Origin of the sequence: Afifella sp. JA880, from assembly GCF_025379905.1 — a bacterium.
Classification (GTDB): domain Bacteria; phylum Pseudomonadota; class Alphaproteobacteria; order Rhizobiales; family Afifellaceae; genus Afifella; species Afifella aestuarii.
This window is the reverse complement of record NZ_JAOANH010000001.1, coordinates 851873-906434: the sequence shown is the minus strand read 5'-3', so window position 1 is coordinate 906434 and position 54562 is coordinate 851873. Positions and strand designations below refer to the sequence as shown.

The 54562-nt window shown below is 64.0% G+C and carries 56 protein-coding genes and 1 CRISPR repeat array (2 of these 57 cut by a window edge); of the genes, 32 read left to right on the top strand and 24 right to left on the bottom strand.

Translation table 11 applies throughout. The features are described 5' to 3' along the window. The 7 genes from cas1e to cas3 all read right to left on the bottom strand — a co-directional run. Positions 1–875 carry the 5' portion of a type I-E CRISPR-associated endonuclease Cas1e gene (cas1e, locus tag NYQ83_RS04220; RefSeq protein WP_261212749.1) on the bottom strand. 25 nt of this gene lie to the left of the window's left edge, so the window shows 875 of its 900 coding nt (coding positions 1–875); it begins with the start codon at positions 873–875; its stop codon lies beyond the left edge, outside the window. 49 nt (positions 876–924) lie between these two features. Further along, positions 925–1656, bottom strand: coding sequence for a type I-E CRISPR-associated protein Cas6/Cse3/CasE (gene cas6e / locus NYQ83_RS04215; protein WP_261212747.1), 732 nt, complete (start codon positions 1654–1656; stop codon positions 925–927). Beyond that, positions 1649–2371, bottom strand: coding sequence for a type I-E CRISPR-associated protein Cas5/CasD (gene cas5e / locus NYQ83_RS04210; RefSeq protein ID WP_261212739.1), 723 nt, complete (start codon positions 2369–2371; stop codon positions 1649–1651). Before cas5e ends, cas6e begins: the two co-directional genes overlap by 8 nt. After that, on the bottom strand, positions 2368–3444 hold the full coding sequence (gene cas7e, locus NYQ83_RS04205) for a type I-E CRISPR-associated protein Cas7/Cse4/CasC (protein WP_261212738.1): 1077 nt from the start codon (positions 3442–3444) through the stop codon (positions 2368–2370). Before cas7e ends, cas5e begins: the two co-directional genes overlap by 4 nt. Then, positions 3441–4061, bottom strand: coding sequence for a type I-E CRISPR-associated protein Cse2/CasB (gene casB, locus NYQ83_RS04200; RefSeq protein ID WP_261212737.1), 621 nt, complete (start codon positions 4059–4061; stop codon positions 3441–3443). The genes cas7e and casB overlap by 4 nt, the downstream gene beginning before the upstream one ends. Continuing rightward, complete coding sequence (gene casA, locus NYQ83_RS04195) at positions 4058–5698, bottom strand: type I-E CRISPR-associated protein Cse1/CasA (RefSeq protein ID WP_261212732.1); 1641 nt, start codon at positions 5696–5698, stop codon at positions 4058–4060. The genes casB and casA overlap by 4 nt, the downstream gene beginning before the upstream one ends. Positions 5699–5846: 148 nt before the next feature. Continuing rightward, a CRISPR array of direct repeats spans positions 5847–6861; the repeat unit is 29 nt; unit sequence CGGTTCATCCCCGCGTGTGCGGGGAACAC. 59 nt (positions 6862–6920) lie between these two features. Further along, positions 6921–9611, bottom strand: coding sequence for a CRISPR-associated helicase Cas3' (gene cas3 / locus NYQ83_RS04190; protein WP_261212723.1), 2691 nt, complete (start codon positions 9609–9611; stop codon positions 6921–6923). A gap of 83 nt (positions 9612–9694) precedes the next feature. Here cas3 and NYQ83_RS17815 point away from each other — a divergent pair, with 83 nt between their 5' ends. Together NYQ83_RS17815 and NYQ83_RS04185 are read left to right on the top strand one after the other, a co-directional pair. After that, positions 9695–9880, top strand: a complete 186-nt coding sequence (locus tag NYQ83_RS17815; protein WP_409976956.1) for a DUF2087 domain-containing protein — start codon at positions 9695–9697, stop codon at positions 9878–9880. 94 nt (positions 9881–9974) lie between these two features. Continuing rightward, the gene (locus NYQ83_RS04185) at positions 9975–10358 is read left to right on the top strand and encodes a hypothetical protein (protein ID WP_261212721.1); all 384 of its coding nucleotides are present in this window, start codon (positions 9975–9977) and stop codon (positions 10356–10358) included. Here NYQ83_RS04185 and NYQ83_RS17765 read toward each other — a convergent pair. From NYQ83_RS17765 to NYQ83_RS04175, 3 genes are read right to left on the bottom strand one after another with little or no spacing between them, the layout of a single operon-like run. Further along, the gene (locus NYQ83_RS17765; protein WP_128294265.1) at positions 10271–10501 is read right to left on the bottom strand and encodes a non-oxidative hydroxyarylic acid decarboxylases subunit D; all 231 of its coding nucleotides are present in this window, start codon (positions 10499–10501) and stop codon (positions 10271–10273) included. The two genes, NYQ83_RS04185 and NYQ83_RS17765, sit on opposite strands and share 88 nt — an antisense overlap. 25 nt (positions 10502–10526) lie before the next feature. Further along, on the bottom strand, positions 10527–11954 hold the full coding sequence (locus NYQ83_RS04180; protein ID WP_261212719.1) for a non-oxidative hydroxyarylic acid decarboxylases subunit C: 1428 nt from the start codon (positions 11952–11954) through the stop codon (positions 10527–10529). Next, positions 11944–12585 carry a non-oxidative hydroxyarylic acid decarboxylases subunit B gene (locus NYQ83_RS04175; protein ID WP_261212717.1) on the bottom strand — a complete coding sequence of 214 codons (642 nt, stop codon included), beginning with the start codon at positions 12583–12585 and terminating at the stop codon, positions 11944–11946. The genes NYQ83_RS04180 and NYQ83_RS04175 overlap by 11 nt, the downstream gene beginning before the upstream one ends. A 75-nt stretch (positions 12586–12660) precedes the next feature. On the opposite strand from NYQ83_RS04175, the gene NYQ83_RS04170 reads away from it, so the two are divergent. Further along, complete coding sequence (locus NYQ83_RS04170) at positions 12661–13092, top strand: MarR family winged helix-turn-helix transcriptional regulator (protein ID WP_261212715.1); 432 nt, start codon at positions 12661–12663, stop codon at positions 13090–13092. 129 nt (positions 13093–13221) lie between these two features. Here NYQ83_RS04170 and NYQ83_RS04165 read toward each other — a convergent pair whose 3' ends face one another. After that, positions 13222–15006, bottom strand: coding sequence for a DEAD/DEAH box helicase (locus NYQ83_RS04165; RefSeq protein ID WP_261212713.1), 1785 nt, complete (start codon positions 15004–15006; stop codon positions 13222–13224). A gap of 362 nt (positions 15007–15368) precedes the next feature. Here NYQ83_RS04165 and NYQ83_RS04160 point away from each other — a divergent pair, with 362 nt between their 5' ends. The 7 genes from NYQ83_RS04160 (at position 15369) to NYQ83_RS04130 (ending at position 19727) form a co-directional block, all read left to right on the top strand. Continuing rightward, a complete protein-coding gene (locus NYQ83_RS04160; RefSeq protein WP_261213940.1) occupies positions 15369–15848 on the top strand; it encodes a low molecular weight protein-tyrosine-phosphatase in 480 nt (159 codons plus the stop codon). After that, positions 15845–16651 (top strand): fructosamine kinase family protein, encoded by an 807-nt coding sequence (locus NYQ83_RS04155; protein ID WP_261212711.1) that lies wholly within the window; start codon positions 15845–15847, stop codon positions 16649–16651. Before NYQ83_RS04160 ends, NYQ83_RS04155 begins: the two co-directional genes overlap by 4 nt. A 101-nt stretch (positions 16652–16752) precedes the next feature. Beyond that, positions 16753–17235, top strand: a complete 483-nt coding sequence (locus NYQ83_RS04150; protein ID WP_261212709.1) for a DUF3429 domain-containing protein — start codon at positions 16753–16755, stop codon at positions 17233–17235. An 86-nt stretch (positions 17236–17321) separates the two neighbouring features. Further along, positions 17322–17936 (top strand): CDP-alcohol phosphatidyltransferase family protein, encoded by a 615-nt coding sequence (locus tag NYQ83_RS04145; RefSeq protein WP_261212707.1) that lies wholly within the window; start codon positions 17322–17324, stop codon positions 17934–17936. Continuing rightward, entirely contained in the window at positions 17933–18604 is a 672-nt protein-coding gene (locus NYQ83_RS04140) for a lysophospholipid acyltransferase family protein (protein WP_261212705.1), read from the top strand. Before NYQ83_RS04145 ends, NYQ83_RS04140 begins: the two co-directional genes overlap by 4 nt. Then, the gene (locus NYQ83_RS04135; RefSeq protein WP_261212703.1) at positions 18597–19541 is read left to right on the top strand and encodes a phosphatidate cytidylyltransferase; all 945 of its coding nucleotides are present in this window, start codon (positions 18597–18599) and stop codon (positions 19539–19541) included. The genes NYQ83_RS04140 and NYQ83_RS04135 overlap by 8 nt, the downstream gene beginning before the upstream one ends. Positions 19542–19601: 60 nt before the next feature. Next, positions 19602–19727 (top strand): hypothetical protein, encoded by a 126-nt coding sequence (locus tag NYQ83_RS04130; protein WP_261212700.1) that lies wholly within the window; start codon positions 19602–19604, stop codon positions 19725–19727. 43 nt (positions 19728–19770) lie between these two features. On the opposite strand, the gene tenA is transcribed toward NYQ83_RS04130, so the two are convergent. After that, positions 19771–20448 (bottom strand): thiaminase II, encoded by a 678-nt coding sequence (gene tenA, locus NYQ83_RS04125; protein WP_261212698.1) that lies wholly within the window; start codon positions 20446–20448, stop codon positions 19771–19773. A gap of 216 nt (positions 20449–20664) precedes the next feature. Here tenA and NYQ83_RS04120 point away from each other — a divergent pair, with 216 nt between their 5' ends. Next, positions 20665–21672 carry a TAXI family TRAP transporter solute-binding subunit gene (locus NYQ83_RS04120; protein WP_234627474.1) on the top strand — a complete coding sequence of 336 codons (1008 nt, stop codon included), beginning with the start codon at positions 20665–20667 and terminating at the stop codon, positions 21670–21672. A 99-nt stretch (positions 21673–21771) separates the two neighbouring features. Next, positions 21772–23829: a TRAP transporter permease gene (locus tag NYQ83_RS04115; RefSeq protein WP_261212696.1), complete on the top strand. Its 2058-nt coding sequence runs from the start codon at positions 21772–21774 to the stop codon at positions 23827–23829. Here NYQ83_RS04115 and modC read toward each other — a convergent pair. Genes modC through NYQ83_RS04095 form a run of 4 tightly spaced genes read right to left on the bottom strand, consistent with a single transcriptional unit; the run spans position 23826 to position 27216 of the window. Continuing rightward, positions 23826–24956, bottom strand: coding sequence for a molybdenum ABC transporter ATP-binding protein (gene modC, locus NYQ83_RS04110; RefSeq protein ID WP_409976955.1), 1131 nt, complete (start codon positions 24954–24956; stop codon positions 23826–23828). The two genes, NYQ83_RS04115 and modC, sit on opposite strands and share 4 nt — an antisense overlap. Then, positions 24953–25639, bottom strand: a complete 687-nt coding sequence (modB, locus tag NYQ83_RS04105; RefSeq protein WP_261212692.1) for a molybdate ABC transporter permease subunit — start codon at positions 25637–25639, stop codon at positions 24953–24955. Before modB ends, modC begins: the two co-directional genes overlap by 4 nt. 6 nt (positions 25640–25645) lie before the next feature. Beyond that, positions 25646–26407 carry a molybdate ABC transporter substrate-binding protein gene (gene modA, locus NYQ83_RS04100; protein ID WP_409976954.1) on the bottom strand — a complete coding sequence of 254 codons (762 nt, stop codon included), beginning with the start codon at positions 26405–26407 and terminating at the stop codon, positions 25646–25648. A 17-nt stretch (positions 26408–26424) separates the two neighbouring features. Then, the gene (locus NYQ83_RS04095) at positions 26425–27216 is read right to left on the bottom strand and encodes a TOBE domain-containing protein (RefSeq protein WP_234627478.1); all 792 of its coding nucleotides are present in this window, start codon (positions 27214–27216) and stop codon (positions 26425–26427) included. Positions 27217–27306: 90 nt separating this feature from the next. Here NYQ83_RS04095 and NYQ83_RS04090 point away from each other — a divergent pair, with 90 nt between their 5' ends. The 7 genes from NYQ83_RS04090 (at position 27307) to NYQ83_RS04060 (ending at position 33238) form a co-directional block, all read left to right on the top strand. Further along, positions 27307–27516 (top strand): molybdopterin-binding protein, encoded by a 210-nt coding sequence (locus NYQ83_RS04090; protein ID WP_234627479.1) that lies wholly within the window; start codon positions 27307–27309, stop codon positions 27514–27516. A gap of 1 nt (position 27517) precedes the next feature. Then, positions 27518–28036 carry a tRNA (N6-threonylcarbamoyladenosine(37)-N6)-methyltransferase TrmO gene (gene tsaA / locus NYQ83_RS04085; RefSeq protein ID WP_234627480.1) on the top strand — a complete coding sequence of 173 codons (519 nt, stop codon included), beginning with the start codon at positions 27518–27520 and terminating at the stop codon, positions 28034–28036. A 172-nt stretch (positions 28037–28208) separates the two neighbouring features. Continuing rightward, positions 28209–28640, top strand: coding sequence for a manganese-binding transcriptional regulator MntR (gene mntR, locus NYQ83_RS04080; protein WP_261212664.1), 432 nt, complete (start codon positions 28209–28211; stop codon positions 28638–28640). 259 nt (positions 28641–28899) lie between these two features. Further along, on the top strand, positions 28900–30120 hold the full coding sequence (locus NYQ83_RS04075; RefSeq protein WP_261212649.1) for an NAD-dependent epimerase/dehydratase family protein: 1221 nt from the start codon (positions 28900–28902) through the stop codon (positions 30118–30120). A 23-nt stretch (positions 30121–30143) separates the two neighbouring features. Continuing rightward, the gene (locus tag NYQ83_RS04070; RefSeq protein WP_128293509.1) at positions 30144–30947 is read left to right on the top strand and encodes a glycosyltransferase; all 804 of its coding nucleotides are present in this window, start codon (positions 30144–30146) and stop codon (positions 30945–30947) included. Between the two features lie 16 nt (positions 30948–30963). Then, a complete protein-coding gene (locus tag NYQ83_RS04065; RefSeq protein ID WP_261212645.1) occupies positions 30964–31962 on the top strand; it encodes an NAD-dependent epimerase/dehydratase family protein in 999 nt (332 codons plus the stop codon). Next, complete coding sequence (locus NYQ83_RS04060; protein WP_261212644.1) at positions 31940–33238, top strand: DUF3422 family protein; 1299 nt, start codon at positions 31940–31942, stop codon at positions 33236–33238. The genes NYQ83_RS04065 and NYQ83_RS04060 overlap by 23 nt, the downstream gene beginning before the upstream one ends. Before the next feature lie 15 nt (positions 33239–33253). Here the strand turns inward: NYQ83_RS04060 and NYQ83_RS04055 are convergent, their stop codons facing one another. The 3 genes from NYQ83_RS04055 to NYQ83_RS04045 all read right to left on the bottom strand — a co-directional run bounded on the left by NYQ83_RS04055 (position 33254) and on the right by NYQ83_RS04045 (position 34793). After that, positions 33254–33700 carry an excalibur calcium-binding domain-containing protein gene (locus NYQ83_RS04055; RefSeq protein WP_261212642.1) on the bottom strand — a complete coding sequence of 149 codons (447 nt, stop codon included), beginning with the start codon at positions 33698–33700 and terminating at the stop codon, positions 33254–33256. A gap of 97 nt (positions 33701–33797) precedes the next feature. Beyond that, entirely contained in the window at positions 33798–34310 is a 513-nt protein-coding gene (locus NYQ83_RS04050; RefSeq protein WP_261212640.1) for a hypothetical protein, read from the bottom strand. A 66-nt stretch (positions 34311–34376) separates the two neighbouring features. Then, positions 34377–34793 (bottom strand): DoxX family protein, encoded by a 417-nt coding sequence (locus NYQ83_RS04045; protein ID WP_261212639.1) that lies wholly within the window; start codon positions 34791–34793, stop codon positions 34377–34379. A gap of 439 nt (positions 34794–35232) precedes the next feature. Here NYQ83_RS04045 and NYQ83_RS04040 point away from each other — a divergent pair, with 439 nt between their 5' ends. From NYQ83_RS04040 to NYQ83_RS03990, 11 genes are all read left to right on the top strand, one after another. Continuing rightward, positions 35233–36717: a xylulokinase gene (locus tag NYQ83_RS04040; protein WP_261212636.1), complete on the top strand. Its 1485-nt coding sequence runs from the start codon at positions 35233–35235 to the stop codon at positions 36715–36717. Between the two features lie 182 nt (positions 36718–36899). After that, positions 36900–37673: an SDR family NAD(P)-dependent oxidoreductase gene (locus NYQ83_RS04035; RefSeq protein ID WP_261212635.1), complete on the top strand. Its 774-nt coding sequence runs from the start codon at positions 36900–36902 to the stop codon at positions 37671–37673. After that, a complete protein-coding gene (locus NYQ83_RS04030; protein WP_261212633.1) occupies positions 37670–38611 on the top strand; it encodes an ABC transporter permease in 942 nt (313 codons plus the stop codon). Before NYQ83_RS04035 ends, NYQ83_RS04030 begins: the two co-directional genes overlap by 4 nt. Positions 38612–38657: 46 nt before the next feature. After that, positions 38658–39605 (top strand): sugar ABC transporter substrate-binding protein, encoded by a 948-nt coding sequence (locus tag NYQ83_RS04025; RefSeq protein ID WP_261212632.1) that lies wholly within the window; start codon positions 38658–38660, stop codon positions 39603–39605. Between the two features lie 44 nt (positions 39606–39649). Beyond that, the gene (locus NYQ83_RS04020) at positions 39650–40387 is read left to right on the top strand and encodes an ATP-binding cassette domain-containing protein (protein ID WP_234627493.1); all 738 of its coding nucleotides are present in this window, start codon (positions 39650–39652) and stop codon (positions 40385–40387) included. A gap of 202 nt (positions 40388–40589) precedes the next feature. Further along, complete coding sequence (locus tag NYQ83_RS04015) at positions 40590–40886, top strand: ArsR/SmtB family transcription factor (protein ID WP_261212631.1); 297 nt, start codon at positions 40590–40592, stop codon at positions 40884–40886. Then, on the top strand, positions 40883–41959 hold the full coding sequence (locus NYQ83_RS04010; protein ID WP_261212630.1) for a permease: 1077 nt from the start codon (positions 40883–40885) through the stop codon (positions 41957–41959). Before NYQ83_RS04015 ends, NYQ83_RS04010 begins: the two co-directional genes overlap by 4 nt. A gap of 19 nt (positions 41960–41978) precedes the next feature. After that, positions 41979–42215: a thioredoxin family protein gene (locus NYQ83_RS04005; protein WP_234627496.1), complete on the top strand. Its 237-nt coding sequence runs from the start codon at positions 41979–41981 to the stop codon at positions 42213–42215. Positions 42216–42267: 52 nt separating this feature from the next. Next, positions 42268–42690: an arsenate reductase (glutaredoxin) gene (arsC, locus tag NYQ83_RS04000; RefSeq protein ID WP_261212629.1), complete on the top strand. Its 423-nt coding sequence runs from the start codon at positions 42268–42270 to the stop codon at positions 42688–42690. A gap of 79 nt (positions 42691–42769) precedes the next feature. Continuing rightward, on the top strand, positions 42770–43126 hold the full coding sequence (locus NYQ83_RS03995) for a hypothetical protein (RefSeq protein ID WP_261212628.1): 357 nt from the start codon (positions 42770–42772) through the stop codon (positions 43124–43126). A gap of 78 nt (positions 43127–43204) precedes the next feature. Continuing rightward, the gene (locus NYQ83_RS03990) at positions 43205–43675 is read left to right on the top strand and encodes a DUF411 domain-containing protein (protein ID WP_314733283.1); all 471 of its coding nucleotides are present in this window, start codon (positions 43205–43207) and stop codon (positions 43673–43675) included. Between the two features lie 84 nt (positions 43676–43759). Here the strand turns inward: NYQ83_RS03990 and NYQ83_RS03985 are convergent, their stop codons facing one another. The 5 genes from NYQ83_RS03985 to cobF all read right to left on the bottom strand — a co-directional run bounded on the left by NYQ83_RS03985 (position 43760) and on the right by cobF (position 52558). Then, positions 43760–45424, bottom strand: a complete 1665-nt coding sequence (locus tag NYQ83_RS03985) for a hypothetical protein (RefSeq protein ID WP_261212626.1) — start codon at positions 45422–45424, stop codon at positions 43760–43762. Beyond that, positions 45415–46713, bottom strand: a complete 1299-nt coding sequence (locus NYQ83_RS03980) for a glycosyl hydrolase family 8 (RefSeq protein ID WP_261212625.1) — start codon at positions 46711–46713, stop codon at positions 45415–45417. Before NYQ83_RS03980 ends, NYQ83_RS03985 begins: the two co-directional genes overlap by 10 nt. Continuing rightward, complete coding sequence (locus NYQ83_RS03975) at positions 46710–49118, bottom strand: cellulose biosynthesis cyclic di-GMP-binding regulatory protein BcsB (protein WP_261212623.1); 2409 nt, start codon at positions 49116–49118, stop codon at positions 46710–46712. The genes NYQ83_RS03980 and NYQ83_RS03975 overlap by 4 nt, the downstream gene beginning before the upstream one ends. Continuing rightward, on the bottom strand, positions 49115–51586 hold the full coding sequence (gene bcsA / locus NYQ83_RS03970; RefSeq protein ID WP_261212622.1) for a UDP-forming cellulose synthase catalytic subunit: 2472 nt from the start codon (positions 51584–51586) through the stop codon (positions 49115–49117). Before bcsA ends, NYQ83_RS03975 begins: the two co-directional genes overlap by 4 nt. A gap of 219 nt (positions 51587–51805) precedes the next feature. After that, positions 51806–52558 (bottom strand): precorrin-6A synthase (deacetylating), encoded by a 753-nt coding sequence (cobF, locus tag NYQ83_RS03965; RefSeq protein ID WP_261212621.1) that lies wholly within the window; start codon positions 52556–52558, stop codon positions 51806–51808. 261 nt (positions 52559–52819) lie between these two features. Here cobF and NYQ83_RS03960 point away from each other — a divergent pair, with 261 nt between their 5' ends. Next, entirely contained in the window at positions 52820–53932 is a 1113-nt protein-coding gene (locus NYQ83_RS03960) for an ABC transporter substrate-binding protein (protein WP_261212620.1), read from the top strand. Positions 53933–54023: 91 nt separating this feature from the next. Continuing rightward, positions 54024–54562, top strand: partial view of an ABC transporter permease gene (locus tag NYQ83_RS03955; protein WP_261212619.1) — the 5' portion only. It continues 316 nt past the right edge of the window; only the first 539 of its 855 coding nucleotides appear in the window; it begins with the start codon at positions 54024–54026; the stop codon falls past the right edge of the window.

The following is a 54562-nucleotide window of genomic DNA, read 5'->3' as shown; positions in this document are numbered from 1 at the left end:
GAAGCCTTCGGGTCGGCAAAAGCAGGAGCCACGGCATCTGCTGGCGCCGCCGGTGGTTCGAGGCCGCCGGCTTGCAGGACGTCATCGATCCCTGGAATGAGCCGCCCCAAGATGTTGTGGCGCCGGAAGGCGTCGCGGCAGGCGAGCCGCGTGGCCCGGGCGGGGTCGTCGCTCAGCTTGCCCTTGGCGTGGAGCCCGGCGACGCGAAAGGCCTCCGGAACCACCGTCTCGAACTTGTAGAGGTCGGCGATGTCATAAACGAAGGAGAGCGGCTTTCCGGTATGCAGAAAGCCGATGGCCGGCGCATAACCTGCGGCGAGCACGGCCGCCTCCGTGATGCCGTAGAGGCAGGATGTTGCAGCCGACAGGCACCGGTTCGGCACGTCGGACGTGTCGAAAGAGGAAGGATCGTAGTCGCGTCGTTTCCAGGTCACGCCGAACTGGCGCGCCAGTCCTTCGTAGAGAGCCCTGACCCGCGCTCCTTCGACGCCCCGCAGCTGGTCGACGGAGCGTTTCTCCGGCGCCGTCTCCCCGAAGCGGATTTCGAACATGCGAGCGACGACCTTGAGCCGCGCTTGAGGATCTAGGGCGAGCCGGCACTGCCAAAGGAGGCGGTCGGAGCGCGCGCCGCCCGGCTGGCCCGCGGCGTAGAGGCGAACTCCGGCTTCGCCCACCCAGATGAGCAAGGTTCCGGCCCGCGCCGCCAGGGCGATGGCGGCGTGACTGGTGCGGGTGCCGGGCTCCAGCATCAAGGCGGCCAGGCCGCCGATCGGAATGTGCGTGCGAATGCCGTTGGCGTCGACGAGAACGAAGGCGCCGTCGAGGACATCGAGCTGGCCTTTCTCGACGAAGACGATCGAAGCACGGTCTTTCAAGGGGATTGGGCGTGGCGGCGGAGCGCCCGGAAAGCGCGCGGGCACGACGTCAGGGCGCCGGTCGCACGAGCATCAGCCCGCAGCCGAACGCTTTCGCTCGCCCGAAACCGGTTGTCAGGCGGTCGAGAAAAGCAGTGGGGTCGGTGATGCTCACAAGGCCTTTGAGATCGAACACGCCGATCGTGCCGGGGCGGCCTTTTCCGCGATCGATGCGCTCGGCGCGGTAGCCGCCAAGGGTGAGGGCTTCGAGCGCAAATCCGGCCGCCTCTGCGCGCGAGGACAGCCATTCTGCGGCCGCCTCCTGGGCGAGAGCCTCACGCCGTGCGGCCCGCTCGCCGCGCTGCATACGCCCTTCGCGCTCCTTGCGCTGCATGAGGTCCATGGCGACGTCACAGCGCTTGCGCAGCGCTTTTCCATCCGCTCCAATCCCCGTCTTCCGGTCGACAGTCGCGTTGAGGCGAAGATCGAAGGCGAGCCTCTGTCCCGGCGTGAAGGCGGGGACGAAAGGCTTGCTCTCGATCCGGAAGAAGGGGCTGTCCGCGGCGGGCTCCGGTCCAAGGACATAGAAGCAGCCCTGGGCATCGAGACGCCGCCAAAGAAAGGCGGCGCTGTTGCCGGATCCGGCACGGCGGACGCTTTCCGGCATGACCGTCCAGAGCAGCTTGTGCTCGACGGAGAGACGCTTTGCATCCTCCTCAGGTTGCAGCACCGACAGGAGAGGGGCGACGCTTTCCCCGTCGCGTTTCAGTGTCAGCCGCGTGAAGAAGAGGGGGTTAGTCATCGCCTGCCATCCTCTCTTCTCCGCTCGCCGCGACGAGCCATTCGCGTCGCGCCGAAAACAGCCAGGCGTTCCGGTCCACGGGTTCATCCAGGCGAATGTGGCTGCGGCGCGGTCGGTCTGAGGCCGGGAGATCCGCTTCGTCTTCGACTGCGATGTCTCCGCTCCCCGTCTTCCAGGTCTCGCCCGCATAGATGCGAAAGGCGGCGACCACATCCGCCGCCTCGATCTCACGTGGCGCCAGAGGTGCTGCGAGCGGGCAGGAGCGGCGCCCGAGCGACAGGACGAAGCGGGGAGCGCGGAAGGCCTTCGCGAGGTCGGCCGCAATGACGGACGCGTCGGGCTGTTCCGCGTAGGCGACATGGAAGATTACGTCGGCGAGGTAGCTGCGCCGTGTGATCGAGGTTTCGAGCCCGCCGCGATGGGAAAGGGCGTCGCGGCGCGTGGCGGGTCGCCCCCTCGCGCCGGGGAGTGATTGAAACGTGTGAAAATCCTGGGTCAGGCGGCCGGGTCGCAGCGTACGTGTGGCGATGCGGAAGGAACGGCCGAGCGCCGCCTGCCCTTCGCGGTCCGTCCGTTCGATCCCCAAGGCGGCGCCGGCGAGGCCGAGAAGGGCGGAGCGTGTCGGGCGCGCAGCCGTCCCCCGCTCCACATTGCCCGCTTCCTCGCCGAAGCTTGCGAAGGGAGCCGCGCAGGTCACGACGAGGAAGGTGGTCATGCGGCCGGGCTCGAAAGGCCGGTCGCGGCGAAGTCGGCCACCTCCGCCAGCGTCGCGCTATCTTGGCGCCGCATGTCGAGGCAGATCTCTTCATCCGAAGTGTCGCCATAGACGCGGACGAATTCGGTACGCTTGTCGGTCAGCGCTTCGATCGACAGCTCCATTTGATCGCCCGATCCGACGGGCTTCAGAAAGGCGCTTGCGAGATTGATCGGCTGGCCGTCGCCCTTTTCCAGAAGCATGAAGGCCGCACGCACATGGTTGCCGAAGCTGTTCTTCTTGCCCGATGGGGAGGCTTCGGCGACGGCCCGAGTGAGGGCGCGCAGGCCCGCTGCCGCAAGGTCCGTATCGCCGGCGAGGTTGCGCACGAGCAGTTCGCGATTGACGCAGACATAGGTGTAGAAGATGCCGGCACCGAAACCGGCTTCGCCCACGAAGCCCGCGCCTGCATCTTCCTCCGGCTGCTTCAAATCGTCGACGGCGGTGTAATAATCGTCCTCGACATCGACGCGGTTGGTGGTGAAGGCATGGGCGACCTGCACCGCCGCCTCGCGATTATATGCGGGGTCGGCGGCGAGCATGCGCCCGAACATGGCGATGTCGACCGCGGTGTCGGCGGTCGCGAGCAGTGTCTTGGCGAGATCCTTCTCTTTCGGAAGCGCCTCCCCGGCCGCAGCTTTCTCGGCCAGTTCGAACGCCTTTTCCCGCTCCTCCGGAGAAACGAACGCAAGTTGTTCGATGCGCGTGGGGTGACTGTCGTTTGCCGGTTTCAGCTTGCCGAAGGCGGCCACGACCTCGCGGGTGATCGTCGTGGCCCTATCTTCTTCGCTGCCCTTCGCCAGGAGATGCTGCAGAAGCTCCTCGCCGAGACGCTGGGTGCGGGCGCCGAGCTTTCCGGCAAGCGTCGTCTGAAAGGCTTCCGACGTGCGGATCGCCCGCTTCAGTGCCTGGCTGGAAATGCGCATGCGCGTGACCCCACCGATGACCGCGGTCTTCGGCCGCCCGAGATCGTCCCGGTTCGGGTTCGATGGCGGATAGACGGTCAGGGCATGCATTTGCAGGAAGCGGCTCATAGGGCGGTCTCCGGGGCATTTGGGGCAGCCGCTTCCGCGGGCGGCAGAGGGCTGAGGCCGTAAGGCTGGTAGTAGTGCAGTGTCCAATCGCGGCGGGTGCGATCGTCGAACGTCATGACGTCGGCGATGAAGGCCGCCACGTTGAAAGGCGTGTCGCCGAGGATGGCGAGTGCGCGCCGTGTGGCGCGAAGGAAGCGATCCGGCTCGTCGCCCGCTCGCAGCAGCGCACCGAACCGCGCGCGCGACAGGCGGGGGCGTTCGCCTTCCATGGCGAGATGCCCGTCGGCCTTCAATCCGAGCACTGCGGCGAAATGCTGGCGTGAGGGGTGCGCGGGCGGGCGGATGCCGGCGAGGAGGGCGGCAAGAAGTGCGAGCCGCTCCATCAGGCGGGTCTGCGCGTCGCTATTCTTCGGCCAGTCGCTCCGCATGGCGAGATGAACGCGGCGGATGAGATCATGCGTCGGTTCGATGAGAAGGGCATCGGTGAGGTTCTGGCATCGGCGCAACTCGGCACGGGCCGCCGCGTCACCAGCTTTGTTCCGCTCGCGATCGCGGTCCGGGTGCAGCGCATGCCACCAGGCGAGCACCGCTTTCAGCCCTTCGTCCGACAATTTCATGCGGGCTCCTCCGTCGTCGCTTTGTTGCGCTGCGGCTCGGGCAGCCTCAGCATGCCGAAGAGCTTCTTGCCCGCGCCCGTCCGGCCGGAGAGATCGCTCTGCAGGCGAGAGAGCGCGGCGACGATGCGCCCGGCGTCCTCGGGCTTGTCGAGCGGCACCGGCGCCCGCTCTTCGAATTCGGCAAGCGCCGCTTTCCGCAAGGCCCCCAGGAAGCGGCGGGTCGCAGCCTCTTCGTTTTGCGCAGGATCGGCGAGAAAGCCTGCGAGACCGGCATGGAATGCCGCCTCCGCCGTGGCGATGAACGTGGCGCCGGCCGCGTCCAGAACGCCCTTGTCGAGGGCGACGGACGCGCCGTCGCCGAAGAGGGCCGATTTGAGGGCGCGCCGCAGGCAGGAGGCCGCCATGCTTCCCGCCTCGGCAAAGCGCCGGGCGAGATCGTCGAGCGCCTTCTGCTCGGCCTCGGTCGGGGCGAGATGCAGCGGCTCCTCGGCGAAGAGATAGGCGATCGCTTCCATATTGTTCATGGCCCAGCCACCGACCCTGAGCCGCGGTTCGGCGGCACCCTCGGGCATCAGATCGGAGCGGCGCAGGCCGCGCGCGAGCCGGACGGCCTCGGCCGGGCGCGCGAGCCTTTGGTCCTCTGCGCCGATCGCCACCCCCACCCAGTCGCGATAGGAGAGCCGGCCGCTCTTCGCCTTGAGGGAAAAAGGCTCGCTCGTTTCGTTCTGCTGCCGATAGGGCGTCAACGGATGCTGCCAGGTCGGCCCGTAATCGACGCCCCAAGGCTTCTGCACGAAGTCGGTAACGAGAGGCTCCTCCTCGCCGCTCAGCGGACAGCGCCCGCGCTCCTCCGACACGACGAGACGAATGCGCCGCGGCATGCCGAAATAGACCTGCAGCGCTTCGACGTCACCGTCATGCGGATGAACCTGGCGGCCGGCCGTCTTGTCGGAGACGAGGGTCGGGGCGAGCCAGGGCAAGGCGGCAGCCAGCCGCTCCGGCTTCGGCGCCCGCATGGGAACGAGATTGGCGAGAAGTCGCCGCGCCAGCGGCTGGGGCGCGCCGTCGGCTGCGAGAGGCACGACAAGCGCGGAAAGGGGCCCGCCGCCACGCATCGAGGTACGATTGCCGGCCCCGCCGGAAGGCGCAAAGGCCTGCAACGTGTAAAGCGCCATCGCTGCGGCGCGCAGACCGAAAGCCGGAAAGCGGGCGCGGTGCGTCAGAAGATCGGCGTTCTTCTTCTGGCCGTTCTGCCCCGGCGTGTCGATGAGAAGCGCTTCGACGGGCGCCGGTGCACCGTCGAGGGGCTCGAAAGCCTGGAGAAAACGCGGGCTGTCGCCGCCGAGCTCGAAAGCCGGCACGAAGGGGCGAAGCCGCTCTTCCCACGCCGGGCGCGACAGCGGCGCAGCCCACAGATCCTCCCACACATCCTCGTCGCGAAGATCGAGGGCAAGCTGTGCGATGCCGAGCGCGAGCTCATGCGCGGCGATGTTGAAATCCGCCCGCGGCCAGGCGAATTCGACCGGAAAATCATCATCTTCGCCCGACAACGATAGGAGTTCTGACGCGCAGATCCACGACCGATAGCCGGAGCGTAGGAGGACTGGGAAGAAGCTGTCAGTGAGCAGATTGTACATTGTTAATTGAATAGTGCTGAGAATCGAATCGATACTCTCATGTCTTAGTAAAGGGTCAGATGTAATCGGGTTTTGGTCAAGGCACGCCGGGGCGGCCGTGCCTGCAAAGCTGATCTGCCGCATTGTTGCTTGCCCCACGACGTGATCGCGCACCCTCCCCGCGTATGCGGGGAACACCTCGGCATCTACACCGAGCCGCAGCCGGAAGCCGGTTCATCCCCGCGTGTGCGGGGAACACCGCGACCGGTGTCTCGACGAACAAGCCCGCCCCGGTTCATCCCCGCGTGTGCGGGGAACACTCACCATCACCGATCCCGACGGCGGCGGGTCGGGCGCCACGCGGTTCATCCCCGCGTGTGCGGGGAACACTGATCTTCAGCACGGCCGCGCACCATGATCAGCGGTTCATCCCCGCGTGTGCGGGGAACACCGCGGCTTCGGCGCCGGTAACCCCCATGGCCTCGGTTCATCCCCGCGTGTGCGGGGAACACGCTTCTGAGGTTAGCTATGACTGTCGCACGTTTGGTTCATCCCCGCGTGTGCGGGGAACACAACAGTCAAAAAGTCGGCTACCGAAATTCGAGCGGTTCATCCCCGCGTGTGCGGGGAACACGTTGTCTCCGCCATACATGCGAACCGCCGGTTCCGGTTCATCCCCGCGTGTGCGGGGAACACGCGGACTGAATCCGATAGGCGGTCTGCACGACCGGTTCATCCCCGCGTGTGCGGGGAACACCCGGCCTTTCTGCGGTGCAATTCCAACGCCAGCGGTTCATCCCCGCGTGTGCGGGGAACACAAGCGGATGGCCCCCTCCACGAAGTCGAAGAGCGGTTCATCCCCGCGTGTGCGGGGAACACCTCAAAAACGTTTTCCCATTTGCGTGCCTGACCGGTTCATCCCCGCGTGTGCGGGGAACACAAGGAGCGCGTCATGTTCGCGCTCCCATTCGTCGGTTCATCCCCGCGTGTGCGGGGAACACGTTCGCGTTCGGGGCTACAAGCACATGGACGACGGTTCATCCCCGCGTGTGCGGGGAACACGGGCATAGGCGCCGGCCGCATCGATCGCGTGCCGGTTCATCCCCGCGTGTGCGGGGAACACTTGTCCTGGAAGTGGAACGTGGCTACGTCGCCCGGTTCATCCCCGCGTGTGCGGGGAACACTCCTTTTGGAAGTTATTGGAAGAACGGCGGTTTTTCCAGCGTCCTAAAACTACCGATCGTCAGCCCTCGTTTTGGCTGCGGAGGAAGCCGCGCACGGCGTCATAGGCAAAGCGGTCTCCCGAGGGATTGGCGAGGGAAAGGTCGCCGTCTTCATCGACGATGACGAGCACGATCTTCGCCTCCCATTCGGGCCAGTCGGCACGCGCCGCGTCCGCTGCGGCATCGTGAAGAGGCGCTGCCTGGCGCAGGAAGGCGGCCCGCACACGAAGCTCCGACAGGGCCCAGGCCTGCACCGCCGTCGGCGCGTCTGCCCAGGGAACGACCTCTGCGCCTTTCCGCCTTGCGAGCCGCAACGTCACGGTGGCTTCGCCGAGGCGGGTGCCGATCTCCTCATCGTTGCGCAGGTCGCTGGGCAGCCCTCCATACCCCTTGGCGAGGTCGACGACATTGTAGCGGCCCATTTCGCCCTCCGCCCGGCCTGCCCCTTCGCCTTCCAGTTGGGCCGCCTCCAGGCATTCCGGGACGCGATCGCTCGCATAAACCGCCTCGATCAGATGCCGCAGGCGGTCTGGCGCCACGATCCGGCCCTCGTCGAAAAGGAGTTTTGCTGAGCGCCACATGATGCCGGCATGCTGATAGACGAAAGCCGCACCGCCGAGCGCCGGGCGCAGCCAGTCGGCGGCTGTCGCCGCGTCCGGGTCCGGCGAAATCACATGGATGGGGGGCGCCGCGAGGGGGCGGCCTGCGGCCTGCGGCCGGTCGAGATGCCGCCAGATCCGGCCAGCCCTTTGAATGATGAGATCGATTGGCGCGAGATCGGAAATGAGGACGTCGAAATCGACATCCAGCGATTGTTCGACGACCTGCGTGGCGACGAGAATGTGGCCCCTGCGGCCCTCGTCGGGGCCATCGGCTCCGAAACGGGCAAGGACGTCCGCCTCGATCGCCTGGCGGTCCGTTTGGGCGAAGCGGGCGTGGAAGAGATGCGCCTTTGCCGGCTCCGGCATCTCCGAGACGAGGGCGTCGTAGAAAGCGATGGCTTCATCGACGGCATTGACGAGGACGAGCACGGCGGCGCCGTCTTTCGCGAGCGACAAGGCGGTTGCGCGCGCCTCTTCACGATCATCCAGCCTCTCCACGCCGATCTCGCGCGCCAGGCTGGAGGACGCGGCGACCGGAAGTTCGTGTGTGGCGTCGCGGGACGTGATCGTCATGAGCGGATAGGCGCTCGACGTGATGCGCGGCGGTTCGTCAGCGCCCAGCCCCTCCGCGAAGGCTTCGATGAGCCTGCGCCGCTGCCTCTCGGCGAGGGTGGCGGAAAGAACGATTGCCGAGCCGCCCTGCATGGCATGCAGGCGGACGAGCGTCGCAAGCTCCTGGCTCATATAGGCATCGAAGGAATGCGCTTCGTCGATGATGAGGATGCGGCCCGCAAGGCCATATTGGCGAAGCGTCAGGTGCTTCTTGGGCAGGATGGAAAGAAACGCCTGGTCGATCGTGCCGGCCCCGACATCGGCAAAGAACGCCTTGCGGCGATCATCGGCGATCCAGGCGGCACAGAAGGCGCCTTCGGCCGCGTCTTCGCCGCGGCTCTCGCCGTTGGGCAGCGGGACAGAGGCAAGGAAAGCCTGTGTTTGCCGGGCATGGCCATGCGCGAGGACAAGTGAGGGAAATCCGCCTTCAAAGAGCGCTCGATAGAACGCAGCAAGCCGGCCATGCATCGCATTGGCTGTCGCCTCCGTCGGCAGCGCGAAATAGATGCCTTCTCCCTTGCCCTCAGTCATCATGCGGGCGGCGACAAGAGCCGCGGCCTCGGTCTTGCCGGCGCCTGTCAGATCCTCAATCACGATAAGACTGGGACCTTGCGGCAGCGCAAGACGTCCCGCCTCCGCCTGCAAGGGACGCGGCGCCGCGGCAGCATGAGGAGCGAGGCGGGTAAGGCTGGGCGCCGAGAAAACGGCGGGCGGCACGAGCCCTTTCGCCGGAAGTGCGGCCTCGGCCGCCGAAAGCGCGCGCTCCCAATACTCCTGCGGCGGCATCTCCGGCGGATGGAAGCCGAAGAAGGCGATGTCAGAGCCGATCCAGTCGGCGAAGGTGATCAGCCCGGAAAGCTGCCAGGACCAGCGGCAAGCCCCCGTATTACGCAACGCCGGAAGCGGCTCAGGCCGGATGATGTCCGCCAGGAGGCGCGTCGCCGTTGCGGCCGCATCGACGCAGATCGGACCGATCGCCGGGTGTCGTTCGGCGTCTGTCTTGTCGGCCCCCGCTTCGAGGCTCTCCGTCGGGCGCCCATGGTGGCCCGCGACAGCCGCGATGATCGGCGCCCGCCGGCTTCCTTGAAGTCGCGGAAACAGCGGGTCGAGGAGGAGTGCAATGGGCCCGGCATTGAGAAGAAGAGCGCTCGCCCGCCAGTGGGGCAGGGGAACTGCCGGGCTGAGCGGCCCCAATTGCTCTTGCGGCCAGAGAGCGGGCTGCAAAGCCTGGAATGATTTGGAAAACTTCCCCAGATCGTGAAGTGCAGCAAGAAAGGCCGCGGTGCGCGCAAGTGCTTCCGGATCCACGCCGAGGAGATCGGCCATGCGTCTCAGACGCGATGGGACCGCGCGTTGCGCGACGAGCGCGACGGCGCCGACGTCCATGAGATGATGCAGGACTGGTTTATAGGCGCCGTCATCGTTTGAATGCGGCGCGGGCGGAGGCGTCTTGCCCCAGAAGGGGATGACGCCGCGCCAATCGTCCTCTTGCCCCATGACCCGCCACCTCTCGTTGCGTTTTTGATGCCGAGTGATCAGGACGGTCAAGCTAGTTTCGGATTTTTGGAGCAATTGTACCGATGACGGCTTTAATCGATCCCGATGGCATCATCACGCGCTGGCCGCGCAATGCTGCCGATAAAGACGCAGTGCTAAACCACCTCGCTGCACGCTTCGAGCGGGGGCGCTGTTATTCCGAAGGCGAAGTCAACGCGATCCTGAAAGAGCTGCCAGGCCCAGCTCGACAGCGCCAGAGCGACGTATGAACAGGCGCAGGCGGCCATCAAATCGTCCGAAGCGGCACTCCGACAGGCGCAAGCCGAATTGGCATGGACCACCGTCACGAGCCCGATCGACGGCATGGCGAGCGTCGCGCTGGTTTCTTTGGGCGATCTGGTGACCGCGAACCAGGCCGACGCGCTTGCCACCGTCACGCGGCTCGATCCGATCGACGTCGACGTCTATGCGCCGTCGGTGCGCATGCTGGAGGTTATCGGCGACATTGCCGGCGGGCAGCTCAGGGGCAACGGAAGGCGGAGCCGGAAGCTGCCGCCGATTTTCACCCGCTCGCCGGGCTTGCAGATGCACGCCGCTCCGGACGCAAGCGCACCCGCCAAGCCGCCGCGACATCGGCTTCCGCAGACAGAGCCGCTCGCTCAAGAACCGGTTAGGAGCGGCGGCACCGGAGGAATGGCCGCGGCGTCTGTGATGTCGCGTGCATCCATGCGAAATGCGTCCGGATAATGCTCTCTGTCCGAGCGCCGCGGCGGCTCGGTGGAGCGCCATGTGAAGAGACATTCCGCGCATTGAAACACGGTCCAGATGCCGGCAACGGGGCTATGTGCGAGTTCGACGATATGGTCGTCGCCACAACGGGGGCAGATCATGGTCAGGTCCTTTTCAGGCATCAGTTCAGCGGTTTTCGGCGATCAGTCTGGTCAGCCGGCTGACCCATTCCGCGGTTTCCGGCAGGTCGCGGGCCGACTGACTGAAATGGCCGCGATCGTCAGGGGTGACGGGCGTCGTCGCATCGATGACGAGCTTGTCCGTGATGCCAGAGGGCGATGAGCTCGGGTCGAGCGCCACCACCGACATGTTTTGAAGCTGCACCAGATCCCCGGCCGCATTGACCTTGGTCGACAGCGCCCACATCACCTGCGGCAGGTTGAAGGGATCGACATCCTCGTCGACCATGATGATCATCTTCAGATAGCCGAGCCCATGCGGCGTGGTCATCGCCCGCACGCCAACGGCCTTGGCGAAACCTCCATAGCGCTTCTTGGTCGAGATGATCGCCAGAAGCCCGTGCGTGTACATGGCGTTCACCGCCTGCACCTCAGGAAACTCCGCCTTCAGCTGCTTGTAGAGCGGCACGCAGGTCGCCGGCCCGATCAGGTAATCGACCTCCGTCCACGGCATGCCGAGATAAAGCGATTCAAAGATCGGGTTGGTGCGATAGGAGACCTTGTCGATGCGGATGACCGGCATGCTGTGCCCGCCAGAATAATGGCCGGTGAACTCGCCGAAGGGGCCTTCCAGTTCGCGCTTGCGGCCTTCGATGACGCCTTCGATCACGACCTCCGATCCCCAGGGCACGTCGAAGCCGGTGAGGGGCGCGGTCGCGATCGGATAGGCGGAGCCGCGCAGGGCGCCTGCCATCTCATATTCCGACTGGTCGTAGCGCAGCGGCGTTGAGGCCATCAGCGTGATGATCGGATCGTTGCCGAGCGTGATTGCGATCGGCAGGTCCTCGCCGCGCTCCTCTGCGGCATGCAGATGAATGGCGATGTCGTGGACCGGCACCGGCTGGATGGCGAGCCGCCGCTTGCCTTTGACCTGCATGCGGTAGACGCCGACATTCTGCTTGCCAAAATGATCGGGATCGAGCGGATCGCGTGAGACGACGGCCGCCTTGTCGAGATAAAAGCCCCCATCGCCGTCGTTGAGGCGAAAGAGCGGCAGTATCTCAAAAAGATTGATCTCCTCGCCCTCGACGGAGTTCTCGTGCCAAGGCGCGTCTTCGCGGCGCTCCACGGCGACCGGAAAGGCGTCCCAGCGGCGGATGAATTCCGCCACCTGGTCCTTGGTCGAAGTCTGCGGGTCCATCCCCATGGCGATCGCATGGTTCGGCCAGGAACCGAGCGTGTTGAGCGCGACACGCGCATTCGTGAAGCCGGCGATCCTGTCGAAATAAAGCCCCGGCGCCTGATCGCCGATACGCCCCGCCGCATTCGCCGCGGCAGCAAGATCCGGCTCTGCCTGAACCTCGTCGGGGATGCGCAAAAGCTGGCCATTCTCCTCAAGGGCGGCAAGAAATGATCTGAGGTCGTCAAATGGCATGCGGGTCTCCTTCTCCGGCGGGCTCGCGCGGCGCCGGATCTTGATCGTCTGAGGTGGGAAGGCACGTGGCGGGCAGACCGGCCCAGCGGCGCGCGCGGGGATGAGAAAGGTCGAACTGGTCGAGGATACGCGCGACGATATGGTCGACGATGTCGTCGACCGTCGCGGGATGATTGTAGAAGGCCGGCATCGGCGGCACGATGCGCACGCCCAGCTCGGCAAGGGCGGCCATGTTTTGAAGATGGATGGCACTGAGCGGCGTCTCGCGCGGCACCAAAACGAGCCTGCGACGCTCTTTCAACGTGACATCGGCGGCGCGGCCCAAAAGCCCGTCAGCATAGCCGGAACGTATGCCGGCGAGCGTCTTCATGCTGCACGGCACGACGATCATCCCGTCGGTGCGGAACGACCCGGAACTGATTTTTGCGGATTGGTCGCCGGCGTTATAGACGACATCGGCCAGATCGCCGACTTCGCGCGCCGTATGAGGGGTTTCAAGTTCAATGGTCGCTCGCGCCCAACGCGACATGACGAGATGCGTCTCCACATCCGGCATGGCTGCAAGCGCCTTCAGAAGCGCGACGGCGATCGGCGCGCCAGTGGCGCCTGATATTCCAACGATAAGCCGCACGCTGCGGACCTCGATAATTCGTGTACGAACAATACGGGTCTTATATCGTTCGTATACGAACCTCAAGGAGGAGTGATGTTCGACAACACGGTTTTTCACGTCATGCGTGTCGTCCTTCAGGAGCACAGCTCACGCTGGGCCGCAAAAGTGCCGGATCTCACCAAGCCGCAATATGCGGTGCTGGAAGCGCTCGACATCGCCGGCGAGATGGATCAGGCCGCACTGGGGGCGGCAAGTGCAACGACCAAGGCGACGCTTACGGAAATGCTCGGGCGCATGGAGCAAAGAGGGCTGATCGCGCGCCAGATTGATCCGGCAGATACGCGCCGGCGCGTCGTGCAACTGACGGAAGCCGGCCGCGACCGGCTCGGCGCAGCACGGCCGGTCGCCGCGGCCGTCACGGAGAGCATGCTGCAGTGCCTGACGGTAGAGGAGAGGGGCCAACTGACCGCAATGCTGGCGGATATTCGCCGGGCCACTTTGTCGGATGCCCCCCAGAGCTCATGACGGGCGCGCTGTCCAGCTTAATTGCCGGGCTCCGTCCCTTAATGACTCAAGCTGTGCCTCTTCTTCCTCGTTCTCCGCGTCCGAGCCTTCCTCCCGCTCTTCGCCCCGATAGACGGCTTCGCTGGCGCATCAGCTCTTGGTTTTCTTCGCTTTTGGGCGCTTGGTCGGTCTGCCCTGGGGTTGGCTGCCGGCTTCTTTGAAGCCTTTGCGCTTCGGCTTGAAAGCCTTGCGGTCGTCGTTGGGACCGTTTCGGCCCATCGGCTTGCCACGGCCTCCCGGCCCGCCGCGGCTGCCAGGCGCATCGGATTGCGAGATGGTGATGTCGTCGCCCTCGCTGTGAGCCGCGGTCTCTAGAAAACGCCCGGCGACGCTCTCGGCGATCTCGAACTTGGTCTCCCGGTCGAAGATCTTGATGGCGCCGATCTCCTGCCGTGTGATCTGTCCGCGTCGGCACAAAAGGGGCAGCAGCCATTTCGGGTCGGCGTTGTTGCGCCGTCCGACATCCATGCGGAACCACAGATAGGGGCCACCGCGCGCGTGTTTGGACGAACCCCTGTCGTCGCGGTCGCGGCCGGGCCTTGCGGCTGCCGGATCGCGCCCGAAATTCGGGTCGAAGACGTCTTCCGGCGCGGGCAGCTCCGAGCGCCACCGGCGCACCAGCATTGCAGCGAGAACTTCCGGCGAGTACGCGGCGAGTAGCCGGGCGGCGGTTGCTGCATCCTCCTCGCTCGGCTCCTCCTTGAATGCCGGATCAGCGAGCAGGCGCTCTTCGTCGGCCACGCGGATTTCATCGGCCGAGGGAGCCGCGCCCCAGGCCGCATCGATGCGCGCTTCGGCCAGAAGTCGTTCCGCCTTGCGGCGTCGCGAGATCGGCACCAGCAGGACCGAGACACCTTTGCGGCCAGCCCGCCCGGTCCGTCCCGACCGGTGCTGCAGGGTTTCCGCGTCGCTCGGCAAATCCGCATGGATGACGAGATCGAGGCTCGGCAAGTCGAGACCGCGCGCCGCGACATCGGTTGCGACGCACACCCGTGCTCGGCCATCGCGCAGCGCCTGCATCGCTTGGTTGCGCTCCGCCTGGCTGAGTTCGCCCGACAGGGTGACGGCCGCGAAGCCGCGCTCGATCAGGCCTGAGGAAAGGTGGCGCACACTTTCGCGGGTGTTGCAGAAGACGATGGCATTCGGCGCTTCGGCGCGGCGCAGAATGTTGACGATCGCGTGCTCGGTCTCGTTCGGCGCAATCCGGACGGCGCGATACTCGATGTCGGCATGTCCCGCCTCGCCGCGCGCCACCTCGATGCGGAGCGCGTCCTTCTGGTAGCGCTTCGTCAGCTGCATGATGGTCTGGGGCAGGGTTGCCGAGAACAGGAGCGTGCGCCGGGACGCCGGTGTGGCCTGCAGCAGGAATTCCAGATCCTCGCGAAAGCCGAGATTGAGCATCTCGTCGGCCTCGTCGATGACGAGGGCTTTGAGATTGCCGATCTGCAGCGCGCCTCGCGTGAGGTGATCTCGCAGCCGTCCCGGGGTTCCGACGACGATGTGGACGCCCTGATCGAGCCGGCGCCGCTCGGCGCGCGGATCCATGCCGCCGACCAATGTCACGAGACGGGCGCCGGTTTCCGCAAAGAGCCAGGTGAGCTCGTTCGTCACCTGCATGGCGAGTTCGCGTGTCGGTGCCACGATCAGAGCCATAGGCTCACCCGCTTCGGCCAGTCTTTCTTCTTCGCCGAGGAGAGTGGGGGCGAGGGCGAGTCCATAGGCGACGGTCTTACCGGATCCGGTCTGCGCCGAAACGAGCAGGTCGCGCTCGGCTGCTTCAGGTTGCAGGACGGCCGTTTGAACGTCGGTAAGGTCTGTATAGCCACGGCTTGCAAGCGCGGCGGCGAGCGGCGCGCTCGTCGTGATCAAGGGCATTGGGTATCCTAATTGGGCGGAATGCGGGCCGCGCGGATATGCGCGGCGGCTCCGAAAGCGGCGACATGGTGCCGTGGCCGTTGCCGGCTCCATATCAAGGATTTGCCGTTAAGCCAATGAGGCCGCGCGAAGCTGCGTCATTCACCGCTGCCCGATGCGCCGGGTGTCGCGGCAAACTGTTTCAATTCAAGAGCGTCAACCGACATACTATCGGCAAAAAACTCATATCTGTGGCGCCGGCCGCTCAATTTTACCTATGTTGTTTTTCGGGGCGGGACCACGCCGTAAGCGAGTTGTGCGATGCAGAGTGCGAAAAGCGCCGATGGGACGCGACCAAATTGAGCCGCAGATCTCACATGCAAATGCAAGCGGACGAACGCCCGTCCGTTCTTTTCGTCTGTCTCGGTAATATCTGCCGGTCGCCCTTGGCAGAAGCCGCCTTCCGTGAAGAAGCGGCAGCGCAGGGGATGGAGGTCGAAATCGATTCCGCTGGCATGGGCGACTGGCATGCCGGCGAAGCGCCCGATCCGCGGGCGCAGGCGGTGGCGCGCCGCCACGGTGTCGATGTCACGGCTTGCCGCGCGCGCACCGTCACCCGCCAGGATTTCTACCACTTCACCCACATCGTGGCGCTCGACCGCGAAAATCTGGCGGCACTTAAACGTATTGCGCCCTCCGACGCGACGGCGAGGCTGAGCCTGCTCCTCGACCATGTGAAAGGCCGTGAGGGCGAGCCGGTGGCCGATCCTTATTTCGGAGGGGATGAGGGCTTCGAGACCACGTGGTCGGATGTGAGCGCCGGGGCTCGCGGCTTGGCGCAGCATCTCAAGGTGCCGGTATGAGCCTCCTCGGAGAGGCCGGGGCGGAGCTTCTCGGCGGCGTCCTTGTTTCGGAAACCGCTTTGCATGGCGGCGACATCTCGCAACTCGCCCACATTAGGCTGGAGGATGGGCGTGAGGCGGTTGTCAAAAATGGTCCTTCCCCCCGCACAGAAGCGGCGATGCTCGCCGCCATCGCAGAAAGCGGCGCCCCGGCGCCGGCGGTTCTGGCGGTCGACGAGCACGCCCTCGTCATGGAGATTTTGCCCGACAGCGGCAGTCTCAGAAATGCCTGGGCCGATCTCGGTATCGCGCTTGCGACATTGCACGCGCATCGCGACGGGAAATATGGCTGGAGCGAAGATTATGCCTTCGGTCCCGTCGCGATCGTCAATGATCGTGCCGAGGATTGGATCGGCTTCTGGGGCGACAAGCGCCTCCTCGTGAACGTGCCGCATGTCGACGGCAGGCTTGCTCGCCGCATCGAACGTCTTGTCGCCGATCTTCCAAACCGAATTCCCGCGCAACCTGCCGCGGCGCTCCTGCACGGCGACATGTGGGGCGGAAACATCGTCGTGTCCGATGATCGGGTCTCCGGGCTGATCGACCCGGCCTGCTATTTCGGCCATTCCGAGGTCGATCTCGCGATGCTCAATCTCTTCGGTCGCCCCGGCGGCGCTTTTTACGACGCCTATGGTGCGCTGGAGCCGGGCTATGAGGAAAGGCTCACCATCTATCAACTCTGGCCGGCGCTCGTGCATCTGCGCCTCTTCGGCGGTGGGTACCGGCCGATGGTCGAAGGTCTTCTCCAACAGCTCGGCGTCTAGAAGCCGGCATCGCTTGAGGAGTTCTCCTCTTGCGACCGTCGACATGGCTGCCGCAGCCTGTTTCAACGGGAACCGTCAAAGGGTTCCGAAGTTCCCTGGCTATGCCGACTTACGAAAAGGACGGCCGCAGCCTTGAGATAAGCGAGCCGGCCAGGACGCCGGGTCTCAGCATTTTCCTCGGCTACGGTGCAATGCTGCCGATCACCGTAGGCGCGCTCGCTGTCCTCGTGCTACCGGACGATGCGGCCGAGGTCGTGCTGTCTCTGACGACGATCTGGGGCGCCGTTGTTTTAATCTTTCTTGGTGGCGTGCGCCGAGGCCTCAGTTTTCGCACCGAGGCCGGCCCGACAATCACGCAGCTCGTCATGACTTTCTGGCTCTTCGGGCTCGGGCTTGTGTCTCTGCTGCTCGGGCCAGGATCAGGCACGCTTCTTTTGCTGTTGGCCGGCTATGTGCGCCTGGCGATCGTCGATCCGCTCAGCGCCAGGAGAGGCGAAGCGCCGCTCTTCTTTGCGCGTCTGCGTCCCCTCCAGATGCTCGTGCCGATTGCAAGCTTTGTGGTTCTTCTTCTCTGGGTCGATTGAGCCAGGCGACGAAGCCGTGAGCCGGCTTGCAAACTGTGTCGAGGCAGGCATTGTGACCGCGATCTTCTTTGATTCCCGGCCCGCCCATGACCCTTTACGATCTCAAGCCGGCCTTCCAGGCTCGCCTGCGCCCATATGTCGACCGCCTCGCCGAAAAAGGCGTGACGGCCAATCAGGTGACGCTTGCCGCCTCCGCTATCTCCGTTCTCGTCGGTCTTCTGGTCATGGCGGCCGAAGTGCGCCCGCTCTTCCTCCTCATCCCCCTGTGGCTCGGGCTGAGGATGGCCTTCAACGCCGCCGACGGCATGCTGGCGCGCGAGCATGGGCAGAAGAGCAGGCTCGGCGCCTTTTTCAACGAGCTCGGTGACGTCGTCTCCGACGCGTTCCTTTATGCGCCCTTCGCGATCCTGCCGGCCTTTGGCCCGGGGCTCGTCGCCTTCGTCGTGCTTCTCGCCATTCTGACCGAGTTTGCCGGCGTCCTGGCGCAGGCGCTGGGTGCCAGCCGCCGATATGACGGCCCGCTCGGCAAAAGCGACCGGGCGCTCGTTTTCGGCGTTATCGGGACATGGGTCGGCTTCGGCGGGCCGTTGCCGGATTGGAGCGCGCTCGCTCTGTGGGCTGTGGCGATCCTGCTCGTCGTCACCATCGTGAAGCGGGTGCGCGCGGCGCTTGCCGAAATGCCGGTAAGGGCAGGCGAATGAGCGATTTTCCGCCCGCCGCGTCGGGGTTCATGGTCGATGCCACCACGACGGCGCTGATCCTTGTGGCGCGAGTCGCAACCGGTGTGCGCGCGGAATGGCGCGGCTGCGATCCCACCACCCATCGCCGCATTTATTACGCCAACCATGTGAGCCATGGCGATTTCGTGCTGTTGTGGTCGGTGCTGCCGCCGGCGCTGCGGCGCGTGACACGTCCTGTTGCGGCCGCCGATTACTGGCGTGCGACGCGGATGCGCCGATATATCTCTGAAGAGGTGTTTCGCGCCGTCCTGATCGAGCGCACCCGCACGGAAGAGACCCCCGATCCAATCGCCCTGATGGCCGATGCATTGTCTGGCGGCGCCTCCCTGATCCTGTTTCCAGAAGGGACGCGCAACACCGGCGACGAGCGCCTCCTGCCGTTCAAGAGCGGCATCTACCGGCTCGCCGAGAAGCGTCCCGAGATCGAGTGCGTCCCGGTCTGGATCGACAATTTGAACCGTGTCTTGCCGAAAGGCGAGATCGTCCCCGTGCCGCTCTTGTGCACCGTAACCTTCGGCGCTCCGGTCAAGCTGGGTGAGGGAGAGGAGAAGCAGGCGTTTCTGGATCGCGCCCGCGCGGCGCTATTGGCGACCGCGCCGGCCAACGGAGAGACCCACAAAGATGGCTGAGCCCAATCTCCTCACTCTGGCGGCTGGCGTCTTTGCCATTCTGGCCGTCGCCTCGCTCATCGGGTTCATCCTGAAGCGGACGATCAGCTGGCAAAAGCCGCACGCGGTGATCGACAATCTCAACGCACGCATCAAGGCGTGGTGGGTGCTCGTCGCGCTGATGCTCATCGCCTTCCTGTTCGGCAAGGCGGGTGTCGTCCTTCTTTTCGCCTTCGCCTCCTTTACGGCATTGCGCGAATTCATGACGCTGACGCCGACCAGGCGCGGCGATCATTATGCGCTCGCGGCGAGTTTTTTCATCTTTCTACCGGCGCAATACGCCCTTGTCCTCGCCGACCAGTATGGCATCTACTCGGTTCTGATCCCGGTCTATGCGTTCCTGGCTCTCCCGATCATCGCTGCCTTTCGCGCCGACACCGCGCGGTACATGGAACGTGTCGCGCAGGTGCAATGGGCGCTGATGATCTGCGTCTTCTGCCTGTCGCATGTGCCGGCGATCTTGAACCTCGACATCCCGGGATTTGAGGGCGGCAACCTGCTTCTGATCGCCTTCCTGATCATCGTCGTGCAGGCAAGCGACGTGCTGCAATATATCTGCGGCAAGCTATTCGGACGCCGAAAGGTCGCGCCGAATTTGTCGCCGTCTAAGACCTGGGAGGGGCTGGTTGGCGGCGTCGGGCTTGCGACGCTTCTGGGCGCTGGGCTGTGGTGGCTGACGCCGTTTACGCCGCTTGTTGCGCTCGCCATGGCGGCGTTGATCGCCATCATGGGCTTCTTCGGCGGTCTCGTCATGTCGGCGATCAAACGCGACCGTGGCGTCAAGGATTGGGGACAGATGATCGAAGGTCATGGCGGCGTGCTCGACCGCATCGACTCCCTGGTCTTCGCCGCGCCGATCTTCTTCCACTTAACGCGGTTCTTTTTCTCGGTGAGCTGACCGGAGCAGTTTTCCGGCTTAGACTTGGCTGGGACGAAAGGTGCTCGGAAGGCTCGCCGCATGAGCAGCCTCGAATTCATGCTGCTCTTCCGCATGATGCCCGTAGGCGCCGTGGCGATCGGCGTGTTCTTTTATTTCGTATCACGGCACCAGAACCGACCCCGCGATCGCAAGCCTCCGGGCTGAGCGCCCGCGGCTCTCACGCCGCGGGTCATGTTCAGGCCGCTTCCTATTCCCCGGGCCGCACCGGCCATGTCTCGAGCCGGTAGGCTGAATCCCAGAACATCCATTCAAGCTGCACCGCCCGGTCGAAGGCATCATGCGCCTTGGCCTGAACGGTGGGCGCCGCCTCGGTCACGGCCTCGTCGGTGGTGGCGATCATCGTCTTGACGGCGTCCTGAAACTCCTCACCGGCATAGGTTTCGATCCACGCCGAATAGGGATTGGGCGACGCGGCGCGGGCAAGGATGTCGTTGCCGACCTCGGCATAGATCCAGAAGCAGGGCAGGAGCGCCGCCAGCAGCACCTCATAGGGCTCGCTCCAGGCGGTCGCCGTGATGAACGACACGTAATGGTGGCAGGCGGGCGACAGCGGGCTGGCTTCGAAGACCTCGGGTGCGATACCGTAATCGGCAAAGAAAGTGCCGTGCAGCGCCCGTTCCACCACGATCGCCCCTTGCGCGGAATTGGCGAGCTGCACCATGCGCTCGGGATCGGGTGCCTTGGCCGCGGCAATGGCGAGGCCCTTGCCGAAGCCGATCAGGTAATGCGCATCCTGGGTGATGTAATGCTTGAACCGCTCTTCAGAGAGCGTCCCGGCGGCAAGCTCGGTGTTGAACGGCATGTTGCGGATAGTCTCGTAGAGCCCGGCATTGCGCGCCCAGGCTGCTGCGGAAAACGTGCTCATCGCGATCTCCTTCCCATTCCCCGGCAAGTAGCCAGAACAGAGGGAAGCGTCTACCTGTCGAAGGGCTCTTTCGACTTAAGCTTTACGGGGATGTGCCGCTATTTCCGTCACAATCTGGTTTCCTTCGGCCTGTTCCGACAGCTATGGTGCCGCCTATGCGGGAGGCTTCGGGCCTCCCGTGCCAGTTCACGAACATGGGAACAGAAGATGACATTCATGCCATCCAGAAAGCTGATCGGGGCGGTGATCGCAGTTGCCGGCCTGGCGCTTGCCGGGACCTCCTTTGCGCAGGACGTAAAATTCTTCCGCATCGCCACCGGCGGCACGTCCGGGACGTATTTCCCGATCGGCGGTCTCATCGCCAATGCCATCTCCAACCCTCCGGGCTCGCGTCCTTGCGACGAAGGCGGCAGCTGCGGCGTGCCGGGCCTGGTGGCGACGGCGATCGCTTCCAATGGCTCCGTTGCGAACGTCAATGCAATTAATTCCGGCGGTGTCGAATCCGGCTTTTCGCAGTCGGACGTCGCCTATTGGGCGCAGACCGGCACCGGCGTCTTTGAGGGCAAGGGCAAGGTCGAGAAGCTCCGTGCGATCGCCAACCTCTATCCCGAGAGCATCCATCTCATCGCCAGCAAATCCTCCGGCATCAAGTCGGTCGCCGATCTGAAGGGCAAGCGCGTCTCTCTGGACGAGCCGGGCTCCGGCACCATCGTCGATGCGCGTCTCATCCTCGGCGCCTGGGGCTTGAGCGAGGACGACATCGAGGCGGATTATCTGAAGCCGAACCAGGCCGCTGACCGTATGCGCGACGGCGCCATGGACGCCTTCTTCTTCGTCGGTGGTTTCCCGGCCGGTGCCATCGTGGAGCTGGCCTCCAACACCGACATCACCGTCGTGCCGATCGCCGGCGACGAGGCCGACAGCGTCGTCTCCGATTACGAGTTCTTCGCCGCCAACACGATCCCGGCGGGCACCTATGAAGGGCAGGACGAGGACGTTGAGACGCTCTCTGTGGGTGCCCAATTGGTGACGAGCGCCGATCAGCCGGAAGAGCTGATCTACGAGATCACCAAGGCTTTGTGGAACGACAACACCCGCAAGCTCCTCGACAGCGGTCATGCCAAGGGCAAGGTGATCACGCTCGACACGGCTCTCGACGGTGTGGGCATTCCGCTGCATCCGGGTGCGAAGAAGTTCTACGACGAAGCCGGCGTCTCCAAGTAAGCCGGATTTCAGCAATGCAGGCGGCGGTTTTCCGCCGCCTGTTTGATTGTGGACGTTTGAGTGTGGAAGGCCGGAAGGCCCAAAAGACGACAGGTTAGGATGCAGGAAGAAAAAGAGATTGATCCCGCCGCGGTCAAAGAGCTCGAAGAGCGGTTTGATCCGGAAGTGCGTTTTCGGCCGCTCGGGCGCTACGCGGGATATGTCGCCGCGACGCTCCTCTTCTGCCTGTCGCTCTTTCACTATTACACGGCGGGCTTTGGCCTTTTGCGCGAGGTCAACCATCGCGGCGTGCATCTCGCCTTCGTCCTGTCCCTGATCTTCATCGTTTTCGCCGCAACCAAGAAGGGCCAGGATACCCTTTATCCCTCGAGCCTGTGGCGGCCGCTCGGCCTGCCGATCTACGACTGGCTGTTCGCCCTCGCGGCGGCCGTAGCCTCGCTCTACGTCCCGTGGATATTCAACGATCTCGCCTTCCGCGTCGGCAATCCTCTGCCGATCGACGTCGTCATGGGGACGGTCATGATCGTCGTCCTCCTGGAGGCGACGCGCCGATCGATGGGCTGGCCCTTGCCAGTGATTGCCATCATCGTCATGGCCTATGCGATATTCGGGCAAAGCGCGCCGGGCGTCCTTGTGCATCCGGGCAGCGATTGGAAGACGCTCGTCAACCACCTCTATCTGACGAGCCAGGGCATCTACGGTCTGCCGGTCGGTGTCGTGGCGACGTACGTCTTCCACTTCGTCCTTTTCGGCGTCTTGGCGACGCGCATCGGTCTCGGGCGCCTCTTCATCGACTTCGCCTCGGCCTTCGCCGGCCGCTTCTCCGGCGGCCCGGCCAAGGTCTCCGTCTTCTCGTCGGCTCTTCTCGGATCGATCTCGGGTTCCTCGATCGCCAACACGGTGACGACCGGTGCGCTGACGATCCCGGCGATGATCCGCATCGGCTATCAGCGCCATTTCGCGGCGGCCGTGGAAGCGGCATCCTCGACCGGCGGGCAGATCACGCCGCCGGTCATGGGCGCCGCCGCCTTTCTGATGATCGAGTTTCTGGGCGTCTCCTATACGACCATCATCACGGCGGCGATCGTGCCGGCGGCGATGCATTTCTTCGGCGTACTCTGTCAGGTGCATTTCGAGGCGAAGCGGCTCGGCCTGCGTGGCCTGACGAGAGAAGAGTTGCCGAAGGTCGGCGTGATCCTGAAGCGGGACTGGCCGACGCTGATCCCGCTCTTTCTTTTGATCGGCATCCTCCTTCAGGGCTTCACGCCCTATCTCGCCGCCTTCTGGGGCATCACCGCCTGCATCGTCATCGGTCTCGTCAATCCGCTGAACCGCATCAAAGTGAAGGACGTCGTCGACGCCTTCGTGCTTGGCGCGAAATACGCGCTCGCCGTGGGTGCTGCGGCCGCAACGGTCGGCATCATCATCGGTGTCGTCACGCTCACCGGCGTCTCCTTCAAGATCGCCTATATGGTGACCTCGACCGCGGGGCAGTGGGCGGAAATGATCGGCCCCTACATCCCCTTCGGCGTGATGGAAGTCTCCACGCTGACGCTGCTGATCACCCTCATCCTGACGGCAATGGTCTGCATCGTCATGGGCTGCGGCATCCCGACGACGGCGACCTATCTGATCATGGTATCGGTCGCAGCGCCGGTTCTGGGGCTGCTCGGGATCGCGCCGATCGTGGCGCATTTCTTCGTCTTCTATTACGGGGTTCTGGCCGACATCACGCCACCTGTGGCGCTTGCCGCTTATGCCGGGGCGGGGATCGCCAATGCCAATCCCTTCAAGGCGGGCAACACCGCTTTCCGGCTCGGCATGGGCAAGGCGCTGGTGCCGTTCGTCTTCGTCTTCTCGCCGTCGCTGCTTCTGGTGACCGATGGCTTCACCTGGCAGGCTTTTGCGCTCGCTTTCACCGGAACGGTGGTCGGCATCACGGCGCTCTCGGCGGCCTTTGCGGGCTGGCTGTGGGGGCCGCTCTATCTCCTCGAACGGTGGGTGCTCGCCGTCGCAGCCATTCTTTTGGTGGCGCCGGAGTTCACCTCGACGGCGATCGGGCTCGGCATTCTCGCCCTCGTCCTCCTGCGGCAGGTCTTCTTCGGCTTTGAGCACGTACCGCCGAGACGGGCCGCAGAGAGTGAGGCGTCGACCTAGCTGGCGGCGCTCGCCGGCGTGAGCGCCACGCCCTTGATCTGCGCATAGAGCTTCTGGCCCACCTCAAGCTGCAGGTGGTGCCAGGAGCGCCGCGTCACGCGCGACAGGAGCCTGGCGCCTTCACCGTTTTCGCCAAGGCGCAGGACGAGGAGTGTTTCGTGCTCGCCGACCGGCGTTTCTGAGACGATCGTCACCGGCAGGATGTTGATGATCGTCGTGCCTTCGGGCGGACGGCGGGTGAGGCTCACATCGCCAGCCGCGATGCGGATCCGGCGGCGTGTTCCGGGCGCCCCGGCCGAGGCCGGGATCTCGAAATGCCCACCGGCGACGGCAAGCCGGGCAAGGCCGAAAGCGGCATCATAGCTTTCCACGACCGCATCGAGGCTGACGACGGCCTCGCGCGAGGCAGCAAGCGGCAGGTTCGGGTCGGCCTGCAATTCAACGAGCGGCCCGGCGGCGAGAACCTTGCCCGCCTGCATCAGAACGAGATGGTCGGCAAGGCGTTCGACCTCGGCGATATCGTGGCTCACATAAAGCACGGGCATGGCGAGGCGATCGTGCAGACGCTCCAGAAACGGCAGAATGCCGTCCTTGGTCTGCCGGTCGAGCGCCGAAAGCGGTTCGTCCATCAACAGGAGCTTCGGCTGCGAGAGAAGCGCCCGGCCGATGGCGACGCGCTGGCGTTCGCCACCGGAGAGATTGCGGGTCGAACGCCCCAGGAGATCGCCGATGCCCAAAAGCTCGATGACTTCCTCAAAACCCGTGCCGCTGGCGGAGGAGGGCGGCCGTCTGCCCGGCGCGCCGTAGAGAAGATTCTGGCGAACGCTGAGATGCGGGAAGAGGCTCGCTTCCTGAAAGACGTAGCCGATCGGGCGGCGATGCGTCGGGCGGAAGGTTTTGTCGTCCTGCCAGATCTCGCCGTCGATCGAGAACGTGCCCTCTAACCTGTTGAGGCCGGCCGCGCAGCGCAACACCGAGGTCTTGCCGCAGCCCGACGGGCCGAACAGGCCGGTGACGCCTTTTGCCGGCACCGAGAAAGAAGCGTCGAGCACAAAGTGACCAAGGCGACCTGAAAAGGTAGCCTCGATCGTGTTTCCTGCCATCGGCGGAGGTGTCTGAACCGTCATTTCCCGGGACGCGCCACGCGCTTTTCGATGAGTGTCATGGTCAAGATGACGACGAAGGCGAAGACGACCATGCCGGCCGCCAGCACTGTCGCCTCGGCCCAGCGCAGTGTCTCCACATAGTCGTAGATGGCCACCGACAGGACCTTGGTCTCGCCCGGAATGTTGCCGCCGATCATGAGGACCACGCCGAATTCGCCGACGGTATGGGCAAAGCCGAGGACGGCACCCGTCAGAAAGCCGGGCCGTGCGAGCGGCAGGGCGACGCTCCAGAATGTGTGCAAAGGGGAGGCGCGGAGCGTTGCGGCGACCTCCAAAGGTCGTTCGCCCATCGCCTCGAAGGCGTTGCGGATCGGCTGCACCACGAAGGGCATGGAATAGATGACGGAGCCGATGACGAGGCCTTCGAAGGTGAAGGCGAGCGTGCGCCCGCCCCACAGCGCCGCGAGCTGTCCGCCCGGCCCGGAGGGGCCGAGCGCAACGAGAAGATAAAAGCCCAGAACCGTCGGCGGCAGGACGAGGGGCAGCGCGACCACGGTCGCGACTGCCTCCTTCCACCAGGCGCGCGAGCGCGCGAGCCACCAGGCGATCGGCGTGCCGACGAGGAGCAGGATCACCGTGGTGATCGTTGCAAGCTCGATCGTGAGGCGGATCGCCGAGACGGTTTCAGACGAAAGGTCCGGCACGAACGATCAGCTTCCAGCCGAGGTGCCGTAACCGTACTTCTCGATGATGGCGCCGGCTTCCGGTCCCTTCAGGAAATCGAGAAAGGCCTTTGCCGCCTCGCTCTCCTCGCCCTTCTTCAGAAGGACGGCGTCCTGCTTGATGGGCGTGTAGAGATCGGCCGGAACCTCCCAGCGCGAGCCCTCGTCACTGGCCGCAATCTGCGACAGGGCCACGAAGCCGAGCTCGGCATTGCCGGTTTGCACGAATTGGAATGCCTGGGCGATGTTGTTGCCCTGGACGATTTTCGGCTCGAGATCGTCGTAGACGCCGAGCGCCTTCATGGCCTCCACAGCCGCGGCGCCATAAGGGGCGGTCGTCGGATTGGCGATCGAGATCTTGTCGAAATCACCCGATGTCAGAGTGTCCTCGCCGGTGACGAGGTCGGCGTCGGTGCTCCACAAGACGATCTTGCCGATCGCATAGGTGAAGTCGCTGCCTTCGACCGCATAGCCTTCGGCGATGGCTTTGGCCGGCCGCTCGTCGTCGGCGGCAAGAAACACCTCGAACGGCGCATCCTGGCTGATCTGCGTGTAGAGCTGGCCGGTCGAGCCGAACGACAGAGCCGCTTCGTCGCCGGTCTTTTCCTTGAAGGCGGCGGCGATTTCTTTCGCCGCTTCGGTGAAGTTCGCGGCGACGGCGACATTCGTTTCGGCCGCCGCAGCCATCGAGGCAGGCAGAGACACCGCGGCCACCAGAAGCCCGGCCGCAAAAGAGCGCAATGACATCATTTCAGTTCCCCCAATGATCAGTCGATCGCAAGAATGACATGCGCCGCGTCGAAGAGAGCGCATGCCGGCTTTCCGGGTTCCAGGCCCAGAGATCTGGCACTTTCGGCCGTGATGGTTGCGGCGAGGCTTTTCTCGCCGCCGATATCGAGGACGACTTCTGTCGTGACTTCGGAGGGCGTCAGCCGGCGGACCGTGCCGGCGACGCAGTTGCGCACCGACAGGGGCGGAGCGCTTTCGCCCGGCGCAATGATGACGAAGGGTGCCTTGATGAGGGCGACCGCCTCGCGACCGACGCACAGGCCGAGCATTTTGAGGCTTTCCTGCGTGACGACGGCGTAAATCGTCGTGGCCTCGTTGACCTTGACCGCCACTTCGCTTGCGACCGCATCGGAGATGATCTGGGTGATCGTACCTCTCAGCGCATTGCGGGCCGAGGTCTTCATGAGCACTCCCGAGACGAGGTTGAGCGGAGAAATGCCGGTGCCGGAGAGATGCGGCTCGAGGGAGCGCACGACACGTGCCATCTCCGTCTCCAGCTTGTGATAGGCCTCGATGACCTTGATCCCCGTCGGCGTCAGCGTCGCCCCGCCACCGGCACGTCCGCCGGTGCGCTTTTCCAGAAGCGGCTGACCGAACAGATTGGCCATGGCATCGAGCGCATCCCAGGCGGCCTTGTAGGTGATGCCGGCCGCCTTCGCTCCGGCCGTGATCGAGCCCTCCCGCGCCACGGCTTCGAGCAGTCGGATCCTGTCGCGACCGACGGCCGGCGATTCCGAGCTGCGCAAAGACACAAGGGCTTCGATTTCCATGGCCGAGGGACACTCTCCTAACGTCGTATAGTCAAACTACATAACGTGTCGCTAGTCTCATAGATAGTTCGACGTTTGGGGGACAAGGATATGAAGCTCAGTGCACGCAATCAGCTCAAGGGCACGGTCGTTGAAGTGTTGAAGGGGGCGACCACTTCGCATGTTCGCATCGATATTGGCGGAACGGTCATCACCTCATCGATTACCAACGAGGCTGTCGATGAGCTGGGCCTTAAGGTCGGTCAGGAGGCTTACGCGGTCGTGAAGGCTTCCGACGTCATGGTCGGCGTCAGCGACTGACATGAGCGGGCGAGACGCCGCCGATGCAAGGGAGCGCGCCGTTGCGGCGCCTCCGCCCGTCGATGCGGGACTCGTCTTTATCGGCCGTGCCCGCACGCCTTGGAGATCGCGGATGGATTGTCCGCGCATGGGGCGCCCGGACGGGCCGCTGTGCCGGTTGGAAATCTTCGAGCCGTGGACCGAGGCGCTGCGGACCATCGCGCTCTACGAGCGGCTCGAAGTGCTCTACTGGCTGCACCGTTCCCGCCGCGATCTCGTCCTGCAGAGCCCCAGAGGCGGCGGCGAGGCGCGCGGCACGTTTGCGCTTCGCTCGCCGGTGCGGCCAAATCCGATCGGCTCCTCGATCGTCAGGCTGGTTGCCGTAGAGGAGGGGGCGCTCCTGGTGCGCGGCATGGATTGTCTCGACGAGACGCCGCTCATCGACATCAAGCCCGATCGTTGTCTCTATAAGCCCGCTGGACCTCCGCATCCGGGCGATTTGCAGGTGGAGAGCGATTTGGCCGGGCGTTCAGCCCCTTAAGCCGCGGGATACGGCGAGGTCGACCGAGCTTCTCGGGATTCCCGTCATGTCATGACGTTCGGCCGAAGCCGTTGAGGCGCGCGGCAGGCGTTCCGCTTAGGCAGTGCTAAGCATTGTTCACCGGTGAAAATTTGTTACAGAAGTGGCATTGCTCCTGCCCACGGACCGGACAGTGCCAAAGGACAAGCTTCTCAACCCGGCGCGCCAGCGCGCGGCCTTCGAGCGGGTGCGCAAGGCGCACCAGTCGGAAGTGGCGGAGGATTACGTCGAGCTGATCGACGACTTGATCGCCGTCCACGGAGAGGCACGGGGAACCGACCTCGTGGAGCGCTTCGGGGTGACCCACGCCACCGTCAACCGGACCATTCAGCGGTTGATCCGCGACGGACTCGTGCGTTCCGAACCCTATCGCTCGATCTTCCTGACCGATGCCGGCAAGGCCCTTGCTGAACGCGCACGCGAACGTCATGCGCTGGTACGTGATTTCCTCCTGGCGATCGGCACGAGCCGCGAAATCGCCGAACAGGATGCCGAAGGCGTGGAGCACCATGTCAGCGACGAAACGCTGGCGGCATTCCGCAATTTTCTCAAACGCCAGAATTGAGCGCGCGGCGCTAAACGGGGTACCAGGGGCCCGGACCACCCTTTTTTATGAGCCGGGCAAGGGCTCGACAGCTCGCCTTGATGGCCGCGCCGCGGCGTCGGAACTCCAAGTGGCATGGGCACCTTCGGCCCCGTCCGGATGGTTCACCCTTTGCCGCCGACGCGCAACGTCGCATCCCTGGCTTGCAGCATGGGATTGTCATCCGGCGCCGATATTGTGACAAGATCGACGCAAAGCGCACTCAGGAGATGGGATTGTCATGAAGATCGCGGTTTTAGGAGGCGACGGTTTCGTCGGCTGGCCAACCGTCTTGCATTTGTCGAAGCGTGGGCACGAGGTCCATATCATCGACAATCTGAGCCGTCGCTGGATCGACACCGAGCTCGGCGTTCAATCGCTCACCCCGATGGATTCCATCCAGGAGCGCTGCCGGGTCTGGCGTGAACTGACGGGAGTCGCCCTACGCTTCCATCTGATCGACGTCGCCAAGGAGTACGAGCGGTTCAAGAACTGGCTGGATGAGAATCGTCCCGCGGCGATCATCCACTTCGCCGAGCAGCGCGCTGCGCCCTATTCGATGAAGTCGGATCGTCACAAGACCTACACCGTCGACAACAACGTCAACGCCACCCACAACATTCTGAACGCCATGGTTGCCGTCGATCTCGATGCGCATCTCGTGCATCTCGGCACCATGGGCGTTTATGGCTATGGCACGGTCAAGGCGCAGATCCCGGAAGGTTATCTGCCGGTCAAGATCCAGAGCCAGACGGGCGAGTGGGAGGACCGCGAAATCCTCTATCCGGCCAATCCGGGCAGCGTCTATCACATGACGAAATGCCTCGATCAGCTGCTTTTCCAGTTCTACGCCAAGAACGACGGCATCCGCGTCACCGACCTGCATCAGGGCGTGGTGTGGGGCACCAACACCGCCGAAACGAAGATGCACGAACAGCTCATCAACCGTTTCGATTATGATGGCGATTACGGCACCGTCCTCAACCGCTTCCTGATTCAGGCGGCCGTCGGCTATCCGCTCACCGTGCACGGCACCGGTGGGCAGACGCGCGCTTTCATCCATATTCAGGATTCCGTGCGCTGCATCGAAATTGCTCTCAAGAATCCGCCGTCATCCGGTGAGCCGGTCAAGATCTTCAACCAGGCGACGGAGACCCATCGGGTGCGCGATCTCGCCGAGCTCGTTGCGAAGATGACGGACGCGAAGATCATTAACCTGCCGAATCCTCGCAAAGAGGCTGATGAAAACGAGCTTTCCGTCTGCAACGAAAAGTTCCTCGCTCTCGGCCTCGACCCGATCCGGCTCGAGGAAGGCCTCTTGTCGGAAGTGATCGACGTGGCCCGCAAATACGCCTACCGAATCGACAAAACGCGCATTCCGTGCGTGTCTGGGTGGACGAAAGAGCGTAACAAGGCGATTAATACCCACCCAGGTTCGCCGAAATTGACGGCAATCTCCTAAAGTTCATAGAAAGTCTCGGCCGTATGGCGAAAGTTGCCTATGCTACCCTTGCCGCAAATCCTGATTACTTGATCGGAGCGACGGCGCTTGCGCGTTCATTCCGTATGACGGAATCGGAAGCGCCGCTGCTTGTCCTGGCCCCGGAGGATCTTCCGGGGCTCGATCAGATGGAGGCGGAAGGGGTGAGCGTGGTTCCGACGCGTCCACCGGAGGTGTCGGAGGCATTTCGCGAACGCCATAGCCGGGCCGCGCAGCATCGCGAAGCGCCCTTTACGAGGGGAGAGAAGCCGAGCTTCCACGACCCGCTTCTCAATTTCGCCAAGCTGCGGCTATGGGAACTCGATGAATATGAGCGCATCGTCTTCGTCGATGCCGATGCGCTCTTTCTGCGCAATTGCGACAAGCTCTTCGGCTATCCGGGGTTTTCCGCCGCTCCGAACGTCTACGACGCGCTCGACGGTTTCCATCGGCTGAATTCCGGCGTTTTCGTAACCGAGCCCGACAAGGCGACCTACGAGACGATGATGCTCGTCCTCGACGCGCCCGACGCGTTCTGGCCCCGCACCGATCAGAGCTTTTTGCAGGATTACTTCGCCGACTGGCACGGCCTGCCGTACATCTACAATGTCCTGCAATATGTCTATTTCCGGCTGCCGCAGCTGTGGAATTGGGACGCCACCAAGATCCTGCACTACCAATACGAGAAGCCCTGGCAGGAGGATCATCCCAAGCGCGCAGAGCTTGGGCCGCTGATCGATCTGTGGTGGAACGTCATGGAAGGGCGCGGATTGCCGGAATCGCTCGATCCGATCGCGCCGGCAACCTGAGAGCCTCTTTCTGCGCATGAGCGAACAGCCGCCTCTTGTTCTCGTTACTGGCGGCACCGGCTATGTCGGCCAGTTGATCGCGCGCCATCTGGTCGGCCATGGTTTTCGGATCAGGCTCGCCTCGCGGCAGCGGCCTCCCGAGGGGCGCTTCTCCTTTCCTTTCGAATGGGTGCCTTTCGAGCTCGATCCGCAGGCCGATTTTGGTGCGGCCATCGCGGACGTCGATCACGTCGTCCATGCCGCTTTCCAGCATGTGGAGGGCCGCTACCGCGGCGGCGAGGGCGACGATGTCGAAGGTTTTTACCGCGCCAACCGCGACGCCTCTTTGCGCTTCCTGACAGAGGCCAAGGCCGCAGGCGTGAAGAGGGCCGTCTTCTTGTCGAGCCGTGCCGTCTACGGGTCTCTGGAGGGTCCGCTCGATGAGACGATGGTGCCCGAGCCGGACACCCATTACGGCCACGTCAAGCTCGCCGTGGAGAGGGGGTTGCGCAAACTCTGCCTTGACCCGCCGGAGACTTTCGCGCCGCTCGCCGTACCGGCCGTCACGCCCGCCATGCCGTCCGTGGGCTTTGCCGGAGCCTCGCTCAGAGTGACCGGGGTTTATGGTCTCGTCGAACCGCTGGAGCGGACGAAATGGATGAGCATCGCGCGCCAGATTCTTGACGGGACTCTCGAAATTGCGCCTCGCGTCGCGACGGAGGTTCATGGCGAGGATGTCGGGCAGGCTGTCGCTCTCCTTCTCGATGCGCCTGCGGAAATGGCCACGGGGCAGATCTACAACTGCTCGGATCTTCTTCTCAGCAACCGCGAGATCGTGGCGGCGTTGCGCGAGGCACTGGCCCGGCCAGGATCGCTGCCGGAAAGGGGCGACGAAAGAAGTGTCGCCATCATGTGTTGTGATCGCTTAAGGAGACTTGGCTGGCAGCCGGGCGGGCGGGCGCATTTTGCCGGCACGATCGATGCGCTTGCCGGCGTTTGTGGAGCCGAAGCGAATGAACCCACAACTTTTCCGTGAGCATCCGCAGCGGGAATACCTGATCCGCGAGCTGCATGCGCGGCCGTCGGAGCCGATGCGCGCGCCATTGCGAATCTCGCAATTCGCCGCCCTGTCGGGCGAAAAGAGTCTGGAGGCCGACCGGGAGCATCTGGCGCGCCTTTGCGCCCGTCTCGGCGGTGCCGCGCCCTCGAGCGAGGCGAAGCACCATACGGCCGAGTTCGGCGGTCTCACGGTGAAATGGGAGCGCCATACGGAATTCTGCTCCTACACCTTCTTCCGGCGGGCGCATTTCACCCACCCCTTCGAAGACACGATCATCGAGGAGCTGCCGCGCGACTGGCTGGCGGAAGTGCCGGGAGAGGTCCTGTCGGCGGTGCATTTGGCAATCATCCCGAAAGAGGTGGAGATGCCGAGCCCGGAGGAGATTTCGCTCCGGCATTTCAATGGCAATCCCCTGATCGGCAATGCCGTGGCTGGCGGCAAGGCTCTGGTCTGGGCCGATTTCCGCCTGCATTCCGACCATTTCACCCGCATCCTCATTCAGGACAAGGGGCTCGAGGAGCGCCATGCCGGCCGCACGGTGCAGCGGCTCGTCGAGCTCAACACCTATCGCGCGCTCGCGCTTCTCGCTTTGCCGATTGCCCAGGAGGCGACGCCGCGGCTGCGGTCGGTCGACGAGGCGCTCGCCGATATCAGTGCACGCATGGCCGACCGGGCCGATCAGACGAGCGACGCCGATCTCCTTCGACACCTGTCACAGCTCTCGGCCGAGATCGAAAGCGTGGCGGCGCGCACCAGCTATCGCTTCGGCGCCTCGCGCGCCTACTACCAGCTCGTCGAGCAGCGACTGCGCGATCTGCGTCTGGAGCGCATGGACGAGGTGCTGACCATCGATGGCTTTCTGGACCGGCGCATGGGACCGGCGATGGCCACCTGCGAATCGGCCGAGGAGCGCCAGGAGGCGCTGGCGCAGCGCGCCGCGCGTGTCGGCAGCCTTTTGCGGGCACGTGTCGAGGTGGAGCTCGAAGAGCAGAACCGAGACCTTTTGAAGAACATGGACGAGCGCGCGCGCGTTCAGCTCAAGCTGCAGGAGACGGTCGAAGGTCTGTCGGTGGTGGCGATCAGCTATTACGCCATCGGTCTCGTCGGCTATCTCTTCAAGGCAGCGGAAAGCGCCGGCACGCCGATCAATGTTGGTCTGGCGACGGGTCTTGCGGTGCCTTTTGTGGCAGGTCTCGTGTGGTACGGGGTCCGCCGGGCACGGCGTGCAGCTGCCAAAAAGACTCCCGATTAGACCACGACCTGAATCTCAATCGACGTTCGTCGACGGCACGGGCTCGCAGGCAATCCCATCATTATCTGCGTCGTGCCGCGGCCAGTAGCCCGGTTCGCCACGCCTGGCGGGTGCGAGCTTGACGAGTCGCGCGAGGCCGCAGTTTGGCGCCGCCGCGTAATGGCGCAGGACAATGGTTGGCGGCAGGTGAGGCTGCACAAGAACGGCGAGGAAGCCCGCGAGAAAAGCCAGGATAATGAGTGCGACGAAGGGGAGCCGACGTTTCTGAGGGGTTCGATAAAGACCGGCGGCTTTGGAAATGCGCGCGAAGCGCTGGCGCAGTTTCTCTGCCTCTTTCTCTGCAAGATCGGGAGGCAGACGGGGGCGCGACGCCGCCGCGGCTTCCCCGTGCCCTTCGTGACATTCCGATCCACCCCTAAGGCCCGGTTGGTGATCGGTCTCGCGTCGTGTATCCCCCGACATGTTTTGCCACCTACGCATGAGGGGTTAACCTTAGGTTGCGAGGGGTGGACAGCGCGCGTACAGCGGCGCGGCTTTCTGAAGCTGTGCTCTGCCGGCGTTACTCGCTCGCCTGCGCCTGTTCGGCAAGGCGCGAGGCGATCTCCGCGCCGTTGGTGCCGTTGCGGGCGCCGATCGTGCTGAGCGTGTCGCCGAGCGAGGCCTTGATCCCGGCCTGGTGCAGCATTTCCAGTGCGGTCTCCGGTTCCAGCCCGAAGGCGGGGGCGGCCTTCTCCAGAGGCGCGTTCGACAAGACCTGAAGCACGGTTGTCGGGCTCACATGCTGAGCGTTTCCCGTCATCCCGGTGAGTGCCACTGATGCCATGAGGGCGATGCCGAAAGCGCCCCGGCCTGCACTCCGTTTGAAGGACCGGGCAACGGCCCGCCAGTTGCTGAGGAAAAGCCAGAGCGCGGCGACGATGAAAAGAACGCTCAGCCATTCATGCGCAAAGCGAACAAGATCGCTGTAGCGATGCGTGAGCATCATGATCCCGGTCACGCCCGAGACGACCAGGAGCGCGACCATGGCCGGCTTCACGATCGTGCCGGTCGGGTCGCTGCCGAGCGAGGCCATGTTCGCGTTCCTTGAGCGCAGACGGTGGAGAGGGAAGGGCGGGGCGTCCCGCCCTTCCGGGAGAAATCAGTCGCGCGGCGGCAAGAAGGTCTTGTTCGCCCGCCAGGCATCGACGCTCCACGGGCCGGGACCGGCGAAGACGAGATAGAAGAACAAGAAACAGAAGAGGATCGCCGCATCGCCGCCGTTCAGCACGGGATAGAAGGCACGCGGGAAATGCGCGAGGAAATAGGCAAAGGCCATGAGGCCGGAGAGAACGAAGGCGACCGGCCGGGTGAACAGACCGATGACGAGGAGCGCGCCCCCGCACATTTCGAGAATGCCGGCGTACCAGCCGAGGCTGAAGGCCGCCGTCACGTGATCGGCCGGTGGGAAGCCCAAGAGCTTCTGCGTGCCGTGCTCCATGAACAGGAGTGCGGCGACGATGCGCACGACACTGAGGACGCGTGGCGCCCAGATTGTCTCAAGATCCTTGGTGGTCATGGGAAATTTCCTTCTTGATGATCGCCTGGATCCGCGAGCCTCGCCCGCAAACCGCCCCGACCGCTTCGTTCGCCCGCACGCGGAGAAAAACCGCTTCCCACGGGCAATGACGAACGATCAGCTTGCCGGAGAAAGCCACAGCATGGCTTCTCCCGCAAATTAACAGCTGGTAAGTCAGAGGCTTAAGAATGGACTCAGATGAGTCGCATGAGGAGACCGTGGAGCTAAGTTATAGGTCCCGCAGGGTTTTCTTTGGTCCTGCACACGCTCTTCAATCTGCCGTGACCCTCTCGCACAAGGTTTCGCGCGTGATCTCTGCCTCCACGGGTGCCGGAGCTTTCCTGTCTCATGCACGAGGTTTGTCGGTGTCGTCCGGGCAGGCGGCGAGGGCGTGTCCACCTGAATCGCGGCCACGAGAAGGATGCAGGAGACGTTTCCCATGACGCGCGTCCTGGCGATCGATCTCGGGGGCTCGGCTCTCAAGGCATGTCTGTTCGAGGCAGACGGGTCCGTCTTGGCGAGCGCGAATGTCGAGACGGGTTTCGAGGAACGGGCGCCGGGGCATTCCGAGCAGGAGCCGGCGCTGTGGTGGGAGGCTCTGAAGAGCGCCTGCGAACGGATCTCAAGCGAGAGCTCGGGTGGGCTCGGCGGCATTGCGGCGGTGGCGCTGTGCGGTTTCACGCGCACGCAGGTCTTTCTCGATCAAGCGGGGAAGAGTGTGCGCCCGGCGCTCGGCTTCCGCGATTCGCGCGCTGAAAGCGCGCTGGCGACGGCGCGGAGGGACGAGGCTCTCGACGCCGACGGAGTGCTCGCAGGCCTCAATGCCTTCCATCCGACCGCACGTCTTCTCTGGTTGAAGGAGAACGAGGCGGAGAATTGGGAAAGAACGCACCTTGTTCTGGAGCCTAAGGATTATCTCAATCTGCAACTGACGGGCATCGCCCGTTCCGACCACGTCTCGCAGCATTGGCTGGCGCAATCTTTGGCCCGCGGCGACGCCTCTGCCGCCGCCCGCCTCGGCCTTGAACGCGCTCTTCTGCCGCCGCTCGGGCAGCCGGAAGATATCGTCGGCCAGGTGCGCGAAGGGCTGCCGGGGGCGCTGAGCGCCCTTGCCGGAGCCAAAGTCCTGTGCGGTTCCAACGACAGCTGGACCGCGGTCGCCGGTCTCGGGGGGCTCAAGAGCGGAAGCGCCTATTGTATTTCTGGCTCTTCGGAGGTCTTCGGCCTGCTGTCGCATCGGCGCGGCGAGGCCGAAGGGCTGATCACCATCCCCTGGGGGGAGGAACTCTGGCATCTGGGTGGGCCAGGCCAGAACGGCGCCAACCTTCTCACCTGGATCGTCGATGGGCTCGATGCGACGCCTCGACCGTTCCAGGAACGGCTGGCGGCGCTTCTGGGCGAGCCTGAAAATCCGCGCCCACTTCTGTTTCACCCGTATCTGCACGGAGAGCGCACACCGTTCTGGGACGGAAACCTTGCGGCCTCCTTTCTCGGCATGACGTCCGGCCACGGCCGGGGCGACCTCGTGCGCGCCGTCATGCAAGGCGTCGGCTTCCTCAACCGCACCGTGCTGGAGCGGGCGGAGACGGCGACAGGCCTTGCCGCGGAAGCCGTTCGCATGGCCGGAGGCGGCACGAAAAGCCCGCTCTGGAATCAAATGCGCGCCGATATTCTCGGCCGTCCAGTCCTTGTCTCTCGCCACGCCGAGATGGGGCTCGCCGGCTGCTTTGCTCTTTGTCGGGTGGCCCTTGGGTTTGCGGAGAACGTCGGCGCAGCCGCACCCGAGGAAGACTTCACCTCCTACCTGCCGAACGCGGCGCACCATGCGCATTACGATGCGCTCTATGCCCTTTTCACCGAGATGCATGAGCCGGTGGCACGTGCTGCCCGGTCTCTCGAGAAGCTTCGCCGGAGGCCGAGTTGAATGCATCGTCCGGGAGCGACATGCGGCTTTAAGAGCAAAGTGCCGATCCGGCCCTTGACCTTACGCCGCATTCTGCGCCACGCGAACGTTCACGCATAATGTACTGAAATGACTCTTGGATGCAGGATGGGGCGAAGAATGAGGCATGGCACAATGCTGCGAGAGCATCGAGGCGTGGCGAGATGAGCGGAAAACCCGTCGTTCTCATCACCGGTGCCAGCGGCGGCATCGGTCGTGCGACGTCTTCGGCCATGCAACGCGACGGGTGGCGGATCTTTGCGACCGATCTCGATGACGGTGGCAAGCTCGCCGATCTGTTGGGCGAAGACGACGCCTACGCCTCTGCCGACCTTCTCGACCGGTCGGCGCCGGAGGCTCTGGTCGATGCCTGTCGCACCCGCTTCGGCCGCATCGACGGCCTCGTGCATTGTGCCGGCACATCGCATGTCGCGGCCTTTCCCGATCAGGACGACGAGGGCTGGGAGCGGGTGATCGACGTCAATCTCTCGAGCGCCCATCGTGTCGGCCGGGCGGTGGGGCGCGCGATGCGTTCTGCCGGAAACGGCGGCGCTATGGTCTTCGTCTCATCGATCGCCTGGCTTTCGGGGGGCGCCAACCCGGCCTATGGCGCGGCCAAGGGAGGCGTCAACACGATGACCTTCAACATCGCCCAGTCCTTGGGGCCGGACGGCGTGCGTGCCAATGCGGTGGCGCCGGGGATCATCGCCACAGAGATGGTGCGTGGGGCTTTCCCGGGCGATGCCTTCGGAAAACTCGAGCGGGCAGCCTCGGCGCGGACGCCTCTGCGCCGTCTCGGTCTGCCTGAGGACGTCGCGGAGGTCGTCGCCTTCCTCATGTCACCGCGCGCCGCTTTCGTGACGGGCGCCGTCATTCCCGTCACCGGGGGGCTGGAATTGATCCCGCCGATCGGCAAGCTCGCGGACCAGGCCGGGTGAGAGATTTCATCGCCAAATACGGGACGGCGCTCGCGGGGCTCCTCGTCTTCGTCTTCCTCATCGTCTTCGCGCGCAATTTCGCCTCCAGCGCCAATCTGCTGAATGTTCTGAAGCAGACGAGCTTTCTGGCGATCCTTGCCACCGGCTTCACTTTCGCGCTGTTGACCTCCGAGCTCGATCTCTCCTTCGCCAATCTTGCGAGCCTTGCCGCCGTCGTCACCGGCGGCCTCATCGCCGGCGGCACGTTTTGGGGGCTTGCCGTTGTCGCGGGTCTTGCCGTCGCCACCCTGGGCGGCCTGGTGAACGGGTTCCTCGTCACCGGCGTGAAGGTGCCCTCTCTCATTGCCACACTCGGCACGGCCGCGATCGCCAATGGTCTGACGTTCATGATCACCGGCGGCGTGGCCTTTGTCGGGCGCTGGGATCCGATGTTTCTCGCCCTGGCGCGCGGCAAGATCTTCGGCATTCCGGTCCTCGTCGTGGTCATGGCGGCCGTCGTTCTGAGCGCCTGGTTCGTGACGCGCAAGACGCGGCTCGGCACGCATATGCTGGCAACCGGAGAAGCGCAGGAGGCGGCCCATCGTGCCGGCATCGCGACGCGGCGCATGAAGCTGATCGGCCTTACGCTCTCGGGGTTTGCGGCCGGTATTGCGGCCGTTCTTCTCGTCGCCAATCTGAGCTCCGCCTCGCCGCAGATGGCGGGCGATTATCTCTTGAACGGTATCGCCGCGGTGCTTCTCGGCATGACCATGTTCGAGCCTGGACGCCCGAACATTGCCGGCACCTTCGTCGGTGCCCTGATCATTTCGGTGCTTGCCAACGGCCTCGTGCTTCTCGGCGCTCCCTATTACCTGCAAGATATCATGCTGGGCGTCATCGTCATCGCCTCCGTGAGCGTCTCTGCCAGCGTTCTGAAGAAGGCCGCATTTTCCGTATGAAGCGCGCCGAAAAAGCCGCGCTCTGCCAACGATAAGAGGGATGAAAATGAAACTCAGATTGCTGCTTTCGCTCGGCGTCGTCGCCTTCGCGGTGACGCGCGCGGTGTCCGCCCAGGCCTTCGAGCTCGGCGTCGTCGCCTTTCAGATGTCGTCGGAGACGCATGCCCGCGTCGCCAATGCCGTCGAAGCCGCCGCGAGAGAAAAAGGCTGGGACGTCGTCGTGCTCAATTCCAACGGCACGCTGCAGACGCATTCCGAGCAGATCGAGAACCTCGTCCAAAGTGGCGTCGACGGCATCGTGCTCGCCATGTCGAAGCCCGTCGAGTTCGACGCGCAGATGCAAGAGGTGAAGGACGCCGGCATCCCGCTGATCACGGTCATGAGCGGGGCCAGCCCGAATGCGCTTTTCGATATTCAGGTCAATGAGTACGCCGTCGGCTCTGAATCGGCGCTCTATCTTCTGGGGCAGCTCGGCTATGAGGGCTCGATCCTGACGGACCGCTTCGAATCCAATGTCGGCACGCGCATCCGCGGCAAGGTGCTCGACGTCGTCTTGAGCGAAAACCAGGCGGTGAAGGAAGTGGGCAGCCATTCGATGGCCCGCACCAAGAGCTGGCAGGAGGATGTGCGCAACGGCATGAATGCTCTCATCATGCAAAATGCCGGCAACTTCGACGGCATCTGGGCTTCCTTTGATGGCCAGGCCTTCATCATCGACGATCTGCTGAAGCAGCAGGGCATGCAGAAGGGCGACGTGGTTCTCGTCTCGACAGATGGTGGGCCGGAAACGTTCCGGCGCATCAAGTCGCCGGATTCCATGCTGATGGCGACGGTGGCGATTCCGTTCGAGGCGATGGGCGAGGCAGCCGTCGATGCCATGCAGAAGATCGCCGTCGAAGGCGCCGAGAAGGAAACCATCACCTCAGGCCCTTATCTCTACATGAGTGCCGATCTCGTCGATCAGTCGAACGTCGACGACTTCATCAAGGAGTAGGCGAGGGGGCCGGTGGGCGAGCCGCCGGCCACTTTGGAAAAAAGATGAGCGACATCCTCACCGTCCGCAACGCCCGGAAATCCTATGGTGCTGTCAAGGCGCTGCGCGGCGCCGATCTCAGCGTCGCGGCCGGCGAGGTGCACGCACTCTGCGGCGATAATGGCGCCGGAAAATCGACGCTGATCAAACTCGTCTCCGGCGTGGAACGTCCGGATGTGGGCGACATTCACGTCCGCGGCGAAAAGGTGCGGCTTGCAAACCCGCATGACGCGCTCGCGGCCGGCATTGCGACCATCCATCAGGATCTCGGTCTCGCGCCGCGCATGATGATCTATCAGAACATTTTCATGGGCTCCGAGCTCGAGAGGCGGGTCCTCGGCATCAAGGTGCTCGACCGCGCCGCCATGATCGCCCGCTCGCAGGATTTTCTGATCTCGCTGAATTCGGTGATGCGCGACATGACCGCCAAGGTGGAGAACCTGTCCGGCGGGCAACGTCAGGCCGTAGCGATTTGCCGGGCGCTTCGCTGGAAGGCGGAAATCATCATCATGGATGAGCCGACCGCCGCGCTCGGCGTGCGCGAGACGGAAGAGGTGATGAAGCTCATCCGCCGGTTGAAGGAAAACGGCGTCACCGTCATCCTGATCAGCCACAACATGCACGACGTCGTGGCCGTCGCCGACAGGGTCACCATCCTGCGCGGTGGCCGGACCGAAGCATCGCTTTCGACCGACGGCCTGACATCGCAGGCTCTGTCGGAGCGGATCATGGGCGGCGACTGAGCGAACAGAAAGGCGGAGAGCGGCCGCCATCCGTGCGGGGCGAGGCCGGTTCGGGCCGAACGCTAAGCCCACCGCAGATCCGACGGACGCTGAGAGCAAATATCGTCCGTGTCCTTCATGCCGGCCGAGCAACGCACTTGACTTCGTCGCGCAGCGAGATTTTATGCGCTTAAACGCATATGCGCAAAACCGTGAGCTTGTGATGGACGTGTCTCTTGTTCTCTCCGCCTTGGCTGAGCCGACGCGGCTTGCCGCCATCCAGATCTTCTGGGACGGCGGGGAGCATTGCGTCTGCGAGCTGATGCAGCGCTTGGAGGCGACGCAATCGCGCATGTCGCGGCATATGGGGGTGCTGAAGGCGGCCGGCCTCGTCGTCGACCGCCGCGATGCGCAATGGGTTCGCTACCGGCGTAATCCGGACCTGCCGCAAGAGCTTGCGGCGATCGTCGATGCGGCCATGGTCGCGCTCGAGGGCGGGTCGACGAGGGCGGCTGCATGAGCGCCTCCGGCTTTGCAGACAGCCCTGCGCCGGGATCAGGTCGTCGCTCCTCGCCACTCCTGTTGTATCTTGGCACCGTCGCAGCGTTCGCGCTGTGGGTCGGCGTTTATATGGGCCTCAAACCGGCTGCCGAAGCGCTTACCGGCTTGCTTCCAGTCTCACGGGAGAGCCGGCTCGGCGAGGCACTCGCCTTCTTTCTCTACGACACGCCGAAAGTGCTGATGCTGTTGGCGCTCGTGGTTTTCGTGATGGGGGTGGTGCAATCTTTCTTCTCTCCCGAGAAGACGCGGGCCTTTCTGTCGGGTCGGCGCGAGGGGGCCGGCAACGTCATGGCGGCTGGGCTCGGCATCCTGACGCCCTTTTGCTCCTGTTCGGCCATTCCGCTCTTCATCGGGTTCGTTCAGGCCGGCATCCCGCTCGGCGTTACCTTTTCCTTCCTGATCGCCGCGCCGATGGTGAACGAGGTGGCGCTTGGCCTTCTCTTCGGTCTGGTCGGCTGGCAGGTGGCACTCCTCTATCTCGCCTTCGGACTTGGCGTCGCAATCGTGTCGGGTTGGGTCATCGGCCGCCTGCACATCGAATCCTGGCTGCAGGACTGGGTGCGCGAGTTGAACGCGACGGGCGGCTGCTGCCGCGTGCCAGAGGACGAGATCACCGGCGTTGAGCGTCTCCGCGAGGGCCTTGCCTCCATGAGGGAGATCGTCGGCCGAGTGTGGCTGTGGATTCTCGTCGGTATCGCTGTTGGCGCCGGCATTCACGGCTATGTGCCGGCGGAGCTGATGGCGCGCATCATGGGTGCAGAGGCCTGGTGGTCGGTGCCGGCTGCAATCGGCCTCGGCATTCCGATGTATTCCAATGCTGCCGGTATCATCCCGGTGGTGGAAGCGCTTCTCGATAAGGGCGCGGCCCTCGGCACGACACTCGCCTTCATGATGGCGGTTCTGGCGCTCTCGCTGCCGGAGATCGTCATTCTGAGAAAGGTGCTGAAGGGAAAGCTCATCGCCGTCTTCGTTGCCATCGTCGGGACGGGCATCTTCAGCGTCGGCTTCCTGTTCAATTTCCTGTTCGGATAAATCGGAGGTGTTTTCTGAGATGAAGGATGTGAAAGTGCTCGGTCCCGGCTGCAAGCGCTGTGAGACGACAGAGGCCATGGTGCGTAATGCTGCCGGGAGGCTCGGCATTGAGGCAAAGGTGCAAAAGGTAACGGACTACGCCGAGATCGCTCGATATGGCGTTGCCTCCACTCCGGGCATCGTCATCGACGGCAAGCTCGTCCATGCCGGAGGCCTGCCGCGGGAAGACAAGCTGGAGGAGTGGCTGACGGCGTGAGCTTGCCCTTCGCCCTCGTATCCGATCGCTGAGAGAAAGAGTTTCGCCGACCATGAACGTCGTCATTCATCACAATCCCGACTGCGGCACCTCGCGCAATGTTCTGTCGATCATCGAGAAGGCCGGCTACCGGCCGACCGTCATCGAATATCTCAAAGAGGGCTGGACCCGCCCGCAGCTTCTGGCGCTCTTCGCTGCGGCCGGACTGACCCCGCGCGAGGCACTCAGGACGACGAAATCGCCGGCGGAGGAGCTCGGCCTGCTCGATCCCGAGGTCAGTGACGAGAAGCTCCTGGAGGCGATGATTGCGCATCCTGTTCTGGTCAACCGGCCGATCGTCTGCACGACAAAGGGTGTGCGGCTGTGCCGGCCGAGCGAGATGGTGCTCGACCTTCTCGATAGTCTGCCGCCCGGGCCGCTCGCCAAGGAGGATGGCGAGCTGATCATCGATGCGAACGGGCGCAGGGTCGCATAACGGGCGTGCTCGCTTACATTTCTGTAACCCGTTGATTTGCCTCAAGCGCGGTATCGCCGGATCTGCTAGATTGCAGAGGATGCTCGCAACTCGGATTCCACGTCTGGCGTCGCTGCTTCTCGCGCTTCTCCTCGCACTCGTCGGCGGACAGGCGAGCTACGCCTACTCGCATGGCCGGACGATGGCGCCGATGGACGTGTCAGAGATGCGCCTCGTGGCCGAGCAGCCGCATGATTGCTGCCAGGAGGCGCCAGCGGAAAAGACCGGCTGTACCGCAATCTGCGCCGCAACCCTGCAAGCTTTCGCCACCACTCACATGCCGGCTGTGCCCGCGCCTCGGCGCGCTTTCGTGGCGGGCATGCGACCCGATGCGAGGGTGCTTGTCGGAACGGATCCGGAAGCCCTGTCACCGCCGCCACGAAGCATCCTTTCCTGAAAGAAGCGGGCAAAGCTCGCAACAGACTGAATCGCCGGGTGAAACCCGGCCCATCTGCACTTTGGAAAGATGCTTCCGATGAAAACTCGTTTTCTTCTCGCCGGCGCTGCGTTTGCCGGCATTCTCGCCGTTTCTTCCGTTCACGCGGAAGGACTTCCGGCCATGACCGTCTACAAGGACCCCTCCTGCGGCTGCTGCACGGCCTGGGCGGACAAGATGCGTACCGAGGGTTTTGCCGTCGAAGTCGTCCCGACCGACGATATCAGCGCCGTCAAGCAGCAGTTCGGCGTGCCCGATGAGCTCGCCTCATGCCATACGGCCGTTGTGGGCGGCTACGTCCTGGAAGGTCACGTGCCTTCGGCGATGGTTGCGCGGCTCCTCGATGAAAAGCCCATGACGACCGGTCTCGCCGTGCCGGGCATGCCGGTCGGCTCGGAAGGTATGGCCATGCCCGGCATGGAGCCGGACACCTATCCGGTCGTTTCTTTCGGAGCTTCCGGACAGTCGACCTATGCCCGCTATCGCGGCGAGGAACGCCTGTCGGATTAAGACACCTGATGAAGAAGAAAGGGCGCTCACCCTTGCGGGGTGAACGCCCTTTCGACTGGCTGGAGGTGCCAGGCTTTCTCTTGTCTATCGGTGACGGGCGGGCAGCTGGGCGTTCATGATCCACGCCAGCGCTTCCCGGGTCTCTTTGGTGGAGCTCTTTGCGTCGAGCTTGCGAAAAATCTCCCGCGCCTCGGCGATCTGATGCACGTGGTAGAGGGCCCAGCCTCTGAGCATCATCATGCCACGCGACTTGCCGTCGAACTCGTCGAGAAGCGCCAAGGCCTCGCGATAGCGCTTCGCTCCGAAGAGATCGTTCACCCGCTGCGCAACCCGTGCCGCCCGCACCTGTTGCGTGCGATCGACGGTCGAGGCGGTCCGCGTCGGGCGCTTGAGCTCCGGTGCGATCGCAGCGACGCTCGGATAGTCCGGCGAGAAACTCTTCAAAAGATCGGCGAGTTCGGACCATTGTTTGAGATGGAAAGTCGCAAGAACGAGGCCGAGTGCCGTCGTGTCCTGCGGCTGCCAGGCCATCGCCTGTCGGAACCAGCTCTGCGCATCATCAAACGACTTGGTGTTGTAATGGTACCAGGCGAGTGCCTGCGCGCCGTCGCCGGACTGCGTCTCTTCGATGGCGTTGGCGAGTTTGGCGACGTAGTCGCGGGTGAGATCAGGCGGCGGATCCATGCTGAGTCGCGCCGCACCGAGGCCGAGAAAGAGGCTGCGCACCTCGGCCGATTCCGCTTCCCATTTCGCGGCGATCGCTTCCGCCTCGTCGGGCTTCTCAAGCGCGCTCAGCGAAAGCACGGCGCCTTCGGCCGATTTCACGTCACCACCGCGATCGAGCGACGTCTTGAACCAGCGCGCCGCATCCTGCCAGTCGTTCTGGCCATAATAGAACCAGCCGAGAAGCGCCGCATCGGACATGGCGCTCTTGTCGGCTTCTACGCCGTCTTCGAAGCGCACGAGTTCGCTACGAGAGACCGTTCCTACGTCTTCGCCGGCGGCGATGGCGCCGATGCGGGCGCGCAACAGATCGTCTTCGACGATCTCGAATTCGTTGCTGCCGTCAGGATTGGTGCGGCCGAGGGAGATCAGCGTCTCGACCTCGCGCACAGGCAGGAGCCCGAGCGCCTTCTGTATGGTCCCGAGCCGCTCGTCCGAATTTGAGGAATCTTGCAGGATCTTTTCGTAGAGAGCGAGCGCTTCCTGCTCTGCGTGGTTGTGTGCGTCGGCTTCCGCCACCCGCCACATGACGTCGACGTCTGCCGTGCTTAGGACGATGTCGCCGCCTCCGGCGATATCGAGAACCTTGCCCCATTGCTTTAGATCCGAGGCGTTGACGAGGCGCTGGCGGGCGCGCTTGTAGGCGACCTTGCTCCTGAGGTCCTCGGACGGCTGCCAGCCCGGTTCGGAATGTCGTCGCGCCTCGATGGCGGCTTCGAGATCATCGAGCCGGTCGGCTGCGAAAAGCTCCCAGAATTCCGTTTCGTCGCTGCCGCCGGTCACCTGGGTGAAGAGATCGTCGGGCGGTGTCCACCCCGGATGCAATTGCTGCAGCCGGTGGATTTCGGCCTCGACACGGTCGAGCTCCTGGTTGCGCGCATAGTAGCGCAAGGCGCTCTCATCGACTTTTGCAACGGCGGCGCCCGACATGTGGGCGGGCGCCTTGATGGTGATGGTCTGGGCCTGCGCTGGTGCGATCCAGGCCACCCCTGCGAGGAGGAGAAACGGGAGCGTTTTCAGCGACATCCGGAATATGCCTCCTGTGCTGCGACGACAGAAAGGGCCTGTAGGGCACTCGGATAATAGAGGTCGGGAAGGCTGTTGCGCGCCGAGGCAGGGAAGGGGGTGCCTTGGCGTGCGCAGGCGACGAGCCCCGCGACCGCCGCATAGCCAGGGCCGCCGAGAGGCTGGACTGCCCGACCCGACATGACATCGACGGTGCTCGGCTGCGCCCGCTCCCACAGCGCCTGATAGGGGGCGAGGTCGGAACGATCTCCGGCCTCAGCCCAGGCGGCATAGAGGGGAACGCGGATCGCATTGTAGGCAAAGGTCGGGGGAAAGCCGTTGGCCGGTCTCGGCTTCTCGCCCGAAAGCGAGATCCAGTCGCTCGGGAGGTTGCTTTTGCCGAAACGGGAGGCCCGCATCAATGCCACGCCGCTGTCGCGCAGGGCATCCCAATCGTATTGCGGAGCGGCCTTTGCGAGAGCCGGGAAGGCCGGAAACACCCAATAGGAGAGGTTGATGACCGGCCCGTCGCGACGATCATCGGCGCGGAACCCGTGGACGCCCGGCAGGATGATGCGGCCGTACGCGCTCTCTTCCGTGGTTTTCTCGTAGATCGCTGCTGCGATATCGGCGGCGGCCTTGCGATATTCCGGTTCGTTGAAGCGGACCGCACCTTCCATCAGTGCCCAGGCGATCAGGATGTCGCCGTCGGTGGCATTGTTGGGGTCCGTGATGTGCGGATCGGCATCGGGCTCCCAGCGCCAGGCGGCAAGGCCGTCGTCGCGGATCAGGAGCTCGGTGACGGTCCAGTTCCACACGCGGCGGAAGGTGACGGGATCATCGGCGAAGGCCGCGAGCAGCAGGCCGTATCCCTGGCCTTCGCTGTGGCTGATTTTGCCATTGCCGTCGTCGATCACGCGTCCGTCGTCGCCGATGAAATTGTCACGGAAATTCGCCCAGAGAGGCGCAGGCAGATCTGCCTGCGTCGCACCGGCGCTCGAGCCGGCTGCGCGGCCGGCAGCCGCGATTTCAATCGGCGTCGAAACGGGTGTGCCTGTGGCCGCGGCCGCAGGCACCGGATCGAAGGTTGTTTCTGCGACATGCGACACGTTTTCCCCCGATGCCATCGGCAGGCGGAGGGCGATGTTTTGAGGAACGGCGCTCGCCATCGTGGCGGCCCTCTCGCCCGGCTCACAGGGCAGCGCGGCCTTCTCCGAGGGGCTGTCGTTCAAGAGCGCCGCGCCCGCCGAAATCGCCAGAAGGGCGGAGAAGGACGCCACGATGGCGGTGACGGAAACGCGCGCGCTCATGACGAATGCCCCACGCGCCGCAGAAGCGCAGTCGTTGCGAGGCCGAGGCATGCGCAGGCCGCGATGAGGCCGAGGACGTAATAGACGATGTTGAGCGACATCCATCCCGCTGCGACGAGGCGAATGTTCTGGAAGGAGAGCGGCTGCGTCGTCACATAGTAGAAGCTGCCGTTCGTGGCTCTGGTGATGTCGCCGTCGTTGCGGCCGAATGCGAGCGCCCTCCCGTCCAGCCGGTAGAGCAGCGACGCCGTGTTGATCTGCGCGACGGAGGCTGCGAGCTCTCCGCTGGTCGGGGCCGTCACCACCGTCCAGGTGCGCCCCTCGTTGGCCGGGGCTTCCGCTTGCGCAAGGACGAGTGTGCTGCCCGGCTTGACCCGCAGCGGATCCGGTCCTTCGCCGAGGCCGATATTCCCGGTGGCGCTCCCGACCTGATCCTTGAGCCAGGAGATCGCCCGCTCGAACGGTCCGCCGAAGCCACCATTCTCGCGCATCTGCTCGGTCCAGTCGTCGAGCGAGACAGAGGGTTGCATGAAAAGCCGTTGCGAGGCGCGTTGCGGCGTCGGATCGTCGCGGCCGGTCGAGCCCGTGTAGAGCGGTGCTTCTCCAAGTCCGGCTCTGCCGACGCGGCTGTTGAGCATCTGCGAACGCCAGGCCTGGCGCATGCCGGCGGCGTCGAGACCGACAGCGTCGGCGACAGAGCCGGGCAGGGCCAGTGCCGCCGCCACGACGATCGAGGTGCCGGCGTCAGCCGGGGGTGCGGAGAAGGCGACCTCGAGATTGAGCGGCGCCCCGCTGACCGCAGCAAGATTGGCTGCGAGCGTCCCGGCGGCGGAAAGCGTGTCGGCGTCGGGATCGGGGATGTAGGCGGCTGTCGTTTCGCCTTTGGCGTAAGGGAACCCGCCGCTGAGGGTCGAAGCGAGATTGGGCATGCGTGCGATGCGCGCGACCGGCGGCAGATAGAACTCGCTCGTATCCATGATGAGGAAGCGGCTCGGGCTGGAGAGCCCGGCAAGCGTGTCGCAACTGCGATCGCTTTGAGAGCGGAGTTGCGCCTCGATCTGCACGCGATTGATGCCGGGATGCAGCACTTTCAGCGGGATCGGGATTTTGCGTCCCCGCATCAAGGCACCGTCGTCGTCCAAGAGTGGCAGCACGGACGCCGTCTGATCGTTCACGCGCACGAGAAGCTGGCTCTTGGGATCGAGCCGTGGCGCAAAGCCGGCCGTCAGCCGAATGACCGCCTGGCTGTAATCCGCCGACAGAAAGTCATAGGGCATACGAATGTTGAAGGAGGTGCGGTAGAGGCGACCGTTGAACTCCTCGGAGACGACGCCGAGGTCGCGCAGGCTCACCGAACTTCCCGGCGGCACGAGGTGGCCGAGGGCGTTTTCAGCGGCGCGCAGCCCGGATGGCGTTCCTTCCGAAGGACCCGTCTTACTCCCGGCTTCGAGACTTGCGAGCGCTGCATTGATGGCGGCGTCGCTGCCTCCCACGATCCAGATGGATACGCGGCCATGAATCAGATCCATTTCGTCGGGAAGGATGACGGAAACGCCGGGCTGCGCCGTCTCACCGGGCTTCAAAACACCGAGCCGACGCAGTTCCTCCGGCGTTCCGATCGCAATCTCGACGCCGGGTCCCGAAACAGGTCCGGTGTCGAAGCGGACTTCGCTGCGGGGCGCCTTTGTCATGATTGCGGCGATCTCGGCCACGCGCAAAAATCTCTCGGTCGCCTTCGGCGTTGGCGTCTCAGGCGCCCGCACGCTGATGCTGACGGCGCCGTCGAGCGCTGGATTGACGGCTGCGAGATCGCTCAAGCGCTCGAAACCGGCGCCGGCCCCCGCAAAGGCAAATCCCGTGACCCCAGGATAGATCTGGGTCCACAATTCGTAGGTTCCCTCGAGAGAACAATCGACGCGGTGCCGCTGCTGCACCGAGATGCGCACGGAATTGTAGCCAGGCTGGAGGAGGCCCGGGGGAACGGAGAGGCGCGTGCGGGCGAGCTCGTCGGGCGATGCGATCGGGATTTCACCGATGCTGACTTCGTTGACCGTCACGGTCAGCGTCGAGCCCTCCGACATCACCGACACGCTGTTGATGTAGCCGAGCTGCATCTCCGCCCGCGAGGCCGCCTGCGTCCTCGTCAGATAGACGGGCCATTCATGACCGGCGGTTTCGCCGTTGAAATGCAAATCGCTCAAGGCTGCGGGAAGGCGACGAAGATCCGGATCGACCTCGGCCACGAGTGGCACGCCGGTGTCGGAGAGGGCCATCTGGCTGGTCGTGGGCTGCGCCCTGACCGGCGCTGCCGATCGAACCTGATCCAGAGACAGGACGACCTTGCCCGCCTGGGCCTGCGGTGCGAGCAGGAGGAGTGCGAGGCCCGCGGTTGCGAGATTTCTCATACCGCATACTCCCAGACGTCATGACCGAGCGAAGCGGTGGCAGCCGTCGATGTTGAGATGGAGCGCCGGCGTTGCGTCTCGCTCGGCTCTGCTTGCTCGACCTGGGGCGTGGCGATGCCGACCGCCGCCGTGCTTTGAGCTGCAGGAGCCGCCGCAGGGGTGGGAACAGATGTCGTTCCGGCTTCGACCGGCATGCCCGGTGCGACATGCAGATGGGACTGAACCCGCGGCAAGGCAGGCTCCGATCGCCCGATTTCGACGCCGAAACCGGTTTCGGCGCTCGTAAACCCTTCCATGCCCGTTGCGGCAGGCTGATTGCGCCTGAGCCCGATCCGGAATGCCCGTAGCGTGTAATAGAAGCTCCAGGAGAGGAAGCCGATCGTGGCGCCGATGACGCTCCGCGGCTTCCGCCGCCGGCTGCGGAATGTCTCGAAGACGTTGGCGCTGCGGTAGAGGAGATCGGCGATGAGCTTGTACTGCGGCGCCGTGAGCTGGATGAATTCCATGCCGAGGAAACGTCCGCGGTCGTCATTGCCGGCGCGGCGCAGAACGACGGCGATTGCCTCTTTGGTGACGCTGCCATCGTCGTTGACGAGACGCAGCATGGCGATTGTAGCTCCGGCCTTCATCGGCGGCAGTGCCTCCTCCAGCGGGCGCACCCGCACGCCGCAGGTCGAGACATCCTCCACCGAGACGGCGATTTCGCCGACACCGACGATTTCGAGAACCGCGCGGCGCACGACGGCGAGACGTTGGGCCCGACGCCTCTCCGGCATTTCGGACACCACGCCGAGCGCGACGCCGGCAATGACGAGATTGATCGCGTTCCACACGCCGCAGATCATCAACAGGTCGTTCCCGGTGGGCTCGGTAAAGTAGCGCCAGGTGGCATAGGCGCCGGTAACGGCGAGGACGCCGAAGATCGCGAAATATGGGCCGGCAAGTGCCGAGAGCTGTTCTTTATCGCTCGTCTGACCTTTCGCTGTGACGTTGAACGTCGGCGCGCGCGGATTGAGGACGACGCTCAGGATTGCTCGACCCAGATAGACCGACTGCACGTATTCGTAGAGCTCCGAGACCCAGGGCCAGCGGAGCCTGCCGTAGAGATAGCTCTGCAGCATGATGTTCACCGCCATGTAGGCGACGGTGTAGCCGACGAACTCACGGAAGCTCGCTTCGTAAATCTGCAGCGAGAAGATGATGTAGAGCAGCGGCGCCAGCATGAAGGTGAGGCGCGTCAGCGGGAAAAGCCAGAAAAGCGACGAGGAAAGGTAGGCTATGCGCTGTTCGAAGCGAAGCCCCCGCTTGAAGAGCGGGTTCTTCAGCATCAGGATCTGCACCATGCCGCGGCACCAGCGCGAGCGCTGGCCGATGAAGGAGACGAAGTTTTCCGGCTGCAGACCGGCGATCAGCGGAATGTCGACGTAACGGCTGTTCCATCCGCGCGAATGCAGCTCAAGTGCCGTTTCGCAATCTTCCGTGATGGAAACGCCGGAAAAACCGCCCGTCTCCTCGAGCGCTGCACGCCGAAGCACGGCCGCCGAGCCGCAGAAGAAGGCCGCGTTCCACTTGTCCAGACCCTTTTGGATCACTGAGTAGAACATCTCGTTTTCCGATGGCATCCGCTCGAAGGTCGAGAGGTTGCGTTCAAGCGGATCCGGATTGAGGAAGAAGTGCGGCGTCTGCACCAGGAAGAGGCGCGGATCGTCAGCAAAATGACCGACGGTCTCGCGCAGGAAGGAGCGGACCGGGCCATGATCGGCATCGAAGACCACGATGAGATCGGCGGTGGAGCAGTCGAGACCGTTGTTGAGGTTGCCGGCCTTCGCGTGTTCGTTGCGCTCGCGGGTGAGGTAGTGGGCGCCGAGCTGCGCGCACAGGCGCTGCAGTTCCGCACGCCGGCGCTTGGCGGGGACTGAGACGTTCGGGTCGGGATTGTTGACCTTCTGCTCGGTGCCGCCGTCGTCGAGCAGCCAAACCTGTCTTTTCTCATGCGGATAATCCATCGCGAGCGCTGCCGCGATGGTGGTGGCGAGAAGGCTTTTGTCTTCGTTGTAGGTCGGAATGAAGATGTCGACGGTCGGAAGCTCCGCATCGCGCAGCTGGCGCGCCCGCTTCCTTTCCAAAGGGTCGGCCGTAATGAACAGGCTGATGAAGAGCATCAGCACTGAGAACATCTCCATGAGGTAGACGAGAAAGCCTGGAACGAAGTTGATCGGTTCCGAAATCGGCGGCAGCGTTGAGGTCGTGCGCCAGTAGACGTAGCGCAGCACAACCGCCGTCGCGAGCGCCAGAAAGACCTGGCGCCAGACGCCTTCCTTGCTGAACATCCACACGGCCGCCATCCCGCCGACGGCCGCTACGCCCATGACGAATTGTGCCTCGATGCTGATGGGCTGCATGATCAGCAGCAGCGTGGCGGTGGTGGCCAGAAGCCACAACGCCACCAGCGGCATCGTTTTCGACATGACGCCTCTCCTACCCCTTGTTGCGGGGATATTGAGCGGCGCTCGTGTTTAAAAGCTTAATTAAATTGCGAATAGGCCGCAGTTTGGGCGGCATGGTTTCGCAAAAATTAATCAGAACACATAAGGGGTTGGGGTAGATCGTTCATTTAAGTTGGGAGGCTTACGCACGATGCAACTACAAGGGGGTGCGCGATGGCAGGGTGGAAGGCCTCTTACCCTTCACGGTCGCCGCAGAAGATAGGCATCCATGATCCAACCATGGCGCGTGCGCGATGCCTCGATCGTTTCGGCGATTTCGTCCGCCTTCTCCTTCAGCGGTCCGGCGATGAGGATTTCTTCCTCCATGCCGAGATAGGCGCCCCAGAAGATAGAGAGATCGTTCTCTTTGAAGCGTAGGAAGGTGGCGCGCCCATCGAGCATCACGAGGGTGTTGGAGATCGTCGCGGGCTCGGTCTCGGCCAAGAGGCGTGCGGTGGTGACGGTGATTTCTTCGCCGATGCGGTTCAACGGAATGCGGTGACGGGCGGCAAGCGTCTGCAGGCTCGTGATGCCGGTAACCACCTCAAAGTCGATCTCAAATCCCTCGGCGGCGAGCTCATGCAGGATCTGCGTGGTGCCGTCGTAAAGCCCCGGATCGCCGATGATCAGAAAGCCGCCGGTCTCCTCGGGACCGAGCTCCGACAGCATCTCGCGAAAGATCCGCCGCCGCTCGCCACGCCACCAGTCGATGCCCTTTTCGTAGTCTCGGCCGTCTTTCGGTCGTTCCGGGCTGGTGGCATGGATGCTTCGGTAGGAAGCCTCGGGAACGGCCCGTGCAAGCACCTGTTGGCGGAAGGCAATCAAATTCTCTTTGCCGGACCCGTCTTTGTCCATGAAGAAGAAGACGTCGACGGCCCGCATCGCCTCAATCGCCCGCAGCGTGAGATCAGACGGATCACCGGCTCCGATCCCGATGACGTAGACTTTCTTCATCGCCGATGTCCCATTCTTCTTCTGCGTGCGGATGTCTTGCAGCTTGCGGTCGGGCCTTCTTAGGACGAAGGTTGCTGCGACCCAAGACACGACTGATGCGAAACGGGCGTGCGCCACAGACAAATTGTCTTTCGTTGCGTGGCGTGAACAAAGCCGCCGTGCCGACGCAGCGTCACGGATCTGTCATGGGCCGGTTCTAGTGGACGTTCGGCTTGGCGACTCTCTTCGAATGGGGGCCGAGCCACAGCACGGAGTCGCATAATGAAAACCAAAACTCTATTCGCTGCCTCGGTATCCGTCGTCGCTTTGCTCACCACGACGATGACGGCGAGCGCCGAGACGGACCTTGATGCGCTGTACAAAGCTGCCAAGGAAGAGGGGCAGCTCACCACGATTGCTCTGCCGCATTCCTGGTGCGGCTATGGCGATGTGATCGACGGGTTCAAGGAGAAGTATCCTGGCATCCAGGTGAACGAACTCAACCCGGATGCGGGTTCAGCCGATGAGCTGGAGGCCGTCCGCGCCAACAAGAACAACACCGGCCCGCAGGCGCCCGACGTTCTCGATGTCGGCCTCGCTTTTGGCCCGCAGGCCAAGGAAGAAGGCCTGATCGAGCCCTACAAGGTCTCCACCTGGGACGACATTCCGGACGACGCAAAGGACGCCGATGGCTACTGGTACGGCGATTATTACGGTGTTCTGTCGTTCCTCGTGAACACGGATATCGTCGGTGAAGCGCCGTCGAGCTGGGCCGACCTCCTCGACGAAAAATACGCCAACGCCGTTGCTCTGGCAGGTGACCCTCGCGCCTCCAACCAGGCGATCCAGGGTGTGGTCGGAGCCGGCCTCGCCGAAAACGGTGGTGATCTCGATCAGGCTGCAGAGGCCGGGCTGCAGTATTTCAAGCAGCTCAACGAGCGGGGCAATTTCGTTCCGGTGATCGGCAAAGCGGCCTCGGTCGCACAGGGTACGACGCCGATCGTGGTTGCTTGGGACTACAATTCGCTCGCCTGGCGCGATGGCTTTGAGGGCAACCCCGCCGCCGATGTCGTGGTCCCGTCCGACAGTGTCGTTGCCGGCGTCTACGTCCAGGCGATCAGCGCTTACGCGCCGCATCCGAACGCCGCGAAGCTGTGGATGGAATACCTCTATTCCGACGAGGGCCAGCTTGGCTGGCTTGCCGGCTACTGCCACCCGATCCGCTTCAATGCGCTCGCCGAGCAGAAGAAGATCCCGCAGGAGCTTCTCGATGCGCTGCCGCCGGCGGAATCCTACGCCAAAGCCGTGTTTCCGACCATCGAGCAGCAAAATGCCGCCAAGGCCGTGATCACGGAGAAGTGGGATTCCGTGGTCGGCGCCAATGTCGCCGAATAACGGCAAGCCGCTCGCGCTTCCGACTGAAACGACTGGCCCGGATCAATCCGGGTCAGTTGCCTTGCCTACGCGGAAGCGCCGATTTTCGCAGATGTTCGCTGAGTTGAGGCTCGGGGAAGCGATCGCCATCATGCCGTTTCTGGCGTTTGCGATCATGTTTCTCATCCTGCCGACGCTGGGCCTGTTCGCGACAGCCTTTTCCGACGGGCAGGGCGGCGTGACGCTCGACAATATCGGCGCACTCTTCACGCCGCAGATCCTGCGTTCCTTCTCGATTTCGATCCGAGTGTCTTTCGCGTCCTCAGCCCTTGGCTGCCTGATCGGGCTTGCGATCGCCCTTGCCGTCATCCGCGGACGTTTGCCGCCGGTGATCCGCTCCACGCTTCTGACCTTTTCCGGCGTCGCCTCGAATTTCGCCGGTATCCCGCTGGCGTTCGCGTTTCTCGCAACGCTCGGCCGCGTGGGGCTTGTGACCATCATTTTGCGGGAGGTGTTCGGTCTCGACCTCTACCGCGCCGGGTTCAACATTCTTTCCTTCTGGGGCCTGACGCTCACCTATCTCTATTTCCAGATCCCCTTGATGATCCTCATCATCACGCCGGCGATCGATGGGTTGAAGCGGGAGTGGAG

Excerpts from the sequence above, each read along its gene's own strand:
- cas6e (WP_261212747.1), bottom strand. The coding sequence starts at position 1,656 with ATGACTAACCCCCTCTTCTTCACGCGGCTGACACTGAAACGCGACGGG.
- cas5e (WP_261212739.1), bottom strand. The coding sequence starts at position 2,371 with ATGACCACCTTCCTCGTCGTGACCTGCGCGGCTCCCTTCGCAAGCTTC.
- cas7e (WP_261212738.1), bottom strand. The coding sequence starts at position 3,444 with ATGAGCCGCTTCCTGCAAATGCATGCCCTGACCGTCTATCCGCCATCG.
- casB (WP_261212737.1), bottom strand. The coding sequence starts at position 4,061 with ATGAAATTGTCGGACGAAGGGCTGAAAGCGGTGCTCGCCTGGTGGCAT.
- casA (WP_261212732.1), bottom strand. The coding sequence starts at position 5,698 with ATGTACAATCTGCTCACTGACAGCTTCTTCCCAGTCCTCCTACGCTCC.
- cas3 (WP_261212723.1), bottom strand. The coding sequence starts at position 9,611 with ATGGGGCAAGAGGACGATTGGCGCGGCGTCATCCCCTTCTGGGGCAAG.
- NYQ83_RS17815 (WP_409976956.1), top strand. The coding sequence starts at position 9,695 with ATGACGGCTTTAATCGATCCCGATGGCATCATCACGCGCTGGCCGCGC.
- NYQ83_RS04185 (WP_261212721.1), top strand. The coding sequence starts at position 9,975 with ATGGCGAGCGTCGCGCTGGTTTCTTTGGGCGATCTGGTGACCGCGAAC.
- NYQ83_RS17765 (WP_128294265.1), bottom strand. The coding sequence starts at position 10,501 with ATGATCTGCCCCCGTTGTGGCGACGACCATATCGTCGAACTCGCACAT.
- NYQ83_RS04180 (WP_261212719.1), bottom strand. The coding sequence starts at position 11,954 with ATGCCATTTGACGACCTCAGATCATTTCTTGCCGCCCTTGAGGAGAAT.
- NYQ83_RS04170 (WP_261212715.1), top strand. The coding sequence starts at position 12,661 with ATGTTCGACAACACGGTTTTTCACGTCATGCGTGTCGTCCTTCAGGAG.
- NYQ83_RS04165 (WP_261212713.1), bottom strand. The coding sequence starts at position 15,006 with ATGCCCTTGATCACGACGAGCGCGCCGCTCGCCGCCGCGCTTGCAAGC.
- NYQ83_RS04160 (WP_261213940.1), top strand. The coding sequence starts at position 15,369 with ATGCAAGCGGACGAACGCCCGTCCGTTCTTTTCGTCTGTCTCGGTAAT.
- NYQ83_RS04155 (WP_261212711.1), top strand. The coding sequence starts at position 15,845 with ATGAGCCTCCTCGGAGAGGCCGGGGCGGAGCTTCTCGGCGGCGTCCTT.
- NYQ83_RS04150 (WP_261212709.1), top strand. The coding sequence starts at position 16,753 with ATGCCGACTTACGAAAAGGACGGCCGCAGCCTTGAGATAAGCGAGCCG.
- NYQ83_RS04145 (WP_261212707.1), top strand. The coding sequence starts at position 17,322 with ATGACCCTTTACGATCTCAAGCCGGCCTTCCAGGCTCGCCTGCGCCCA.
- NYQ83_RS04140 (WP_261212705.1), top strand. The coding sequence starts at position 17,933 with ATGAGCGATTTTCCGCCCGCCGCGTCGGGGTTCATGGTCGATGCCACC.
- NYQ83_RS04135 (WP_261212703.1), top strand. The coding sequence starts at position 18,597 with ATGGCTGAGCCCAATCTCCTCACTCTGGCGGCTGGCGTCTTTGCCATT.
- NYQ83_RS04130 (WP_261212700.1), top strand. The coding sequence starts at position 19,602 with ATGAGCAGCCTCGAATTCATGCTGCTCTTCCGCATGATGCCCGTAGGC.
- tenA (WP_261212698.1), bottom strand. The coding sequence starts at position 20,448 with ATGAGCACGTTTTCCGCAGCAGCCTGGGCGCGCAATGCCGGGCTCTAC.
- NYQ83_RS04120 (WP_234627474.1), top strand. The coding sequence starts at position 20,665 with ATGCCATCCAGAAAGCTGATCGGGGCGGTGATCGCAGTTGCCGGCCTG.
- NYQ83_RS04115 (WP_261212696.1), top strand. The coding sequence starts at position 21,772 with ATGCAGGAAGAAAAAGAGATTGATCCCGCCGCGGTCAAAGAGCTCGAA.
- modC (WP_409976955.1), bottom strand. The coding sequence starts at position 24,956 with ATGACGGTTCAGACACCTCCGCCGATGGCAGGAAACACGATCGAGGCT.
- modA (WP_409976954.1), bottom strand. The coding sequence starts at position 26,407 with ATGATGTCATTGCGCTCTTTTGCGGCCGGGCTTCTGGTGGCCGCGGTG.
- NYQ83_RS04095 (WP_234627478.1), bottom strand. The coding sequence starts at position 27,216 with ATGGAAATCGAAGCCCTTGTGTCTTTGCGCAGCTCGGAATCGCCGGCC.
- NYQ83_RS04090 (WP_234627479.1), top strand. The coding sequence starts at position 27,307 with ATGAAGCTCAGTGCACGCAATCAGCTCAAGGGCACGGTCGTTGAAGTG.
- tsaA (WP_234627480.1), top strand. The coding sequence starts at position 27,518 with ATGAGCGGGCGAGACGCCGCCGATGCAAGGGAGCGCGCCGTTGCGGCG.
- NYQ83_RS04075 (WP_261212649.1), top strand. The coding sequence starts at position 28,900 with ATGAAGATCGCGGTTTTAGGAGGCGACGGTTTCGTCGGCTGGCCAACC.
- NYQ83_RS04070 (WP_128293509.1), top strand. The coding sequence starts at position 30,144 with ATGGCGAAAGTTGCCTATGCTACCCTTGCCGCAAATCCTGATTACTTG.
- NYQ83_RS04065 (WP_261212645.1), top strand. The coding sequence starts at position 30,964 with ATGAGCGAACAGCCGCCTCTTGTTCTCGTTACTGGCGGCACCGGCTAT.
- NYQ83_RS04060 (WP_261212644.1), top strand. The coding sequence starts at position 31,940 with ATGAACCCACAACTTTTCCGTGAGCATCCGCAGCGGGAATACCTGATC.
- NYQ83_RS04055 (WP_261212642.1), bottom strand. The coding sequence starts at position 33,700 with ATGTCGGGGGATACACGACGCGAGACCGATCACCAACCGGGCCTTAGG.
- NYQ83_RS04050 (WP_261212640.1), bottom strand. The coding sequence starts at position 34,310 with ATGGCCTCGCTCGGCAGCGACCCGACCGGCACGATCGTGAAGCCGGCC.
- NYQ83_RS04045 (WP_261212639.1), bottom strand. The coding sequence starts at position 34,793 with ATGACCACCAAGGATCTTGAGACAATCTGGGCGCCACGCGTCCTCAGT.
- NYQ83_RS04040 (WP_261212636.1), top strand. The coding sequence starts at position 35,233 with ATGACGCGCGTCCTGGCGATCGATCTCGGGGGCTCGGCTCTCAAGGCA.
- NYQ83_RS04035 (WP_261212635.1), top strand. The coding sequence starts at position 36,900 with ATGAGCGGAAAACCCGTCGTTCTCATCACCGGTGCCAGCGGCGGCATC.
- NYQ83_RS04025 (WP_261212632.1), top strand. The coding sequence starts at position 38,658 with ATGAAACTCAGATTGCTGCTTTCGCTCGGCGTCGTCGCCTTCGCGGTG.
- NYQ83_RS04020 (WP_234627493.1), top strand. The coding sequence starts at position 39,650 with ATGAGCGACATCCTCACCGTCCGCAACGCCCGGAAATCCTATGGTGCT.
- NYQ83_RS04015 (WP_261212631.1), top strand. The coding sequence starts at position 40,590 with ATGGACGTGTCTCTTGTTCTCTCCGCCTTGGCTGAGCCGACGCGGCTT.
- NYQ83_RS04010 (WP_261212630.1), top strand. The coding sequence starts at position 40,883 with ATGAGCGCCTCCGGCTTTGCAGACAGCCCTGCGCCGGGATCAGGTCGT.
- NYQ83_RS04005 (WP_234627496.1), top strand. The coding sequence starts at position 41,979 with ATGAAGGATGTGAAAGTGCTCGGTCCCGGCTGCAAGCGCTGTGAGACG.
- arsC (WP_261212629.1), top strand. The coding sequence starts at position 42,268 with ATGAACGTCGTCATTCATCACAATCCCGACTGCGGCACCTCGCGCAAT.
- NYQ83_RS03995 (WP_261212628.1), top strand. The coding sequence starts at position 42,770 with ATGCTCGCAACTCGGATTCCACGTCTGGCGTCGCTGCTTCTCGCGCTT.
- NYQ83_RS03990 (WP_314733283.1), top strand. The coding sequence starts at position 43,205 with ATGAAAACTCGTTTTCTTCTCGCCGGCGCTGCGTTTGCCGGCATTCTC.
- NYQ83_RS03985 (WP_261212626.1), bottom strand. The coding sequence starts at position 45,424 with ATGTCGCTGAAAACGCTCCCGTTTCTCCTCCTCGCAGGGGTGGCCTGG.
- NYQ83_RS03980 (WP_261212625.1), bottom strand. The coding sequence starts at position 46,713 with ATGAGCGCGCGCGTTTCCGTCACCGCCATCGTGGCGTCCTTCTCCGCC.
- NYQ83_RS03975 (WP_261212623.1), bottom strand. The coding sequence starts at position 49,118 with ATGAGAAATCTCGCAACCGCGGGCCTCGCACTCCTCCTGCTCGCACCG.
- bcsA (WP_261212622.1), bottom strand. The coding sequence starts at position 51,586 with ATGTCGAAAACGATGCCGCTGGTGGCGTTGTGGCTTCTGGCCACCACC.
- cobF (WP_261212621.1), bottom strand. The coding sequence starts at position 52,558 with ATGAAGAAAGTCTACGTCATCGGGATCGGAGCCGGTGATCCGTCTGAT.
- NYQ83_RS03960 (WP_261212620.1), top strand. The coding sequence starts at position 52,820 with ATGAAAACCAAAACTCTATTCGCTGCCTCGGTATCCGTCGTCGCTTTG.